The organism is Streptomyces sp. NPDC020731, assembly GCF_044334705.1.
GTDB lineage: Bacteria > Actinomycetota > Actinomycetes > Streptomycetales > Streptomycetaceae > Streptomyces.
The window spans coordinates 110,214-164,694 of the sequence record NZ_JBIRTN010000003.1; the positions used below are offsets into that span (position 1 = coordinate 110,214).

Sequence of the window (54,481 nt, forward strand, 5' to 3'; positions counted from 1 at the left end):
CAGCCGGGCCATCAGCCGGGTGGTGGCGCTCGGATCGAGCAGCGACTGGCCGCGGGCCACCGTGCGTACGGCGGTCACCAGGTCGGAGCCGCGGATCTGCTTCAGTACGTATCCGGACGCGCCGGCCATGATCGAGTCGAGCAGGGCCTCCTCGTCGTCGAACGAGGTCAGCATCAGACAGGCCAGGTCGGGCATGGCCGAGCGCAGCTCGCGGCACACGCTCACCCCGTCCCCGTCCGGCAGCCGTACGTCCAGGACCGCGACCTGGGGGCGCAGGGCGGGAACGCGGACCAGGGCCTGCTCGGCGGTGGCGGCCTCACCGACCACCGTGATGTCCGGTTCGTCGTTCAGCAGGTCGTGCACCCCCCGCCGGACCACCTCGTGGTCGTCCAGCAGGAAGACCCGGATCGGGCTGTCGGGTCCGGGCTGCTCGCCGTCCGCCATCGATTGCTCCTCGTTCCGCGCTGTGTGATCGTCGACGCCGTCTGAAATCCCCGGCCCTCACATCTTGCGCAATCCCGGGCCGAGAGACCAGGGCCGATCGGCCCCCCTGCCCGGCCGGCCCCAGTTACGCGGGCGGGAGCGAGGGGGGTGTCCTCGCGGTGGGCGGGGCATCCGGGTCCCGGTACCGAGGGCCGTCGGGGCAACCAGGGCGCCGGCCGGCGAGGTGCCGCCGTGCCCGGGCCCTGCCCCGTCCCCGGGTGAGGCCGGCGGCCTCGGCGGCGGGGCGAGGAGGACCGCGCCGTGGACCGGATGGTGGCCGGCGCACATGTGCGCGCGGGTGGCGGACGCAGGAGCCGTTCCGGGCCCGGTGCAGGGACGGGGCCGGCCCTGCCCCGCCCCGGGTGACGCCGGCGGCCGTCATCCGTCCGCGGCCGCCAGGCTCACCCCGTACAGGGAGCGTCCGCCGACGAGTTCGCGTCCGGTGACCAGCTCGGCCTCGATGCGGACGAAGACCTCCCGCGCCGAGGGCACCCAGGAGACCGGTCCGGTGCGGGCCAGGCGCCGGTGTTCGGCGCGGTCGGTCACCACCGTGGCCGGGCCCGTGACGACGACGCTCCAGCCGGACTGCCGGACGGCGTCGACGTCGTCGGCCTCGAAGGCGACCACCGCGCCGTCGACCGCGCGGACCAGTTCCGAACCGGCGGCGGTGCGCAGCAGGACCGCGCCGTCGGCGTCCAGGCGGAAGTTGACGGGCAGCACGGCGGGCAGGGCCCGGCGCGTGAAGACGACACGGCCGACGGGCACCCCGGCCATCAGCTGCAGGCACTCCTGCCGCCCGAGTTCACGGAAACCGTCATGGGGGTACATCGCCGGCCCCTCCTTCGCCCTTTGTCCGGTGCAGCGGTCCTGTGTCCTTCCACCCTGAGCCGGGCCCGACCGGAAGATGAGGGCCGACGGTCCCGTTCCCCCCGGAGAACGGCCCGGCCACGACTGCGTCGTACGGCGCCACGCGGCGTCGGTCCCGGGCATGGCCTCACCGGCCGCCGACGCACCGTGGTGGCAGCGTGCGGGAGCGGTCCGTGACGGCTCCGTGGGCGACTGCGTCCCGCTCTTCACGGCCGGGCCGGCCACCCCGGGCCCTGACCGGGCCCTGACGCCGCGGTGACGGCGCGTCTCCGGGGCGCTCCGCCCGTTCAGGTGTTGCTCGCGTCGCCGGCGCCGGGACGGAAGGTGAAGACCTGGTCGAGGCCGACGACCCGCAGAACGCGCATGGTGTTGGCGGGGACGGCGGCCAGAGCCATGTCGACACCTCGGACGCTCGCGTACCGGTGGACGGCGATCAGGGCGGTGATACCGCTGGAATCGCAGAATTCCAGTCCCGCCAGGTCGACGATCAGACACTGTCCCGGCTTCAGCGCCGTGGTCTCCACACACCGGCTCAACGCCGGTGCGTGGATGAAGTCGAGGTCGCCGACCACTTCCACGACAGGGCCTGCGGCGGTGTGCCGGGTGGAAAGACTCAGAGGGTTCATCGTGCCAGTCCGTTGCCGTGGACGGGTGTCGGACGGTCGTCGGGAACGCCCAGGGCGACCAGGGCGGTGTCGTCGTCCAGACCGTCACCGAAGCCCTCCAGCAATCCGTTCAGCGCGTCGACCAGTTTGCGGGCGCCGGTGGGTGCTTGTTCCTCGGCGAAGGCGTGCAGTGCTTCGGCACCGTACAGACTGCCGCGGTCGGCGCCGGTGCGTGCCTCGGTCAGACCGTCGGTGTAGAGCAGCAGGGTGTCACCGGGACCGAGGGTGGTCGTCCGGGTCGCGAAGTGCGCGTCGGTGAGGACGCCGATGAGCATGCCACCGGGTGTGGCGAGGAAGTCGGCCTCCCCTGAGGCCCGCAGGACCAGCGCCGGCGGATGCCCACCCGAGGCGAGACGTACCGCGGTGTGCCCGGTCGTGGCGTCGGGTTCGAGGACGCCGAGGACAGCCGTGCAGTAACGCGGGTCGTCACTGGCGGTATAACGCTCGTGCAGCGCGATGTTCAGCGTCGCCAGAGCGGTGGCGGGTTCGCTGGTGTGCAGGACGGCGGTCCGCAGGGTGTAGCGGATCAGGGAGGTGACGGCCGCCGCTTGGGGGCCCTTGCCGCACACGTCGCCTATGAAGAACGCCCAGCGGCCCTCGCCCACCGGGAACAGGTCGTAGAAGTCGCCGCCGAGCTGCAGGGCGGAGGCGATGTGGTAGGAGAAAGCCGTCTCCACACCGGGCACGTCGGGAAACGTCTCCGGCAGGAGGGTCTGCTGCAGGGCGGCGAGCGCCTCGGCCAGCCGGGCCCGGTCCTCCTCGGCCCGGCGGCGGAGTTCGTCCGCCTCCGCGCGTGTCCGCTCGGCCTCCTTGCGGCGGTGCAGGAGTTCCTCTTCGTAGGCGCGGCGGGCCGAGGCGTCGAAGACGGTGGTACGGATCAGCAGCGGGTCGCCCCGGCTGCCGTGCTTGACCACGGAGGAGACCAGTACGGGCAGGCGGCCGCCGTCGTGGGTCTTTATCTCCAGGGCTATGCCGTTGATCTCGCCCTGCATCCGCAGCAGGGGCGCGAAGTGCGTCTCGTGGTAGAGCTTGCCACCGACGGTGAGCAGGTCGGCGAAGCGCAGGCGCCCCACCACCGCCTCGCGTCGCAGTCCGAGCCAGCCCAGCAGGGTGGCGTTGATCTTGGCGATGGTGCCGTCCATCAGCGTCGACAAGTAGCCGCAGGGCGCCGACTCGTACAGTTCCTCCGCGCTGTCCTCCAGCAGCGCGGTGAACGCGGCATCGGTGGCGCCGCCGTCCCCGGCGCCCGGGGTGGCCGAGCCGTTTCCGGCCCGGTCCATCACGGCAGGTCCTTGAGGAAGTCCAGGATGGCGCCGGCGGTGGCCTCCGGGGCGCTCAGCTGTGGGCAGTGCCCGGTGGCGTCCAGTGTGACGAGGCGCGACGAGGGGATGGCGTCGTGCACGTACGCGCCGACCTCGGGGGGAGCGATGACGTCCTGGGAGCACTCGAGGATCAGTGTCGGTACCGCCACGCTCCTCAGATCCTCCCGGCTGTCGGACAGGAACGTGGTGCGCGCGAAGACGCGAGCCATGTCGGGGTCCGTGGCACAGAAGCTGTCGGTCAGTTCCTGTCCCAGCTCGGGCCGCTCCGGATTGCCCATGATGACCGGTGCCATCACCGAGGACCAGCCCAGGTAGTTCGACTCCAGGGAGTCGAGCAGCTCATCGATGTCCTCGGCGCTGAATCCGCCCCGGTAACCCTCGTCGTCGATGTAGCGGGGAGAGGGCGCCACCATCACCAGCGCGCCGATCCGCTCCGGCGCGGCCCGTGCGGCCAGCACGCCCACCACGGCACTGACCGAATGCCCCACGAACACCGCGTCGCGAAGATCCAGTGCCTGGCAGACCTCCGTCACATCCCGGGCGTAACCGTCCAGAGAGCCGTACCGCTCCGCGCTCCAGGCGGACAGATCCGAGCCGCCGGCACCCACGTAGTCGAAGAGCACCACCCGGTAGTCATCGATCAGGGCCGGTACGACCAGGCGCCACATGTTCTGGTCACAGCCGAACCCGTGCGCCAGCACCACGACCGGGCCGTCCGTCCGGCCGACGACCCGTACATTGTTCCTCTTGACAACATCCATCCCACCAGTATCCCCGGCCGCGCCGGGTACGTGCCCCCCGGCTCCGCGCCGCTCGGCGCGCGCTCCCCGGGCGGCTGCCGGTCAGGGGGCTTTCGAGAGCGGGGGGCCCGTCCCGCGGGACGGCGCCGAGGTCGCGCGGACGGCCGTGGCGAGGGCGTTTCCGACGGCCCTGGCCCCCGAGGCGTTGGGGTGCAGGGGGGCGGCCGGACGGGTGGGGGCCAGGCCCTCGATGTAGCGGTCGGCGGGGGCGGCGCAGATGTCGTGGCCGATCCCCAGGGTGTAGGTGTCGACGAAGGTCGCGCCGTGCTCTTCGGCCGTTCGCTCCAGTACGGCGCCGAGGTGGTCGACCACGCCTTGGATGTAGTTGGCGTCCTGCTTCCAGAAGGGCTGGGCGGGGTGACAGCCGTCGGTGCGGAGGTAGTTGCCGTAACCGACGACGAAGACCTCGGCGTTCGGCGCGCGCCGGGCGATCTCGTCCAGGACGGTGCCGAAGACCGGTGCCCAGGCGTCGATGCGGGCCCTGACCTTGTCGGTACCGCCCGCGGTGTTCTCCTCCGCGCAGCTGGTGCCGTAGGGCTGGGGCAGGATGTTGACGCAGTCCAGCGCTTCGCTGAAGACGTCGGCGTCGTTGCCGCCGATGGTGACGCTGACGATGTCGGCGGCGGGCGTGAGCGCGTCGTACTGGGGGGCGGTGCCCGGGTACTGGGACGTGCTCAGGTGGTCGGTGGTGGCGGCGGAGCAGGTGACGTCGGTGAGCCGCGCGCCGAGGTCCTGGGCCGCGACGCGCGGATAGCCGGCCAGGGAACGCAGGCACATCGGATCGGCCGGATCGGGCGGCGGCACCAGCGGTGCGGCCGCGTAGGAATCGCCGAGCGCGACGTACCGCGGTGGTTCGGCCGCGGTCGGCAGGGCCGTGACCGGTGCCGCGGCCGACAGGGCGCCGGTGGACAGCGCGGTCACCAGGGCCATGTGCAGGGTCGTCTTCAAGGACGCCTCCGTCCGGCGGGTCGGGATGCGCGGTTCCGTCTCGCGACGAGCATGCCCGAACGGGCATGCCGCCGCACGGCGGGCCACGGTTCGGTACTCCTGCCGGATGACGGGTGCGACACGGCTCCCCGGTGCTTGATGCAGCCGGTACGGCCACTGACGCCGTCCGGCGTGGCGGGCCGGGACCTTCCCGCCGGCCGGCACGACGTGCGCGCGGAGCCCGGCTCCGCGCGGGGTGGCGTGCGTGGCCGCGTCGTACGTCGGCCCGGGGCCGCTTCCGCCGCCGGGGAGGATCGGATCTCGCGCTGCGAAGAGACGACCGCAGGGTCGTCACCGCCTCTCGCGACGGGAGAGGCTTCCCGGCCGCCGGCGGACGGTTTCACGCGGGCGGCCGGGCTGCTCGCTGATGACGCACTCCCGGGTGACGGGGCGGCATGCCTTCGGAACGACCTGAACCGAAGAACGTCAGTGCGGGGACAGATGGCGTTCCAGCCAGTCCGCGGCGGTGCGGCGGAACAGCCGCCGGTTGTCCGCGCGAAGGAACTCGTGGCCCTCGTCGCGCAGGGTGAGCAGCGCCGCGGTGTGGCCGCGTTCGCGCGCGGCCCTGACGAACTGCTCCGACTCGCGCGGCGGAACGTTGGTGTCGTGTTCCCCGTGCACGGCGAGCAACGGAACGCGCAGCGCGTCGATCCGGCTCATGGGCGAGAGGGAGCGCAGCAGTTCGCGGTCGTGTTCGGGATGGCCGTACTTGTGCGCCGCGGACTGCGCGATCCAGGGTTCGGTGCCCTCGAAGAACGTCGCGAAGTCGGACATGCCGCACACCGCGACCCCGGTACGGAACAGATCGGGATGCCGGACGAGAGACGCGAAGGTGAGGTAGCCGCCGTACGAGCGGCCCATGACGGCCAGCCGTGAGGGATCGGCCGGACCGGCCACCACCGCGTGGGCGGCGCAGTCCGCGACGTCGTCGAGGGCGGCGAACCGGCCCGTGCCCAGGTCCGCGTCGACGAACGACCGCCCGTGGCCGGACGAACCGCGGACGTCGGGCGCGAAGATGTCGAGCCCTCTCCCCAGGATCTCGTGGTACAGCGGGTTGAAGACGGGGCGTTCCTGCTCCTCCGGGCCACCGTGCAGATGGATCACGCAGGGGGCCGGCTCCGCCGGGCCGCGGCCCGGCGCACGGTAGTACCAGCCGTTCAGCGGCAGTCCGTCCCGCGCGGTCGGGCTCAGGGGAACCGGCCGCACCGGCGGGCGGCCCGGGGGAACGGCGTCCTCGTCCCTCGACGACCACGGGGTACGCAGCAAGGACACGCCCTCGGAGAGCCACCACACTCCGGGGCGGCGCTGTGAACCCGACAGGGCCAGTACCAGTCTCCCCGGTCCTGCCGACACCATCCGGGTGACGACTTCGTGGGGAAGGGGCACGGAACGCGGGGGCCCGGTGAGGGACCTGGCCGTACCGGGCGGGAACGTGTCGACGACCTCCAGCTCGCTCGCCCCGCGGACGTTCCAGGCCAGTACGGCGGCGCGGCCGTCGTGGGCGAACCGCAGCAGTTCGAGATCGCCGCCCTCCCGCTCGGCCGCGGCGGACCACCCCCGCGGCCTCCCTTCACGGTCGAGGCCAACGGCGACCAGGGCCGCGAACTCACGGTGGGCGTCGCTCCGCAGCCAGACGGTGTCCGCCCGGGCCGAGAACCTGCCGATCCACGGATCGCCGTCGGCCACCGGTACGACGTAGGTGGTGGCGAGGTCGGTGGTGCGGACGACCACCGCCTCACGCCGTCCGCGTGGACCGCGGCGCAGCAGCGCGAGCCGGCCGTCGCGACTCAGATCGCACACGCGCAGCGTCGCGGCGTCCGACTCGGTGGCGAGGAGGACCGGCGCGGCCGATCCGTCGGGAGCGATCAGATAGGCGGACAGCCCGTCGCCGAAGCCGGCCCGCGGGGACGTCGGACCGTGCCACGGACCGTCGGACGCCGTGATCCCGGTGGGAGGCGCCGTCCACCGCTTCTCGCCCGTGACCGCTGTCGCGCCGAGGAGAACGGCCGCGCCGTCACGACCGGACCAGCCGGCGGCCGGCAGGCGGCCGACGTACCCGTCGGCTTCGTCCGGGAGGTCGGTGGTGTCCCGGGCCGAGGGAGGGACGGTCGGGACGGCGACCGTGACCGCGACGGCCGAACCGTCGTGCGCCCAGCAGCCCAGGTAGGCCGAGGTGGCGGGCTCGGCACCCGCCAGGATGTGGCGGTCGGTGCCGTCCGGACGTACGCACAGCACCCGCTGGTGCTCGCCGCCGCCAGGCGCCGTGGTGTAGGCGATCCAGCGGCCGTCGGGCGACCACGACACCTCCCGGACGGGATCCGGTGCGGAGTCGAGCAGCCGCACCCCGGCGCCGTCCACGGGCCCGGCCCACAGCTGGGGCACGCCCCCGCGGTCGCAGATGAACGCCACCTCCGCCCCGGCCGGGTCGGCCGAGGGGTACCAGCAGCCGTGGGCGGTGAGCCGCGGCGTGACGTCACGCGGACCCGACGTGTCGGGCAGCGGGACCCGGGCGGGGGCGGCGCGGGGGGAACCGCGGTCGTCCGCGTCCGGGGCGGCCGGGCCGACGCCCCGTACCGGCCGGGGGCCGGCGCCCGGTACCGGCCGGGACGCGGCGGCCCGGCCGGCCGCGACCGTGTCGGTGCCGCCGGCTCGGCGCGGGGCGCGTCCGTCGGTCATATCCCGTGCGTCTGCAGCCATATTTCCAGCAGAGCCACTTGCCACAGGGTGTTCGCCCCACGTTTCGTGCGGTGTACGTCGGGTGCCGCCAGGAGCGCGGCGACGCAGGAGTCCTCGAACAGTCCGCGCCGCCTCGCCTCCGGGGCGCCGAGTGCCTCGCGGACCCGTTCCAGGACGGGCCCCGCCATGTGCGTGATGGCCGGGACCGGGAAGTACCCCTTCGGGCGGTCCACCACGTCCTGGGGCAGCAGTTTGCGGCCCGCCTCCTTGAGCACGCCCTTGCCGCCGTCGGCCAGCTTGAGTTCCGGCGGGCAGGCGGCGGCCAGCTCCACCAGCTCGTGGTCCAGGAAGGGCACCCGGGCCTCCAGGCCCCAGTCCATGGTCATGTTGTCGACCCGTTTCACCGGATCGTCCACGAGCATGACGTGGGTGTCCAGCCGCAGCGCCGCGTCCAGGGCGGTCTCCGCGCCCGGCGCGGCCATGTGCTCCCGGACGAAGCGGCCGGAGACGTCGTCCGGCGCGAGCATGTCCGGTCGCAGCATCCCGGCGAGGTCGGTGTGCGGCCGGTCGAAGTACGTCTCGGCATACCGGTCGGGTTCCTGCTCACGGGCGACGGAGGCCAGCCGCGGGTACCAGTGGTAGCCGGCGAACACCTCGTCGGCCCCCTGCCCGCTCTGGACGACCTTCACCTCCTTCGCCACCTGCTCGGACAGCAGGTGGAACGCGACCGCGTCGTGGCTGGTCATCGGCTCGCTCATCGCCGCGATCGCCCCGTCCAGGGCCGTCGACACCCGCTCGGAGGGAACCGTCAACTGGTGGTGGTCGGTGGCGAACTCCTTGGCGATCAGATCGGAGTACCGGAACTCGTCCCCCGCGTCGCCGCCCTCCGACTCGAAGCCCACGCTGAACGTCGCCAGATCCCGTTGTCCCTCGTCGGCCAGCAGGGCCACGATCAGACTGGAGTCCAGACCGCCCGACAGCAGGACGCCCACGGGCACGTCGGCGACCATCCGTCGGCGTACGGCGGTGCGCAGCGCGTCGAGGACGGCGTCACGCCATTCGCTCGGGCCCATGTCCGCGTACTCGGGGCGCCGGGTGTACGACGGCTGCCAGTAACAGTGGTCCCGGTGACCGCCGTCCGGTTCGACCACGCGCACGGTGGCGGGAGGGAGCTTGCGCACGCCGGCCAGTACGGTGCGGGGTGCCGCCACGGTCGCGTGCCAGCTCAGGTACTGGTGGACGGCCGCCGGATCCAGCGAGGTGTCGACGTCGCCGGCCGCGAGCAGGGCCGGAAGCGACGAGGCGAACCGCAGCCGCCCGGGGGTCCGCGCCAGGTACAGCGGCTTGACACCGAGCCGGTCGCGGCCCAGGATCAGCCGGCCGGTGCGGTGTTCGACGAGCGCAAAGGCGAACATGCCGTGGAAGCGGTCGACGCAGGCGGTGCCCCACTGCCGGTACGCCTTGAGGATGACCTCCGTGTCGGAGGTCGACCTGAAGCGGTGGCCGAGGCGCAGCAGCTCCTCGCGCAGGTCCTGGTAGTTGTAGATGCAGCCGTTGAAGACGCCGGTGACCTCCTGCTCGGCGTCCGTCATCGGCTGCGCCCCCTGGTCGGAGAGGTCGATGATCTTCAGTCGTCGATGGGCCAGCGCCACGGCGCCCCGCGACCAGACCCCGTGACCGTCGGGGCCACGGGCGGCCAGCCGGTCACTCATGCGCCGCACGGCCGCGAGATCGGGCCGCCCGCCGTCGAAACGCATCTCTCCGCTCAGACCGCACATCACGCACCACCTCCCCGGTGCTCGTCGGCGGTCCGCGTCCGTGGCGTCCGCGCGGGCCCGCCGGTCGGAACCTGGGTCAGGCTGGGCGACATGGGTCGGTGACTCCTTCGGAATGGGAACGGCGGCGGGGGTCCGCCTGTGGGATGGATCCGTCTCAACGGCCGGGCGTCCTGGCCGGCCGGGTACGGGAAGCGTCGGCGCCCACATGGCCCGGTGGGGTGCGCCCGGCCGGGCGCCCGGCAGGCCGGCGCCTGCTCAGCCTTCCGCCCCGGGTCTCGGCGATCAGCAGATCCGTGCAGGTCAGAAGGGACTCGCGGTGGGCGGTACGGCGGATGCGGCGAGCCGCGCTGCCGTCCGCCAGCGCCTGCTCCGTGAGCGTCCGAACGGTCTGCCAGTCACCGTTCGCCATGAGCACCGGACGCACCTTCCTCAGCAGAGCGCGGACGACGTGGGCCGCGGACGCCTCGTGACGTGTCTCCGGGTCGACCAGGTTTCCCTCGAGACCGGACCGGGCGGCCCGCCAGGCGGCGGCACGCAGCCACTCGTGCCGGCCCTCGCAGCGGGGATCCGCCGGACTCTCCAGCCGCTGACGTGCTTCGGTCACGAGCGCCCGGAAGAGTCCCGCGACGAGCACGACCGTCTCCGCCCGCGGGCAGGAGTCGCAGATGCGCAGTTCGAGGGTCTGCTGGTGGGCGGAGGGCCGGATGTCGTAGTAGATCATCCCCGGGTCGCTGATGACGCCCGAGCCGACGAGGCTTCGCACGGCCCCGTCGTACTCGCCGGCGTCGGCGAAGCATCCGATCGGTCCCGCGGTGGGCCAGCGCTGCCACAGCATGGTGCGCCAGCTGGCGTAGCCGGTGTCGGCGCCCAGCCAGAACGGAGAGCTCGCCGACAGGGCGAGCAGCACGGGCAGCCACGGTGACACCTTGCACATGATCCGTACCGCGGTGTCGCGGTCGGGGACGTCGACGTGGACGTGGGCTCCACAGATCAGCTGCTCGTCGGCGACCTTCCGGTACTCGTCGAACATGCGGCGGTAGCGGACACCGGCGGTGGGCAGCACGCCGCCCGGGCGTGCCAGCGGGGCCGTGCCCGCGGCCACCACGGCCAGGCCGTGAGCGGAAGCCGTCGCGTCCAGCGTCCGTCTGGCGCCGATCAGATCGCCGTACAGACCGTCCAGGGACGCGTGCACTTCGCTGTTGGTCTCCACGGCCGTCTGCTGCAACTCGGTCGCGAAGGTCCGTCCGGGGAGTCCTCGCAGTACCGCGTCGGCACGTGACGCCGGCAGACCGGTCTCCACCTGCACGAGGTGGAACTCCTCCTCCACGCCGATGCGAACGGTCATGACGACTCCTGGTGATGAGGACGGACACCTGACTGTCCCGGTCCGGGAAGCCGCCCCGCCGGAGACGGCAAGCGGCGAGCTGTTCGACTCCGAGTTCCCACCGGTCTCGCACATAAGCCTCTTGTGCTCATATGTGACATCCATTTCACATATGAGCACCCTCTTCGTGGGTGCTCGATCCCGCCGCGTCGGGGCCGGGTCGGCTCCCGCACCGGCGGGCGGCCGTCCTGATCGCCAGCTCCGCCCTCGCCAGGTCGGCGACCGGGCCCGGGTCGCCGAGCCCCGGTACACACACCGCCTCGCCGGCGTCCAGTGCGGCCAGTGAGGCGTCGACGACCTGCTCCACGGACATGCCGCCGTCCTCGTGCGGGGACTGCTCCCTTCCCGGGACGGGCTCGTCACCACGCGACCGGTGGAACTCGGTGGCGGTCAGCCCGGGGCACAGCACCTGGATCCGCAGCGGTGTGCCTGCCAGTTCGGCGGCGAGGGTGCGGGTGAAGGTGACCACATAGCCCTTGGTGCCCCCGTACACCGCGCGTTCGGGCAGCGGATGCGGCGGCAGCGCACCCGCGAAGGCCAGCTGCGAGGCCACGTTGACCAGGTTGCCCCGCCCGCGTTCCAGCATGGCGGGGACCACCGCCCGCGTGAGTGCGGTGACGGCGCGGACGTTGATGTCGACGACCTTCGTCATCAGCTCCGGTTCGAGGTCGGCGAACGGGCCGTAACCGTTGATCCCCGCGTTGTTGAGAAGGAACTCGATGTCGTCGCCCGCCGCACGCCGCGCCACCCGTGCCAGGTCGTCGGGATCGGACAGGTCGGCCACGAGCGTCTCCACCGTCGTGGCCGTCGCTTCGCGCAGCCGCCGCGCGAGATCGTCGAGCCGTTGCGCCCGCCTGGCCACGAGGACGGTGTCCCGTCCCTGGGCGGCCAGCCGTCCGGCGTAGGCCGCGCCGATGCCGGACGAGGCTCCCGTCACCAGTGCCGTACCACGTCGTGTGTTCACCTGCGTGCCGCCTTCCCGACCGCCGGCCTGCGAATCCGTGACCGGTGACGGGTACCCCGGACGGCCGGGGTCCATCACCGTCCCCTCCGGCCGTACGGCACCGGCGGACCGCGCCGCCAGGGCCGGTGGTACCGGCCCTGGCGGCGCGTCGTCGAGTCCGTCGGCCGTGCCACCACGGCGGGCGCGGACACGCTCTTGCGGCCATGATCGAACGGCAGGACATGAGGGCGTCGGACATCGAGCGCACGGAGGAATTCCCTTGGGCACGGACGGACAGCAGAGCGCAGGGGGGCTGCATTGCCTGGTCACCGGGGCATCCGGCTACATCGGCGGACGTCTGGTGCCCGAGCTGCTGCAGGCCGGTCATCGAGTCCGCTGCCTGGCCCGCTCCCCGGGCAAACTGCGTGACCATCCCTGGGCGCGACACACCGAAACGGTTCGCGGGGACGTGACGGACGCCGATTCGGTGGCCGCGGCCATGCGCGGCATCGATGTCGCGTACTACCTGGTGCACGCTCTCGGGTCCGGCTCCGGCTTCGAGGACACCGACCGCCGCGCGGCCCGGATCTTCGCCGAGCAGGCGCACGCCGCCGGTGTACGGCGCGTCGTCTACCTCGGCGGACTCACGCCGCGAGACGTACCCGAGCGTTCCCTCTCACCGCACCTGCGCTCCCGGGCCGAGGTCGGGCGCATCTTCCTCGACGGCCCGGTGCCCGCCACGGTGCTGCGGGCAGCGGTCGTCATCGGCTCGGGGTCGGCGTCGTTCGAGATGCTGCGCTATCTCACGGAACGCCTGCCCGTCATGGTCACCCCCAGCTGGGTCCACACCCGCACACAGCCCATCGGGGTCCGCGACGTGCTGCGCTACCTCGTCGGCTCGGCGGCCATGCCGGAAGGCGTCGACCGGTCGTTCGACATCGGTGGACCGGATGTCCTCACCTACGCGGAGATGATGCACCGTTACGCCGTTGTCGCCGGGCTGCGCCGCCGGCTCATCGTGTCCGTGCCGGTCCTCACGCCGCGGCTGTCCAGTCACTGGGTCGGCCTCGTCACCCCCGTACCGGCCGCCATCGCACGGCCTCTCACCGAGTCGCTGCGCCACGAGGTCGTCTGCCAGGAACACGACATCGCCGGGTACGTGCCCGACTCTCCGGGCCGGCCCCTGCCGTTCGACGAGGCGCTGTCCCTGGCACTGCGGCGGGTCCGGGAGGCGCAGGTCGCCACCCGGTGGTCGTCCGCCGCCGTACCGGGGGCGCCGAGCGACCCGCTGCCCACGGACCCGGACTGGGCGGGCGGCAGCCTCTACCAGGACGAGCGGCGGCTGCCCGTACGTGCGTCCCGGGAGTCGCTGTGGAAGGTGGTGGAGGGCATCGGCGGTGACAACGGCTGGTACTCCTTCCCCCTGGCCTGGGCGGTCCGGGGCTGGCTGGACCGGTTCGTCGGCGGCGTCGGCCTGCGCCGCGGACGACGGGACGCCGAGCGGTTGCGGGTCGGGGACTCGCTGGACTTCTGGCGGGTCGAGGAGATCGAACCCCTGCACCTCCTGCGGCTGCGGGCGGAGATGCGGCTGCCGGGCCTGGCGTGGCTGGAGATGTACGTCGAGAAGGACGCCGAGGGACGGATCCACTACCGGCAACGCGCCCTGTTCCACCCACGTGGTCTGCTGGGCCATGCCTACTGGTGGGCCGTCTCCCCGTTCCACGCCGTCGTCTTCGGTGGCATGGCCCGCAACATCACGCAGGCCGCGGCCAAGGGCATGAGCGCACGTGAGAGCAGGTCGGACGCCGACCGCGTCCGGCGCCTCCGCGGCCGGCGACGTGTCCGGCGGTGACACACGCAACCCCGCGTCACCGCACCAGGAGGGCGCCGTGACCGCCGCCGCCGTTCTGTTCGCCTCGGATCCGCGTCCGCGCGACCATCCGCCGCTGCGCGCCGAGGGCGGCGGACGAGGTGGTGCCGCTGTTCGTGCGTGACTCCGGGGTCCACACGGCCGGCTTCGGCGCAGCCGACCGGCGGGCCTTCCTCGCCGACTGCCCGAACGGCCTCCCCGCCTCTCCGCGCCGGCGGGGCGGGTGTCCCGTCGTCCGCGCGGGACCGGTCGTCCGGGAGGTCCGCGCGGTCGCCGCCGAGTGCGAAGCCGCGGAGGTGCCCATGGCCGCGGGCGTCACCTCCTGCGCCCGGCGCGTTCCCTCCCCCGGGCGGCGGGACCCGCGCGGGGTGACACCGCCATAAGCCGTACCGGGATGGGCCGGTGGAGTGAACGCTTCCCCGAACCGGCCTCGCGCCGGGCAGGAATCAGCGCATCCGTACCGGGGCACTCGGCGGGAGCACCGGCGTGCGGACGACCGGGAACGAGATGAGGTTGTGGATGCCTGCACTGCCGCCGACGGCGGCCGAACCCGTCGGCGCCCCTCCCACCGCGCCCGGCGCCGTCCTCGAGCACATCCTCGGCGAGCGGCCGCGCCCGGCGTTCGTGTGGCGCGGCCGACGCGCTGCGGGCGGCTCGGGAGACGCCACGCGGGTGCCGCACACCCTCGCCGGCGCGTCACCGGCCGGAGCCCACGAGCACACCACGGACGGGCTGCGGGCCGCCGGCCGGCGCGCCGGGCCCGCCGTGCGGCAGGAGTTCGCCGCACTGGTCGAACGCGCGTCGGGTGTGGCGCCGCGCCGTGCCGAGGAGGCCGTATGAGGACGGTGCCGGGTCCGACGGACCATGTCGTCGTGGTGGGAGCCGGACTGTCCGGACTGGCCTGTGCCCTGCACCTGCTGGGCGCCGGCCGCCGGGTCACGGTCGTCGAACAGGACGCCGGTCCGGGCGGCCGGGCCGGGCGCGTGCGACTCGGCGGGTACCAGGTGGACACCGGCCCCACCGTGCTGACCATGCCGCACCTCGCGGACGAGGCGTTCGCCGCCGTCGGTGACAGCCTGGAGCGTCACGTCGAGCTGACGGCTCTGCATCCGGCCTACCGGGCGTGCTTCGCGGACGGGACCTCGCTCGACGTGCACACCGACGGCGAGGCGATGGAGGCGGAGGTACGACGCTTCGCCGGACCGGCACAGGCGGCCGGCTACCGCGACCTGCGGCAATGGCTGGAGCGTCTGTACCGGGCCCAGATGCGCCGGTTCATCGACACCAACTTCGACTCGCCCTTCCAGCTGCTGCACCCGGATCTGGCGCGGCTGGCGGTGCTGGGCGGATTCGGGCGGCTGGACGGCCGGATCGGCCGCTTCCTCTCCGACGACCGCCTGCGCCGTGTCTTCTCCTTCCAGGCCCTGTACGCCGGTGTGGCGCCGGCCAGGGCCCTCGCGGCCTACGCGGTGATCGCGTACATGGACACCGTGGCCGGCGTCTGGTTTCCCAAGGGAGGCATGCACGCACTCCCCCGCGCCATGGCCGACGTGGCGGCGGCGGCCGGTGCCGACCTGCGCTGGACGGCCGAAGTGAGCGCTCTGGAACGTCCTGCGGGCCGGGTACGTGCCGTGCGTCTCGCCTCGGGTGAGCGGATCCCGTGCGACGCGGTGGTACTGACGGGTGAGCTGCCCGCCGCGTACCGGCTGCTGGGACGCGCGCCCCGCCGCCCGGTGCGGCTCCGTCACTCGCCGTCCGCCGTGATCCTGCACGCGGGAACCGACCGCACCTGGCCCCACCTCGCCCACCACACGCTCTCCTTCGGCACCGCGTGGGAGCGCACGTTCGACGAACTGACCCGCTCGGGCGACCTGATGAGCGACCCCTCACTGCTGATCACCCGCCCGACCGCGCACGATCCCGCCCTGGCACCGCCGGGCGGCCACCTTCACTACGTCCTCGCCCCCTGCCCGAACACGGCGGTCGGCCCCGATGCCGCCGCATGGCGGGATCTCGGCCCGCGCTACCGCGACCGCCTGGTCGGCGAGCTGGAGCGGCGGGGCATGGACGGGTTCGCGGACAGCGTCCAGGAGGAACTCCTGGTGACTCCCCTGGACTGGACGGCACGAGGTCACGCGGCGGGCAGCCCCTTCTCGGTCTCCCACACGTTCGCCCAGACCGGACCGTTCCGGCCGCGCAACCTCGTGCGCGGGGTGGAGAACGTGGTACTGGCAGGGTGCGGGACCACTCCGGGCGTCGGCGTACCGACGGTGCTCCTCAGCGGCAAACTCGCCGCCGCGCGCGTCACCGGCGGCGTCGGTCGTCGCGTCTCGAGCGGGCGTCCGACGCCGGCCGTTCCCGCCCCGGGGCGCACCGGTCGCACCTGGTGATCGAACAGGGTCGTGTCCACGGCACGGGCCCGTGAACGCGTCGAGGAGGTGGTGCCCGACGCGCATCCCCGGCGGCACTCACCCGCGGAACAGGACCGGGCCTCCGCGGCCTGCACGGCCTCCGCCGGTGCCCGCCGTCCCCGGCGTGAGTCGTGCCGTCGCGTCGGACCGCCTTCCGGGCGTGCGGCCCCTGACCCCGGTGTACGCGACTTGCGTGTCATGCCAACGGGTCGTGACCCCAGTTCATGAGCGAATGTCGCCACCGGGTATCCCGAACGTCGCCCGAGGGCCGCTGGGCAAGGTGCCGCCGGACGTAGCCGACCACCTTGCGCATGTGCCGGTAATCGTCGTCCGAGAGATCATCTTTCCCGGCGCGCAGGATCTCCACGATCCGGCGGCCGGAAGCGTGCCCGGTGGACTCGCCGGCGTCCTCGTGCTGCCCGGCACTCCGCGACTGTTCCGAGGCCAGCCACTTCTCCAGTTCGGCCGGCTTCATGTTCACCAGTTCACGGAACTCGTCCCAGGTTTCTTTCCGCTCGTCGCCTTCCACGCCGTTCACTTCTTCTTCTTCAGCGCGGACGACTTGTGCACCGCGGACCCACCGGACTTCTCGCTGCGGACCTGGTACTGCGGATCCTCCTGTGAGGCGTCCACCGTTCGTCCCGCCGCTTCCGTGCGCTCAGTGATCTTTTCCTCCACCGTGCCCTCGGTCTCACTGCCGTGACTCTTCCAGGAGACCCTGTCGCCTTTCCTCGGCTTCTCGCCTCCGCTACCGCTCTTCGCCATGGTGTTCTCCTCGCCGTCCGCCGGGAACAACCCGATGTTCCCTCTTCAGGGTGCGGGCATCTCGGCCGCGCCGCAGCTCACGGCCGTAGGACGCAGGGGATCGAGCCGGGGCCGGGTCGCGGGCACCGGGGATCGGGCAGTCCTCCGGGTCGCGGCCGGACCCGGCCCTCGGGGCGGCCTTGACGCCGGTCATCGCACCATGTTCCCGCTTCTGCGCCGCGGCCCCGGCCGCCTCACCGCCCAGCAGGCCCACCAGCACGTCGGCGACGGCCGGACCGTGCTGCTGGACGTGCGTGAGACACCGGAGCGGGAGGCCGGGCACGCGCCCGGCGCGCCGCACCTGCCGCTCGGCCGCCCGATCACCGGCAGCGGCGGTGCCACAGCGTGAGTGCCCTGATCCTCGCCCTCACCTGCGGCATGGCCAGGATCCTCGCCGAGCTCCCCCACGACCAGCCCAGGACCGCCGACCTCGACACCACCCTCGCCGCCCTGACCGACCGGCCGACCGGCCGACCGGCCGACCGCACCAGCCGCGCACACGGCCGTCCACGGGGCGCCATCCGCGCGCTCACCGGTGCCGGCGCCCCGGTCGATCGGCGGCAGCATGCCGTCCGGATCCCGAAGTACGGGAAGCGCCGCGCGTGTCCCGGCCTCACCGTCGCCCGCCGCGTGGAACGGGCGGCAGACTGCCCCGCCCTCAGGCACGCCTGGGCACCCGAGCACGTGACCTTCGCTCCCGCAAGGTCGATACTTCCGGCAGGAGGACTTCGACCGGCCCGCTTCCGGCCGCTACGAACCGCCAGGACCGAGAACCATGCACACCTGCTCCGACCAGCAAGAAATCGGGTCGAGGACCCACACCCGCCAAGCTCCCCCAGGAGGTACCCATGAAGATGCTCATCAACGTCCCGGAGACCGTGGTCGCGGACGCGTTGCGGGGGATGGCGGCGGCCCATCCCGAGCTGGCGGTGGACGTGGAGAACCGGGTGATCGTACGCAAGGACGCGCCCGTGGCCGGGAAGGTGGGCCTGGTGTCCGGCGGGGGGTCGGGGCACGAGCCGCTGCACGGCGGTTTCGTGGGGCCGGGGATGCTGTCGGCGGCCTGTCCCGGCGAGGTGTTCACCTCCCCGGTGCCCGACCAGATGGTGCGGGCCGCGGCGGCCGTCGACAGCGGGGCCGGGGTGCTGTTCATCGTGAAGAACTACACCGGTGACGTGCTCAACTTCGACATGGCCGCCGAGCTGGCCGAGGACGAGGGCCTCCAGGTCGCGAGGGTGCTGGTCAACGATGATGTGGCGGTGACCGACAGCCTGTACACGGCCGGCCGGCGGGGTACGGGGGCGACCCTGTTCGTGGAGAAGATCGCGGGCGCGGCGGCGGACGAGGGCCAACCGCTGGAGCAGGTGGAGGCCGTCGCCCGGCAGGTGAACGAGAACTCCCGCAGCTTCGGTGTGGCGCTGAGCGCCTGCACCACGCCGGCCAAGGGCAGCCCCACCTTCGATCTGCCGTCCGGCGAGCTGGAGTTGGGCATCGGCATCCACGGCGAGCCGGGCCGGGAGCGGCGGCCGATGATGACGTCCGGTGAGATCGCCGAGGTCGCCCTCGACGCGATCCTGGAGGACCTCACGCCGCGCAACCCCGTCCTGGTCCTCGTCAACGGCATGGGCGCCACCCCGCTGCTGGAGCTGTACGGATTCAACGCCGAGGTGCAGCGGGTGCTCGGCGAACGCGGGGTCCCCGTGGCCCGTGTCCTGGTCGGCAACTACGTCACCTCCCTCGACATGGCGGGCGTCTCGGTCACCCTGTGCCAGATCGACGAGGAACTGCTGCGGCTGTGGGACGCGCCGGTGCGGACTCCGGGGTTGCGCTGGGGCATGTGAGGAACGCGGTGCCATGGTTCAGGAGTACCTACCACGTGAGGAGTTCCCGTGCTCGACGCCGACTTCTTCCGCCGTTGGATGACGGCCACCGCCGCGTCCGTGGACCGCGAGGCGGCGCGGCTCACCGCGCTCGACTCGCCGATCGGGGACGCCGACCACGGCAGCAATCTCCAGCGCGGGTTCCGGGCGGTGAAGGACGCGCTGGACAAGGAGCCGCCCGCCACTCCCGGAGCGGTGCTGATCCAGGCCGGGCGGCTGCTCATCTCGACGGTGGGCGGTGCGTCCGGTCCGCTGTACGGGACGCTGCTGCGCCGCACCGGCAAGGCGCTCGGGGACGCCGCCGAGGTGGATGAGCGGCAACTGGCCGAGGCGCTGCGCGCCGGGGTGGACGCGGTGCGGCAGCTCGGTGGTGCCGCACCGGGCGACAAGACGATGATCGACGCGCTGGTGCCCGCGGTGAACGCCCTCGGTGACTCCTTCGCCGCCGCGCGCGACGCCGCCGAGGCGGGTGCCGTGGCGACGACGCCGTTGCGGGCGCGCAAGGGCAGGGCCAGTTATCTGGGTGAACGCAGTATCGGGCACCAGGATCCGGGGGCCACGTCGGCGGCGCTGCTGATCGCCGGGCTCGCGACGGCCACGGCGGACGCGGAGGCCGACGGTGAGTGACGAGAAGCCGGTGGGGATCGTGCTGGTGTCGCACAGCGCGGCGGTGGCCGCGTCGGTGGCGGAGCTGGCGAAGAATCTGGCGGGTGCCGGCGGGGCGGTTCCCGTGGCGCCGGCGGGCGGCACCGAGGGCGGTGGGCTCGGCACGAGCGCCGAATTGATCGCCGCGGCGGCCGCGTCCGTCGACCGCGGGGCGGGGGTGGCCGTGCTGACCGACCTGGGCAGCGCGGTGCTCACCGTGAAGGCGCTGCTCGCCGAGGGCGACGAACTCCCCGAGCACACCAGGCTGGTGGACGCGCCGTTCGTGGAGGGTGCGGTGGCCGCGGTGGTCACGGCCTCCACGGGGGCGGACCTGGCGGCGGTGGAGGCGGCGGCCGTGGAGGCGTACACGTACCGGAAGGTGTGAGGAGGACGGCGGCACCCGGCCGGTTCAGCCGTCGGCGTCCACGAACCGCCGGGCCAGCCGCTCCCCTGCCGTCACCGCGGCCCGGTGGTCCTCGATGGGGGTCACCCGGCTGTCCTTGAACACGATGTAGGTGACGCCGGAGGGTGTGCCGCCACCGTGCGGGTCGGGGTCGATGCCGAGCGACTCGGCCGCGGCGTAGGACGCCTCGCCGATGATGTCGGCGGGGCCGGTGTCGCCGACGACCGCGTACCGCACCCGGTCGCGGTACACCACCGCCACGACCGATCCGCCGCGCACGCCGTGGGACCGGTGGTTCCACACGGCGCTGGGCGCGGGCACCACCACGTAGGGGGTCTCCTCGGCGCTCAGCGGACGGCCGTCGGACTGGGCGAAGGCCGTGGAGGCGGAGAAGTACGGGTCGGTGCGGGCGTTGCAGCGGCGACCGGGGCGGCCGTCGCAGTCGATGTCCATGTCGGCTTTCCAGAACACGGCGTCGCGGGTGCCGCACACCGGGACGGTGGCCTTGGCGTCGTGGTCCTCACGGTAGCGGCCGTGGGAGACGGGGGCGCAGGCGCGTACCTTGGCCAGCAGGTCGGCGGCGGAGACCGGGGCCGTGCGCCGTACGGCCGGTTCGGTACGCGCCTTCGCCGGCAGGTCGGCGGCGGGGACCGGGGCCGTGCGCCGTACGGCCGGTTCGGTACGGGGCTGGGGTGCGGTGGTGGGGGGCGTCGAGGGGGTCAGCAGGGCGACACCGGCCATGGCCAGGGTGAGCGACTGGACACGGGACACGATCAAGGGAGGCCTCTCGTCGGGGACACGGCGCACACTCACGGGCACTTTGCACCATTTCGTCCCGATGTCGCGGAGTGGCGGTCCCGACAGGCCGGGCGGCGCACGATCGCACCAGCGATCGTGGCAGGGGCCGGGGCCCGGGTCCGTACCGGCCCGGGTCGCCCGGCCGCCCGCGCCGATGCGGGGCCCGTGACGACAGCGGTCCGCGCCACGGGCCCGAACCCCCCCTGCCGCGAGAGGCGGTTCGGCCCGTTCGGAGTTCGGCACACGTAACGCGCGCGAACACTCTCCCGCCTCCGCCCTCTTGATGTGATCGCGTCAGCTCGGCCATATTGGTACGGACCATTGTTCGGGCGTTCCCGTGTGCCGCCCCGGGAGGCAGAGTCGTGCGTGGCGTTCCCCCAGCCGTGTCCCCGCGTCGCCTTCTCGCGCTCGGCGGGATCCTCCTGCTGCTCGCCTCCTGCCGATGGGGAGGATCGGACGACGGCGGTGGTGGTGAACGGCCGCCCGGAGCGCCGACCGGTGTCACCGCCGAGGCGGGCAGCGCCACCAGCGTGCACGTCATGTGGAACGCGGTCGCCGCCGACGCCGAGGTGAGTCACTACGAGGTGTACCGGGGCACCACAAAGGTGAAAGAAGTGCCTGGTGCCGAGCACATGGTGGACGTCACCAGGCTCCGGCCCGCGACCACATATGTGTTCACGGTGCGGGCCCGGGACGCGGACGGGCGGCTCGGGCAGCGCAGCCGGGAGGTCCGGGCGACGACGCCCGGGGCGGTCACGGCCGACGACACCGCTCCCACCCGTCCGGCGGAGCTTCGCGGCCGGGCCGCCGGGAGCAGGGCGGCCCAGTTGTCGTGGTCCGCCGCGAAGGACGACCGGGGTGTGGTCTCGTACAACATCTACCAGGGCGGAACGAAGATCCACAGTGTGGGCGGGAACCAAACGGCCGCCGTGGTGACGGGGCTGCGGCCGGGCACCCGCTACTCCTTCACGGTCCGGGCCCGGGACGCGGCCGACAACCTCTCCCCGGCCGGCGCCACCGTCCGCCTCACCACCGCGGGCGGCGCGGAGGACCGGGCCGGCGCTCCCACCGGTTTCCGGGCCACGAGCGAGCGGTCCGACGGCGCGTACCACATCGTCCTCCACTGGGTGCCGCCGCGCGTCGACGGGGTGGTCACCGAGTACGAGGTGCACCTGGACGGCCGGGTCGCCACCTCACTCGTCTACGGTGGTGACGCCCCGCGCGACCGGGCGACGTACCGCTTCTACGCCGGTCAGGAGGCCGGGGTCGCCCACCGGGTGCGGATCCGGGCGATGCTGCCGGACGGGACCTGGGGCGGCTTCTCGGCGGAGCGCGCGGTGACGACGGGCGCCGGTCGCTGACCCGGTCCCATGGCGTCGGCCACCAGGAGGAACGCGTCACCTGCCCGGCGGCGACCGGAGTGCGCGCCGGTCCGGCTGCCCGTTGGCTTGCCTCGTGGCAGCACGGGTGCTCCCCGACCTCGGCGGCGCAAGGGATGTACCGCCGGCCGTGCCGCCGGAAGGCAGTCGACATGCGCAACTCGAAGCCACTGCTCCGCTCCGGTCCGACCGCGGCTGCCGCCGCCGCGCTCGCGCTGACCCTGGCCGGACCGGCCGCCGCCGCCGGGATCTCCGTCAGCACCACCGGGTCGACGGTCTCGGTCAGCACCAGTGCGTGCACCCAGGTCAACGGCCACTGGGGCACCGCCTCGCTGCTCACCAGCAGCCAGACGAGCTTCTCGCAGGGCCGCCAGGTGGCGCTGTCGGGAAGCGGTTCGGGACAGTCCGCCGCCTGGTCGAACGTCGGTCCGGGTACGTACACGGTGATCGTGATGTGCTCGAACGGCAACACCGCGGGCACGCAGTCCGTCGTCGTCTCCACGGCTCCCAGCCCGTCGGTCTCACCCACGGCCTCGCCGTCCCGCGGGGTGATGGGCGGCATCGGCGGCGGCTCGACGGACTACGGCACGGTCACGCTGGTGGCGGGCGGCGCACTGGTCGGCACCGGGATCGTCGCCACGGCCTGGTACCTGCGCCGCCGCAGCGCCCCGCGCCACTTCTAGGGGGTGTCGTTCGGACCGGGCCGGCTCCGAGGAACGACGCCGTGCAGCCGAGTCGAGCGGGATCCGGTCGTGGGGGTGCGGTGCCGGACCCTGCGGCCCCGCGGCCCCGCGGCCCCGGCAAGATCCGAACGACACCCCCCTTGGACCCGGCGCCGGCCGCCGTCACGTCCGACGCGCTCCGGGCGGGCGGCCGGCGCCGACCCGTCGCGGTGTCACGCCTCCCGCGCGCCCGGACGATCCGGCTCCCCGGCGTCCGGCAGCCGGGCGAACTCCGCCAGCGCGTGGTCGAGCCACTGGGTCCAGAAGGTCTCCAGGTCGATACCGGCACGCAGCACCAGATGCCGCAGCCGGTCCTCCGGTCCGTCCTTGCCGGGCGGGAAGTCGCGCTGCTCGATCTCCCGGTACTCCGCCAACTGGTGCTCGTGCAGCTCCCGGTGGCGCCGCAGGTCGGCCGCCAGGCCCGCGGTGCCGACCACGGCCGCCGCCCGCAGCCGCAGCAGCATCGCGTCGCGGTGCGGCTTGGGGTCCTGGGACGCGGAGGTCCAGCGGGCCAGTTCCGCGCGCCCCGCCGGCAGGACCTCGTACGCCTTCTTCTGCCCCCGGGCCGGCTGCTCGGCGGGAAGGGCCCGGATCAGGCCCTCGGCCTCCAGTTTTCCCAGCTCGCGATAGATCTGCTGGTGCGTCGCGGACCAGAAGTAGCCGATCGACCGGTCGAACCGGCGGGTCAGCTCCAGCCCCGACGACGGCCTTTCGAGCAGGGCGGTGAGGATCGCGTGCGGGAGTGACATGGGCTCATCCTAGGGACGGGCCGTGCCCGGCCTACAGCGCCGCCGCCAGCTCCGTGCCCTGCTTGATGGCGCGCTTGGCGTCCAGCTCGGCGGCCACGTCGGCGCCGCCGATCAGGTGGACGGCCCGTCCGGCGGCGACCAGCTCCTCGTACAGGTCGCGGCGCGGATCCTGCCCGGTGCACAGGACGACCGTGTCGACCTCCAGGACGGTGCTCTCGCCGTCGACGGTGACGTGCAGTCCGGCGTCGTCGATCCGGTCGTAGCGCACGCCCGGGACCATGGTGACGCCGCGGTGCTTGAGTTCGGTGCGGTGGATCCAGCCGGTGGTCTTGCCCAGACCGGCGCCGACCTTGGACGTCTTGCGCTGCAGCAGGTGGACGGTGCGCGGCGGGGCGGGGCGCTCGGGTGCGGCGAGGCCGCCGGGGGCGCGGTAGTCGAGGTCGACGCCCCACCGGCGGAAGTACGTCTCGGGGTTCTCGTGCGCCTTGTCGCCGCCGTCGGTGAGGAACTCGGCGACGTCGAAGCCGATGCCGCCCGCGCCGAGGATCGCGACCCGGTCGCCGACGGGGGCGCCGTCGCGGAGGACGTCGAGGTAGCCGAGGACGCTCGGGTGGTCGGCGCCGGGGATGTCGGGGACGCGCGGGGTGACACCGGTGGCGACGACGACCTCGTCGTGGCCGGCCACGTCCTCGGCGGTGACGCGCGTGTCGAGGCGCACGTCGACGGCCAGTTCGGCGAGGCGGGTGCGGAAGTAGCGCAGGGTCTCGTCGAACTCCTGCTTGCCGGGGACCCTGCGGGCCACGTTGAGCTGGCCGCCGACCTCGCTCGCGGCGTCGAACAGGGTGACGTCGTGGCCGCGTTCGGCGGCGCTCACCGCGCAGGCGAGGCCGGCCGGGCCGGCGCCGACCACCGCGACGCGCTTGCTGCGGCGGGTCGGGGACAGCACCAGCTCGGTCTCGTGGCAGGCGCGCGGGTTGACCAGGCAGGAGGTGATCTGCCCGCTGAAGGTGTGGTCGAGGCAGGCCTGGTTGCAGCCGATGCAGGTGTTGATCGCCTCGGGCCGGCCGTCGGCCGCCTTGGCGACGAAGTCGGGGTCGGCGAGCATCGGGCGGGCCATCGACACCATGTCCGCGCAGCCCTCGGCGAGCAACTGCTCGGCGAGTTCGGGGGTGTTGATGCGGTTGGTGGTGACCAGCGGGACCGTCACCTCGCCCATGAGGCGCTTGGTCACCCAGGTGTACGCGCCGCGCGGAACCGAGGTGGCGATGGTGGGGATGCGGGCCTCGTGCCAGCCGATGCCGGTGTTGATGATCGTGGCGCCGGCCGCCTCGACGGCCTTGGCCAGCGTGATCACCTCGTCCAGGGTGGAGCCGCCGGGCACGAGGTCGAGCATGGAGAGCCGGTAGACGACGATGAAGTCCTCGCCGACCGCCTCGCGCACCCGGCGGACGATCTCGACGGGGAAGCGCATGCGGTTCTCGTAGGAGCCGCCCCAGCGGTCGGTGCGGTGGTTGGTCTGCGCGGCGATGAACTCGTTGATCAGGTAGCCCTCGGAGCCCATGATCTCGACGCCGTCGTAGCCTGCCCGCCGGGCGAGGCGGGCGGCGCGGGCGTAGTCGTCGACGGTGCGCTCGACCTCGGCGTCGGTCAGCTCGCGGGGCGGGAAGGGGCTGATCGGCGCCTGCACGGGGCTGGGGGCGACCAGGTCCCGGTGGTAGGCGTACCGGCCGAAGTGCAGGATCTGCATCGCGATGCGCCCGCCCTCGCGGTGCACCGCGTCGGTGACGGTCCGGTGCTGCTGCGCCTCGGCCTCGGTGGTGAGCTTCGCGCCGCCCTCGTAGGGCCGCCCCTCGTCGTTGGGGGCGATGCCGCCGGTGACGATGAGACCGACCCCGCCGCGGGCGCGGGCGGCATAGAACTCGGCCATGCGGGAGAAGCCGCCCTCGGCCTCCTCCAGGCCCACGTGCATGGAGCCCATGAGGACCCGGTTGGGCAGGGTGGTGAAGCCCAGGTCGAGGGGGGTCAGCAGGTGGGGGTAACGGCTCATCGGGCCCTCCGTGCGCGGTGTCGTGCCTGTAGTTGTAAGGCACGCGCACCCTCTTATGCAACTAGTTGCATAAGAGACGGAGGGCACACGGAGCCGGGAGCGTCACCGGCTCTCGAGACGTACGTGCAGCTCCTTCTCCTGGTCGCCGGGGACCGTGCTCAGGTCGTGCACCGTGAACAGGGAGCCCAGGGTCGTACGGAACCGGTCGACCGCCCAGTAGCCGCCGTGCGCGTCGGCGTCGACCGAAGAGGCCAGCCGGGCCTTTGGCGGGGCGCCCTCCTGCGCGTCGGCGACGTCGAAGGTGCCGAGCCAGACCGTCGGGCGGGTCTCGGAGAACTCCTCCGGTACGTCGTCGGAGCACCGGTCGGACGTGAAGCACGCGCACAGCGTGTCGAACACGATCCGGGCGTCGTCCTTGCTGCATCCGCTGATCTCGACCGAGACGGATTCCGGGTGCGGTCGCTCGCTGCCCATCGTGATCGCTCCTCTCGTGGCCCACGCCGTCCCCGCCCCCACTCAGCAAAGCACCACCCGCCGAAGAGCACTACCCGCGCGCCGCTGCCGCGGTGACGGCTTCGCGGGGCGCCCGCCCCGATGGTGGGAGAAGCTGGAACCGGACGGCAGGAGCGGCGGAAAATCGGCCCCGCGCGCGGTAGAACAAGGGGTGTCGGCACGGTGACGACGTGCCGTGGGAATCGGTGACGACGTGCCGTGGGAATCGGTGAAGGCGGGGCGTGCGATGAGTGCAGCGGGGTCACCCCCGGCCGACGGCGACGGGCCGGTGCATGGACCGGTACGTCCCAGCGGGCTGCTCGATGTGCTGCGGGTGGCCTCGGTGGTCCTGGACACCGAGGGGCGGATCGTGCTGTGGAGCCCCCAGGCCGAGGAGCTGTTCGGGTACGGCGCGCGGGAGGCGCTGGGCCAGTACGCCGCCCGGATCATGGTGCACGAGCAGCATCTGGACCTCGTGGTGAAACTCTTCGCCGACGTCATGCGCACCGGGCAGAGCTGGGCCGGAGCCTTCCCGATCCGGCGCAAGGACGGCGGCACCCGGTTGGTGGAGTTCCGCAACATGCGGCTGCTGGACGCCCGGGGCAACGTGTACGCCCTCGGTCTGGCGGTGGACCAGTCGACCGCACGCCGGCTGGAACAGGACGTGGCCCTGTCGACCCGGATCGTCGCCCAGTCCCCCATCGGGCTGGCCGTGCTGGACACCGGTCTGCGTTACGCCTCGGTGAATCCGGCGCTGGAGCAGATCAACGGCATTCCGGCCGAGGAGCATCTGGGCCGCAGGTTCAGGGATGTGCTGCCGCTGATGGACGCCGAGGCGCTCGAGGCCGCCGCGCGCGGGGTCCTCGACACCGGCCGGCCCGTCGTCGACCGGCCCACGACCGGCCGTACCCCGGCCGATCCGGACGAGGACCACACCTGGACGGTCTCGCTGTACCGCCTGGAGAACGCGCTCGGCACGGTGCTGGGCGTGGCCGTGTCGGTGGTGGACGTCACCGAGCGGTACCGGGCGAACGCCGAGGCCGAGACCGCGCGGCGGCGGCTCGCCGTGATCGCCGACGCCACCGCCCGGATCGGCACCACCCTGGACCTGGAACGCACGGCCGGCGAGCTCGCCGACGTGGCCGTGCCGGAGCTGGCCGACGCGGCGGCGGTGGATCTGCTGGACGCGGTGGTGCGGGGCCGTCGCAGTACCCTCGGCCCCGCCGAGCCGGCGGTGATCCGGGCGCTGGCGGTGCGCGGGGTGGACGCGGCCGAGGTACTGGCGGCGGCCGACCCGCCGGGGCGGGTGACCCGGTACGCGCCGGACCGGCTGGTCACCGAGTGCGTGCGCACCGGGCTGCCGGTGATGGTGCCGCAGGTGAAGGACGAGGACCTGGCGCGGATCGCCCGTTCCCCGGAGGCGGTCGCACTGCTGGCGCGGGCGGGCGTCCACTCGTACCTGGCCGTGCCGCTGATCGCGCGCGGGGAGGTGCTGGGCGCCCTCGACCTCACCCGCACGCGCAACCCCCGTCCGTTCGACGAGGACGATCTGCTGCTCGCGCGGGAGCTGGCCTCCCGGGCGGCCGTGCAGATCGACAACGCCCGCTGGTACCAGAACGCCCGCGACACCGCCCTCACCCTGCAGCGCAGCCTGCTGCCGAGCCATCCGCCCGTGACGGGCGGCCTCGAGGTCGCCTCCCGCTACCAGCCGGCGGGCGCCACCAGCGAGGTCGGCGGCGACTGGTTCGACGTGATCCCGCTGGAGGACGGCAAGACGGCCCTCGTCGTGGGGGACGTGATGGGCAGCGGCATCCCGGCGGCGGCCACCATGGGCCGGCTGCGCACGGCGACCCACACCCTCGCCTCCCTCGACCTCGATCCGGCCGTCCTCCTGGAGCACCTGGACCGGATCACCGACGGCCTGGACCAGGCGATCGCCACCTGTGTCTACGTCGTCCACGATCCCCGCGAGCGGCAGTGCACGATCGCCAACGCCGGGCATCTGCCGCCGGTCCGGGTACGGGCGGGACACGCGCCCGAACTGCTCGATCTGCCCACCGGCGTGCCGCTGGGGGTGGGCGGGGTCGCCTTCTCCACGACCACCGTCGAGCTGGCACCGGGCGACCGGCTGGTGCTCTACACCGACGGTCTCGTCGAGACGCGCCGGGATCCGCTGGACGAACGCCTGGACCGGCTGCTGGCCCTGCTGGACCGCCCCGGCGACTCCCTGGAGGAGGTCTGCGACCTCCTCCTGCGCACGCTGCACGAACCCGACAACTCCGACGACGTGGCCCTGCTCATCGCCCACGCGACGGCACCGCCCCCCTGAACGGTCCTACGGCCTCACCCCGATCACGACATGGGCGTACCACTCGTCGGAGGCGGCCAGGCGGGTCCGCAGGCCGGCGGCGGTGAAGGCGCCGACGGCGGCGGGGGCCTGCCGGCTGCTGGTCTCCACCAGGAGGCAGCCGCCCGGCGCGAGCCACTCGGGCGCCCCGGCGGCGACCCTGCGCAGCACGTCGAGGCCGTCCGCGCCGCCGTCGAGCGCGACCAGCGGCTCGTGGTCGCGGGCCTCCGGGGGCAGCAGGCCGATCTCGTCACTGGGCACGTACGGCACGTTGGCCGCGAGGATGCCGACGCGTCCCCGCAGCTCGCCGGGGAGCGCCGCGAACAGGTCGCCGGTGTGGACCTGTCCGCCGAGTCCGGTGACGTTGCGGCGGGCGCAGCGCACGGCGGCCGGGTCGATGTCGGCGGCGTGCAGTTCGACCGCGCCGAGTCCGGCGGCCAGGGCCGCGCCGACGGCGCCGGAGCCGCAGCACAGGTCCACGACGACGGAGGCGTCCGGCGCCTGGGCGAGGGCCTGTTCGACGAGGAACTCGGTACGGCGGCGGGGCACGAAGACACCGGGTTCCACGGTGATGCGCCGGCCGTGGAACTCGGCCCAGCCGACGACGAGTTCGAGGGGCAGTCCGGCCGCCCGGCGCTCGACCATCGGGGCGATGTCCTGGGGGGTGGGCGCGGCGGCGAGGATCAACTCGGCCTCGTCCTCGGCGAAGACGCAGCCGGCGGCGCGGAGCGCGGCCACGACGGCGTCCCGGGAGGAGGACGGCGGGACGGTGGAGGGAGAGGGAGACGGCATGTGCGGCAAGAGCCTGAGCCTTTCGGGAGCCGAAGGGCGCTCTCGCGGTCACCTACTGCCGGTGGTCCGCGTCGCTTCGAGGTGAGAGCACCCGACCTGACACAGCGGTAATGGGTCTCACCTCCTCGGCATCCCCCGGCTGGGGCGGTCCTCAGCCGGACGGCCACACTACCCGACGATCACCGCCGCTGTACGGTGCATTCGGAACCCGAAACCGCGGAGGGAGGTGTGCACGGGTGGACGCAGCCGAGGCCGTGGAGACCATCCAGCGCGAGATGACGGTCTTCGCCCGCCGTGCCCGCGCGTCGGCCGGGCGGATGCACCCCGAGCTGTCGCTGGTGTCGTACACGCTGCTCGGGCATCTGGAGACGAGCGGCGGCTGCCGGGCCACCGACCTGGCCGCCCACTACGCGCTGGACAAGTCGACGGTGAGCCGCCAGGTGACCGCCCTGGAGCGGTCCGGCCTGGTCGAGCGGCGCCCGGACCCGGAGGACCACCGGGTGCAGGTGGTGCGGCTGACGGCGGCCGGGCGGCGCGTCCTGGCCCGGGTGACCGAGAGCCGCCGCGCGGCCTTCGGGGAGCGCCTCGCGGACTGGCCGGAGGAGGACCTGCGCCGGTTCGCCGGGTACCTGGAGCGCTACAACGCGTGGTCCGGTTCCCCGGCGGAGCCGCCCGCAGCACCGTGACCGGCCTGGCACCGCGCCGGCCGCGGACACCACGTACGGTTGAACACGGAAACACTTGAACACCAGTCGCAACGGAATCGCCGATCACGTGAACATCACCCGAGGCTTCACCGGCCGACCTCGCGCGCACGACCCCGGACTGCCGCCGGGTCAGTACGACGCGGGCGACGAATGGCCCGTCCTGTCCGCCGAGGTCACGCCCGACCTCGCGCCCGCCGACTGGACCTTCCGGATCGACGGGCTGGTGGCGGAGCCCCGCACCTGGGACTGGGAGCAGGCGCACGCGCTGCCGGCCTCGGCGTACGAGGGCGCCATCCACTGCGTGACGAGCTGGTCGAAGTTCGGGGTGCGGTTCGGCGGCGTCTCACTGGACGCGTTTCTCAATGTTGTCCGGCCCCATGGGTCGGCCACACATGTGGTCGCGTACGCACACACCGGCTACACCACCAGCCTGCCGCTCGCGGATGTGACCGGCGGCCGGGCCTGGATCGCCTGGGAGTACGACGGCCGGCCGCTGCCTTCGGAGCACGGCGGCCCGGCCCGGCTGGTCGTGCCGCATCTGTACTTCTGGAAGAGCGCCAAGTGGATCGCGGGACTGCGGCTCCTCGACCACGACGAGCCGGGCTTCTGGGAGGGCAACGGCTACCACGCGCGCGGCAATCCCTGGGAGGAGCAGCGGTACTCCGGTGACTGAGCAGATGACACCGATGACCCGGACGTCACCGGCCGCGCCGGAGCGCTTCGCTCCGCCGACGCGGTTCGCGGTGCCCGGACGGATCGGCGTGAGCGAGCAGACCGCGTCCGTGTGGCGGACCGCGACACTGACCGGGATCCGCCCCGAGACCCCGCGGGCGACGACCTTCCGGTTCGCCGTGCCCGGCTGGCCGGGGCATGTGCCCGGTCAGCACCTGCTGCTGCGGCTGACCGCCGAGGACGGCTATGTGGCCCAGCGCCACTACTCGATCGCGTCGGCGCCGGACGACTCCGGGCACATCGAGCTGACCCTGGACCGGGTCGAGGGCGGCGAGGTCTCGGGCTGGTTCCACACGGTGGCCCGCCCCGGTGACCGGATCGAGGTGCGCGGCCCGCTCAGCGGTTTCTTCGCGTGGCCGGGCGACCGGCCCGCGCTGCTGGTGGGCGCCGGCTCCGGAGTGGTCCCGCTGATGTCGATGGTGCGGCACCACCGGGCCCGGGACATGAGACTGCCGCTGCGCCTGCTGGTGTCGGCCCGCAGCCCCGAGGAACTGATCTACGCGCGGGAGTTCGGCGCGGAGACCACTCCGGTGTTCACGCGCAGCGCCCCGGAGGGTGTGCCTGTGGGACGTATGGCCGCCGCACATGTGGCGCCGTTCCTGGCCAAGCAGCCTCCCAGTGGGTGGGAAGCCTATGTGTGCGGATCAAACTCCTTTGCCGAGCACGCCTCCAGGCTGCTCGTGACGGCCGGTCAGCCCGTGGAACGCATCCGTATCGAGCGCTTCGGCTGACCGGGACGCCCCCGCCGGGGCACCCGCCGCCTCGCACAGCCCCGGCCGGATGTCCGGCCGGGGCTGCTCCGTGCGCACCGCGCGCCGCGCAGGGGCGCCGAGGGCCACCTGTCGCGTACAGCCCGTTCGTGTCCCCGGTCGCGGTGACGGCAGGGAGGTCCGAGACGCGAACACGGGTGCCGTGCCGGCGCCGGCGCAGTCCGCTGTGCCGGCACTCGGACGTCGTCGAGGAGCGGACGGTGCCGACCGTCGCCGTGCTGCTGTGTGGAGCGGCACCACTGGTGGGGGTGGTCACCGCCCGGTGGGCGCACGGTGAGACGCGGGCGACCGCCCTGGAGCAGCGCGCCGACCGCCACCGCGTGCGTGCCGAAGTCGTGGAACGGTCCACCCGGGCGTTGACCCGTACCGGACCGGAGTGGACGCATCGCGGCGTCCGAGCGGGGGCCACCCTCCACCCAAGCCTCCTGACAGCAATCGCTTTCCATGCCCGCCACCTGGGACTTTTCCCGAAGCCTCTGGCAATGGCGCCGGTGATCCACGTACGGTGTCATCGCTTCGCACTGTCTCTTCACGAAGGCGGTCCCTGATGGCCCTGTTCGACCTCCCCCTCGACGAACTGCGCGAGTACCGCAGCGCGTCCACCGCGCCCGAGGATTTCGACGTGTTCTGGTCCAAGACGCTCGAGGAGGCACGCGCGTACGATCTGGACGCCCGTTTCGAGCCGGTCGACACGGGACTGTCCACGGTACGGGTCTTCGACGTGACGTTCGCCGGGTTCGGCGGCCACCCCGTCAAGGGCTGGCTGACGCTGCCCGCCGACGCCGACGCCCCGCTGCCGCTGGTGGTGGAGTTCATCGGCTACGGCGGTGGCCGCGGGCTGCCGCACGAGCACCTGCTGTGGGCGTCCACGGGCCGGGCCCACTTCGTGATGGACACCCGGGGCCAGGGCAGCGCCTGGGGCGCCGGCGGCGGTACGGCGGACCCGGTGGGCGGCGCTCCCGCCTACCCCGGCTTCATGACGCGCGGCATCGACGCGCCCGAGAACTACTACTACCGCCGGGTGTTCACGGACGCCGTACGCGCGGTGGAGGCGGCGCGGTCGCACCCGCTGACCGACGCGAGCCGCACGGTCGCCGTGGGCGCCAGCCAGGGCGGGGGCATCACCATCGCGGTCGGCGGTCTGGTCCCGGACCTGGCCGGCATCGCGCCGGACGTGCCGTTCCTCTGCGACTTCCCGCGCGCGACCACGCTCACCGACCGGCAGCCGTACCGGGAGATCGGCTCCTACCTCAAGACGCACCGCGGCCGCTTCGAGGACGCCCTGCGCACGCTGTCCTACTTCGACGGCGTGCACTTCGCCTCCCGTGGCAGCGCGCCCGCCCTGTTCTCGGCGGCCCTGGAGGACCAGACCTGCCCGCCCTCGACGGTGTTCGGGGCCTTCAACGCGTGGGCGCACGACGACAAGACGATCGAGGTGTACGACTTCAACGACCATGAGGGCGGCGGTGCGTTCCAGGAGGCGGCCAAGCTGCGCTGGGCACGCTCGTACATCTGACTCGTACGCCTGAGGGGACCGTACGGTTCCGGCCGAACTGCCTGACCACCCTTCCCTGGTGGTGTAGACCAATGCTAGATGTGGTGGCTCAACGAGCCCGCACGGCTACGGACCGTCATCAACAGGAGGCGCGGCATGGCCCGCACCACCCCGCACGACCACTCACCCGCCGAAGAGGAGCCCCTCTACCGGAGGATCGCGACGGAGTTGCTCGGCGAACTGCGCGAGGGGACCATCCCGCCCGGCGAACGCCTGCCCGGCGAGCGGCGGTTGGCCGAGCACTTCGAGGTCAGCAGGGAGACCGTACGGCAGGCGCTGCAGGTGCTGCGCCGTGACGGACTGGTCGCCACCGACCGGCGGGGCAGCCACGTCACGCTGCCCGGCCTGCCGGTGGAGACGCCGGCGTCGTCCGGCTTCCCGCTCGGCGCGCGGCGCGTCGGCCGGGGCGCGGTGGCCAGGGCCACCGTCACCTGGGAGGCTCCGCCGCCCGGCCACGCCGAGGTCCTGGGAGTGGCCCCGGCCCGGCCGACACTGGTGCACCGCTACTGGTCCGCGTCGGCCGACGGGCGGGAACTGCGGACGGCGGTGACATCGTTTTCCGCCGTGGCGCTCGCGGAGGTCGAGGAACTGGGCCGCTACCGCGACCGGGCCCACGGCACCGGCACGGCGGAACTGCGGCGGGCCTACGACTGGATGCGCCGGGCGGGTCTGACCCTGCATCACCGCGACACCATCACGCCGGTCGCGGGAACGCCGTCGGTCCGGGTCACCCGGCGGGTGCACGACCAGTACGCCCGTCCGCTGGAGATCACCGAACTCGTCATGGACGCGCAGGAGGACGTACTGGTCTACGAGTTCACGGTGCCGGCCGCCCTCTGACCGGCACCCGCGTCGGCGCCCCGGGCGCGCTTCCGCCGGCCGGCCGGGGCGCCGGGGTCCGTACCGCCGCGGCCTGCACACCGAACAGGCCGCGGGCCAACGGGCGGCCACCGGCCGTCCTTCGGCCCGCTACGCCTCCGCCCGTGCGGCGACGACCAGGCGGACCTTCGGGCTGCCGTCCCGGCGCCGTCCGAACTCGGGCAGGGCCTGGAACTCCACCCGGAACCCCGCCCGGGTCAGTTCGCGCCCCACGTCCCCGAAGCGGAAGGTGCGGTAGTACATGACGAACGGCGGGCGCCACACGGCGTTGCGCACCCGCATCACGGCGTCGAATCCCAGCAGCATCCCGTATGTGGGGGAGCCGGGCCGGGGCGGCGCGACCACGGGGAAGACGAGGCGTCCGCCCGGCCGCAGCACCGAGTGGACCCGCGCGAACAGCCCCGGCAGTTCACGGGGCAGGAAGTGCCCGAACGCGCCGAAGCTGACCACGAGGTCGAACACCGGCCCGAACGGCAGCGCCCGCGCGTCCGCCCGCACCCAGCCGACCGGCGGCCCCGGCGGCCGGACGCGCTCCCGCGCGACGGACAGCATGCCGGCGCTGAAGTCCACGCCGGTGACGCCCTCCCGGCACACCTGCCGCAGTACGTCGATGCCCGCGCCGGTGCCGCAGCACAGGTCGAGCCCGGCGTCGAAGGGCCCCGTCCGCCGCAGTGCCGCGGTGGTGGCGTCGAGCACCGAGTCGGGCGTACGGAAGGGGGTGTGGTCGAACTTCGGCGCAAGGAGGTCGTAGCCGCGTTCCACGGACGACAGCGCCTGGACGGCGAGTTCGCGCAGCCGGGGGCCTTCGGGGCTGAACATCCGGTCAGCGTAGTCGAGCGCGGTGGCGCACCACCGTCAACGCCCGCTCGCACCAGCGCAGGTTCTCCTCCTCGAAGGCGATTCCACCCAGGAGGGTGAGGTACGGCCCGACCCGGTCGGCCCCGCTCAGGTACTCCTCCTCGGAGCGGCCGTCCAGCAGGCGTTCGCGCACGCGGGCGTAGCGGGCGAGTTTGCCGCGCGCCCACGCCATCCGTTCCTCGAGCAGCGCGGCCGTCGCCCCGGGGTCCGTGCCGTCCATGGCCTGGACCTTGATCAGGAGTTCGTCGCGGATGGCGGTGGGCCGTCGGGGCGGCTCGGCGGCGAAGGCCCGCAGGTCGCCGCGGCCGGCTTCGGTGAGGGTGAACATCCGCTTGTCCGGGCGCCGTTCCTGCCGTACCACCCGGGCCTCGATGAGCCCGTCCCCCGCCAGCCGCTCGAGCTCCCGGTAGAGCTGCTGGGGGGTGCAGGCCCAGAAGTTGGCGAACGAGACGTCGAAGATCTTGGACAGCTCGTAACCCGAGGCCTCGCCCTCCAGGAGGGCGGCCAGGACGGCGTACTTCAGGGACATGTGGACACGTTAGCAGCGAGTGATTATTCTCATCCACACCTATTCAACGAGTTGACTAAAGGAGTCGTGATGCGAGCATTCCGGGAGGCACTGGAGGCCCACGACCTCGACGCCGCCGTGGCACTGCTGGCCGAGGACGTCGTCTTCACCAGCCCGGTCGTGTTCAAGCCGTACACCGGCAAGGCGATCACCGGGGCGATCCTGCGCGCGGTCGCAGAGGTCTTCGAGGATTTCCGGTACGTGCGCGAGATCAACGACGCGGGCGGCCGTGACCACGCGCTCCTGTTCACCGCACGGGTGGGCGACCGCCGGATCGAGGGCTGCGACTTCATCCACGTCGACGACGACGGACGCATCGGCGAACTGACCGTGATGGTGCGCCCGTTGTCGGGTGCGCAGGCGCTCGCCGCGGCGATGGGGGCACGGTTCGAGCGGATCGCGAGCGAGGCGCAGGCCCAGGGGAACCGCGCCTGAACCCGCGCGGGGCAGGACTGCGGTCATGCGGGTCCGTCGGTCGTCACCGACGGGCCCTTCGTCCGTACGGGACCGCACTCCCGTAGCCACCACCGCACCGGGTGGTACAGTGCGAGCAGCACCCATGGCACGCCCTTCTTCGGCGTCGGTGCCGTCTCCTCCAGGAATTCTCTTCGGTTCGCCGCATCCGCCCGTCGTTTCCGACCGGCGCACGGCTTTCCCGCACCACCTCGTCGGCAGGTCTCCTCCGCCCTGACCGGGGTGCTGTTCCCGCCGCCCGGAGGCGCGCTCGCGCCCTCCCCTCGCGGTCTCCCTCCTTCCCACCGCACGTGCCCGCCCGTCGTCCGCGAAAGGACCGGCCCCCATGACCACCACCACACTCGACCACCCTCCCGTACGCCGGCAGCCCCAGCTCGTCACCGGTGTCCTCGACATCGACGCGGCCGGGAAGGGGCATCTGCGCGCCGAGAACTGCCTGCCCTCCCCCTCCGACCCAGCCGTCTCCCCCGCGCTGCTGCGCCGCCACGGCCTGCGCAAGGGCGACCTCGTGGAGGGCGTGCGCGGCGACCGGCGCGCCCTGACCGAGGTCACCCGCGTCGACGGCCGTACACCCGGCGCGCCGCACGCCCGGCGGCACTTCCACGACCTGACGCCGCTTCACCCGCATCAGCGGCTGCGCCTGGAGCACCCGGCGTCCGGTCCGGCCGGACGGGTCGTCGACCTGCTCGCGCCGGTCGGCAAGGGGCAGCGCGGGCTGCTCGTGGCACCGCCCAGGACCGGCAAGACCGTCCTCCTCCAGCAGCTCGCGGCGGCCGTCGCCGGCAACCACCCCGAGTGCCGGCTGATGGTGGTGCTGCTCGACGAACGCCCCGAGGAGGTCACCGACATGCGGCGCTCGGTGCGCGGCGAGGTGTACGCCTCGACCTTCGACCGGCCCGCCAAGGAGCACATCGCGCTCGCCGAGCTGGTGACCGAGCGGGCCAAGCGGCTCGTCGAGGCGGGCGAGGACGTCGTCGTGCTCCTTGACTCGCTGACCCGGCTGTGCCGGGCGTACAACAACGCGGCCGCGTCCGGTGGCCGCACCCTCAGCGGCGGCGTCGACGCCTCCGCGCTGCTCGGGCCCAAGCGGTTCTTCGGCGCCGCCCGTCAGGCCGAGGAGGGTGGCTCGCTCACGATTCTCGCCTCGGCCCTGGTGGAGACCGGCTCCCGGGCCGACGAGTTCTGTTTCGAGGAGCTCAAGGGCACCGGCAACATGGAGTTCCGGCTGAGCCGCGAGGCCGCCGCGCGCCGGCTGTTCCCCGCCGTCGACATCGCAGGAACGGGCACCCGCCGCGAGGAACTGCTGCTCACCCCGGCCGAGTTGGCCACCGTACGGGGACTGCGGCGCGTGCTGCGGTCGCGGGACGGGCTGGCCGATCTGGAGACACTGCTGGGCCGGATGCGTGAGACCCCTGACAACGCGACGTTCCTGCGGCGCGTCCGGCCGACCCTGCCGGGCGGCTGACACGGCGTCGGCGTGTGGCATCCGGGTGCTCGCGGACGGTCCCCGGCCGGGGCAGCGCGGTGTTCCGGGGGTCCATTCCTACGTTTGCGATATGACTATCGGATTTACTTCGCGGGCTACCGTGTCGACCTGCGTGCTCTGCGCGGCGAGCCTGCTGGCGCCGGCACCCGCCGCGGCGATCGCCGGCGTCGATCCCGGGCCGCGGGCGACGGCCGCGGCCACGTCGCTGCTGTACCGGCCCGGCACGCACGTCCGTCCGCGCCCGGGGGCACCCGAGGTCCCGGATCCGTCGGCGCTTTCGTGGCTGGTCGCCGACGCCCGCACCGGCGACGTACTGGCGGCGCGCGACGCGCACCGCCGGCTGCCGCCGGCCAGCACGCTCAAGACACTGTTCGCGCTCACCGTGCTGCCGGCCCTGCCGGCCGGCATCCGGCACCGGGTCAGCGAGAGGGAACTGGCGGGCATCGGTCCCGGCAGCAGCCTCGTCGGGGTCGTCGAGGACCGTACGTACCGGGTGTCCGATCTGTGGAACGGGGTCTTCCTCAGCTCCGGCAACGACGCCGTGCACGTGCTGGCCGCGCTCAGCGGGGGCTGGCGGGCCACGGCCGAGCGGATGCAGGCCAAGGCCCGCGCCCTGGGCGCCCGCGACACCCGGGTGAAGTCACCCGACGGCTACGACGCGCCCGGCCAGGTGTCGTCGGCGTACGACCTGGCGGTGTTCGGGCGTGCCGGGCTGCGCAACCACGAGTTCGCGCGGTACTGCGCCAGACACGAGGCACGCTTCCCGGCCCGCGACGGCGGCTCCTACGGGATCGTGAACACCAACCGGCTGCTCACCGGCGCGGACGGCGTCGAACCCTACGAAGGTCTGATCGGGATCAAGAACGGCTACACCGGCAACGCCGGCAACACGCTCGTGGCGGCCGCACGCCGGGACGGTCACACCCTCGTGGTGACGGTCATGAACCCCCGGTCGGGCGACGGCCACGCGGTGTACGAGGAGGCCCGCGCGCTGCTGGACTGGGGCTTCGAGGCGGCCGGGCGCGTGACTCCGGTGGGGTCCCTGGACGCCCTGCGGGCCGACTCGCTGCGTGGCCCGCAGGCACGGTCCGCCACGATCCCGGCGGCCCGGAGGGACGGCGCCCCGGCCCCCCCGCCGACCTGGCCCATCGCCGTGGCCGCGCTCCTGGGCGCCGCGGGTGTGTCCCTGTACCTACGCCTCAGATGGGGGCCGGTACCGACGGGCTGACGGCAAGGACAGCGCCCGAGAGGGGCGCGGGGCCGTGCTCGACACGCGGCTCCGCCGCGCGGGCGCGACACCCCTGACGGCCCGCGGCGCATCCCGAAGGGGCACGGGGCACCGCGCGCATCACGCCCAGGCCGGCGCACCCACCACATCCAACGCCCGCACCGGCCGCACCGCACCGACCGGCCGCCCGCCCCCGAGCAACGTCTCGCCCCCGAACTCCGTGAGCAACGCCGGATCCACTCCCGCCCGCGCGAGCGCCCCCGCGGCCACGGGAACCCGCGCCCGCCCCGCACCGTCGGCGATCTTCACGGCAACCGCAGACCCATCCGGCAGCGCGGCGACCTGCACGCCCTCGAACCCGTCCTTGGCGAGCAGCCCGGGAACCGCCCTCATCAGCGCGGCCACGTCCCGGCCGGACCCGGAGGCCATCTCCGCGTGCTCCCGCATCGCGTCGGCGACGCGCGCCTCCGGGGTGCCGGCCGCGGCGGTGGTGATCCGCGCGGCGGCGCGGGCGAGACCGTGCAGGGAGACCGCGAACAACGGCGCGCCGCAGCCGTCGACGGTGACCGTGGCGACGCGCTGCCCGGTGAGGTCCTCGACGATCTCGGCGATCGCCTGCTGGAGGGGGTGGGCGGGGTCGAGGTAGTCGTCGAGGGACCAGCCGTTCAGCCTGGCCGTGTACAGCATGGCGGCGTGCTTGCCGGAGCAGTTCTGGGCGAGCCTGGAGGGCGGGCGGCCCTCGCGCACCCAGGTGTCCCGGACCACCGGGTCGAACGGCAGGTCCGGGACGTTGCGGAGGTCGTCCTCCGTCAGCCCGGCGAGTTCGAGGACGCGCCGGGCGCCGGCGAGGTGGCGTTCCTCACCGGAGTGGCTGGCCGCGGCGAGCGACAGCAGTGCGCCGTCGAGCGGGAGCCCCGCGCGGACCATCGCCACCGCCTGGACGGGCTTGAGCGCGGAGCGCGGATAGCAGGCGGCCTCGATGTCGCCGAGCCGGAGCCGGACCTCGCCGTCGGGGCCGAGGACGACGACGGAGCCGTAGTGGACGCCTTCGACGATCCCGCCGCGTATCAGGTGGGCGACGGGGGCGTGGAGGGGCTCGCGGATCAGGGGTGCGTCCGCGGGGAGACTGCTGTACATCACACTGTCCGGGGGGAATCGTGGGCCGGCGTGCGCGCGGAGCGCACGATGTCGGTGAGGGTCGTCTCGACGCGGTCGAGGTGGTGGGTCATGGCCTCGACCGCGTCGTGCCCGGAGCCGTCGGTCAGCGCCTCGACGATCGCCCGGTGCTCGCGGTCGGACTGCTCGCGGCGCCCGCCGAGTTCGTTGAGGAAGGCGGACTGGCGGGCCAGCGCGTCCCGGATCTCCTCGATGACCCGGCGGAACACCGGGTTCTGGGCGGCCTCGGCCACGGCGAGGTGGAAGAGGGTGTCCATCGCGACCCACGCCGTGGTGTCGGTCTCGCGCTCCATCCGGTCCAGCAGACGGGTCAGACGGTCCAGGTTCTCCGGGGTGCGGCGCTCGGCGGCGTACCCGGCGACCGGGATCTCGATGTGCCGGCGCACCTCGAGCAGGTCGCTGGCCGCGTAGTCGCCGAAGGTGGGGTCCTCGACGGCGTCGGCGACGACGAAGGTGCCCTTGCCGGTCCTGGACACGGTCAGGCCCATGGTCTGCAGGGCCCGCAGCGCCTCGCGCAGCACGGGCCGGGAGACCTCGAGGGCGCGGCACAGCTCCGCCTCGGAGGGCAGCTTGTCGCCGATCGCGTACTCGCCGCGCTCGATGGCGCCGCGAAGGTGGGAGAGCACCGCTTCCATCGCGCTGACGCGCCGCGGACCCGTACCACCTGTCTGGCTGTCTGACAGGTTCACGGGGCCGATGGTGCGGGGGCGGCACGGGTGCTGTCAAGCGGAGGGCCGGTGCGAGGGGGTGGGGCCGGCCGCACCCCTGTCGGAGGGTCCCCGGCCTCCCCCCTGCGCCGAGCCGGGCATCCCGTACTGCCGGACGGGGCTGCTCGCCTCGTACCGTGAGGCCCTGCGCCATCTCAGGCAGGTCGGGGAGCCGCTGCGCGAGAAGCGCTAACCCCACACGGCGTGGGCGAGGGCCGCGCCGGTGAAGGCCGCACCCAGGCCGGCGGCCACACTCGCCGCCACGTTCACGGCGGCGTAGCCGCGGGCGCCGGTCCCGGCCAGGCGGAGGGTCTCGTAGGAGAAGGTGGAGTAGGTGGTCAGGGCGCCGCACAGGCCCGTTCCGAGGAGGAGCTGGAGGCGGGAACCCGCCGCGCCCGCGGCCGCCGCGCCGGTGAGCAGGCCGAGGACCAGACTGCCGGTGACGTTGACCGTGAAGGTTCCCCAGGGGAACACCGAGTCGTGCCGGGACTGCACCGCGCGGTCGGTGAGGTAGCGCAGCGGGGCGCCGACCATGGCGCCCAGCACCACATACAGCCAGTTCACCGCGGCGCCTCGCCCGTCCGGTCCGTGGCACCGGTGCTTTCGTCGCGGCGCACGTGCCGGACGGCCTCGCAGCGGTCGAGGAGGACGAGCCCCTCGGTGACGAGCGTGTCGAGTTCCGGCAGGAAGGCCCGTACGCGCTCCTCGGTGTCGACCACGACGACCGCCACCGGGAGGTCCTCGCTCAGGGACAGCAGCCGGGAGGTGTGCACGACGGAGGAGCCGCCGAAGCCCTCGACGCCGCGGAACACACTCGCTCCCGCGAGCCCGGCCGCACGGGCCCGGTGGACGATCTCCGAGTAGAGGGGCCGGTGGTGCCACGTGTCGTTCTCGCCGACGTACACGGTCAGGCGGAGGACGGTGCCGGTCAGCCGTGTCATGGCTGCCTCCTGATCAGAACGCGGCGGGTCGCCGAGGCGGCCGTCCACACGGCGGCGAGCGCCGCGAGCGGGGTCACCGCGAGGTATACGAGACCGGCACCCGCCTTGCCGCCGTCGAACAGGTCGCGGGCGTCGACGGCGTACGTCGAGAAGGTGGTGAAACCGCCGAGGACACCGGTGCCGAAGAACGGGCGCAGAAGCGGGTGGGCGGCGCGGACCTCGGTGATGATCACCATGAACACGCCGATGACGGCGCAGCCTGCGACATTGACCCAGAGGATCGTCCAGGGGAACCCGTGCGCCGGGGTCGGCCACCACAGGGACGCCGCGTACCGGGCCGTCGCTCCCGCGCCCCCGCCCAGTGCGACCGCGGCGACGACGGGGGCCTGGGCGCGGAAGGCGGGGCGGACCCGAAGGCCCTCGGTTTCCGGGGCTGTCACCGTCGTACGTCTCCCACTCGCTCGCGATCAGCGTAACGTCCCGGAACGCGGCGGGTCGCGTCGCGGCCGTGGGCGCTGCCATCCCTTCTCGAACAGCTGCGCCACCTCGGCGATCCGTATCTCGTCGCGCCGGTAGCGCACACGGCCGCCGGAGCGGCCGGTGCGCAGCAGGCCGAGGGCCGTGAGCAACCGCAGGTGGGTGAGGGCGACCGGGCGGGGCAGGGCGAGCCGTGCGGCGACGGCCTCCGCGGTCAGACCGTCGGCCGACGTGTCCTGTTCCCTCAGCAGCGTCAGGATGCGCAGTCGTGTCCCGTCGACGGGGGTCCTCGGCATCTCGTACACCTCCGCGCCGGGCCTCGCGCTCCGGAGCCCTTCCACTCTGCCGCTTGCGAGAGCCCCGTGTCCCGTACTGGAGGCACCTTGTCCGGGACTCAACGGGCCTGCGCGAAAGGGCCGTTCGGCCCCGCCGCCGGTCGGCGGGGCCGGGTCGGCGGGCTCAGCGGTGGCGGAACCACGCCGTCGCGGGCAGCGCGCGGTCGTCGTAGCCGAACAGCGCCTGGTTCTCCCAGCCGTTGCCGGAGGACGGGTCGGCCGGGTCCCAGCCATTGCCGCCGCGGGCGGTCCAGGTGGCCTCCCAGTAGAAGACGCCGAGGCCGCGGCCGTTCGGGACGGCCTCCACGATGCTCGCCACGTCGTTCATCCAGCGGGTCTGCCCGGTGGTGGACGCCGGGTAGCCGGGGACGAGTTCACCACCGAGGTCGATGATGTTCTCGAGGCCGTCCTCACTGTCCAGACGGAACGGGTAGGCCGTCTCGGCGACGAAGACGGGCTTGCCGTAGCGGGCGGCCGCGTCGTCCAGGGTCGTCTGGAAGTCGTGCAGCGTGCCGTGCCAGTAGCCGTAGTACGACAGGCCGACGGCGTCGAACTTCACGCCGTGGGAGACCGCGTTGTCGAACCACCAGCGGGTGCCGTCGAGGTCACCGCCCTCGGCGAGGTGCAGCGCGGCGACCGTGGACGGGCTGACCGCCTTGACCGCGTCGTAGCCGGAGTTGAGCAGTCCGGCGAGCTGGGTCCAGTTGTCGGTGGAGCCCTCGTTCCACAGCATGCCGCCGTTGATCTCGTTGCCCACCTGCACCATGTCGGCGGTGGTGCCCTGCGCCTTGAGGGCGTTCAGCACGTCGTACGTGTGGTCGTAGACGTCCTTCTTCAGCTGCCCGTAGCCGTGTCCGGCCCAGGCGGCGGGCTTGTTCTGCTTGCCCGGGTCGGCCCAGGCGTCCGAGTAGTGGAAGTCGACCAGCAGCTTCACGCCCTGTGCCTTGATCCGCTTGGCCAGGGCCAGGACGTGCGCCTTGTCGTTGTAGCCGTCGGCCGGGTCGACCCAGACCTTCAGGCGGGCGTAGTTCATTCCGGCGGACTTCAGGATCGCGACCGGGTCGCCTGCGGTGCCGGACGCGGTCCGGTAGACCCCGCCCCTGGCCTCGCTCTTGGGCAGGGAGGAGATGTCGGCGCCCTTGACCGACAGGCCCGAGGTGCCCCGGGTGAGGGTCAGGTCGTCGACGTTGATCCAGTTGCCGGCGTTCGCGTCGCTGTTGACGCTGACCGTGCACTGGTTGCCGGTCACCCGGACCGGCACGACGATCCGTATCCATCCGGAGTCGGACACCGGCAGGTCGGTGCGCTGCTCGGCGCCGCCGCAGTTCTTCAGGGCGAGGTACGCGGCGTTCTGGCCGCCGCCCGAGCGGACCCAGGCGGTGAGCCGGTAGTCGCCGGCGGCCAGGCCCGACAGGTACTGGTACGTCTCCACCGTGTAGGCCGAGGACGACCAGTGGGACAGCCGGTGACCGCCGCTGCGGCCACCGGACTCCGTGTACGAGGCGGCCGTGTCGCCGTACTCGGACCAGCCGGCCGGGGTGGCGGTGCCCGAACCGTCGGTCTCGAAGCCGCCGTTGGTGAGCGTGCTCGCGGCCGTGGCGGTCTGGGCGGGCAGGGCGGTGAGGGCGAGCCCGGCCACGAGCGGCGGCAACAGGGCGCGGAGTGTGCGTCTGGGATGGAACATGGGCGTTCGTCGTCCCTTCGACGTGGGGAGAGGGGTGCCCCGCACCCCCGGAGAGAGGTGAGGGCCCCCTCCGCCCGCGGCCGGTGTGCTCACGCGGGCGGAGGGGAGTCGCGGCTCAGCCGTCGAGTCGTACGACCCGGACGGCCCCGGCCGGGACCGCGAGGCGGCCCGCGGCCCGTTCACCGGTCAGCAGCTCGGTGCCGGGGGCGTCCAGCGGCACCTTGGCGTCGGTGGCGGTGTGGTTGATCGCGAACAGGAAGGTGCCCGACTCGCCCGCGCGGCGCACCACTTCGACGTCGCGGGGCAGGTCGGTGCGCGGGGCGATCCGGGTGTCCTCGACGACCCGGCCGAGCAGGGTGGCGAGGTCCTCGGCGCCGAGCCGGGTGGAGACGTACCAGGCGGTGCCCTCGCCGAGGCGGTGCCGGGTGACGGCCGGGCGGCCCGCGGTCAGGCCGTCGGCGTACGTCCACACCGGCTCGGCACCCTGCGGCACCACGAACTCCGTCCACACGTCGGCGCCGAACTCGCGGCCGTCGGGGCCGGTCAGGCGTACCCGCTCGCCCTGGAGCAGGGGTGAGAACTCCTCGACGGTCAGGCCGAGGACGTCGCGCAGGGCGCCGGGGTAGGGGCCGTCGTGCACGGCGTCGTGCTCGTCGACGATGCCGGAGAAGTACGACACCACGAGGGTGCCGCCGTTCTCGACGTACTCCCTGAGGTTGTTCCCCGCCGCCTCCGTCATCAGGTACAGGGCCGGTACGACGACAAGGGGATACCTCGACAAGTCGGCTTCGGGGTGGGCGAAGTCGACGGTGAGGTGGTGGTCGTAGAGGGCCTCGTAGTAGGCGTCGGCGCGTTCGCGGGCGTCGTGGTCCTCGCTGGGGTGCCAGTCGAGGTTCTGCGCCCACCAGGACTGCCAGTCCCACAGCACGGCGACGTCGGCCTCGGTGCGGGTGCCCCGGATCGGCGCCAACGACTGGACGGACGCGCCGAGTTCGGTCACCTCGCGGAAGACACGGGTCTCGGTGCCGCCGTGCGGCAGCATCGCGGAGTGGAACTTCTCGGCGCCGCGCCGGGACTGGCGCCACTGGAAGAACATCGCGCCCTCGGAGCCGCGGGCCACGTGCGCGAGGGAGTTGCGTGCCATCTGGCCGGGAGCCTTGGCGGGGTTGCGGGGCTGCCAGTTGACGCCCGAGGTGGAGTGTTCGAGCAGCAGCCAGGGGGCGCCGCCGGCGACGGAGCGGGTGAGGTCGGCGGCCATGGCGAGGTTGACGTGGGTGCGGCGGCCGTCGGTGATCAGGTAGTGGTCGTTGGTGACGAGATCGGCCTCGCGGCCCCAGGCCCAGTAGTCGACGGAGTCGCACTGGCTGAGGGCGGTCATGAAGTTGGTGGTGACCGGGACACCGGGCGAGAGGCGGTGCAGGATGTCCCGCTCGGCGACGAAGTTCTCGCGCATCGTGGCGTCGGCGAACCGCCGGTAGTCCAGCGCCTGGGCCGGATTGCCGACCGTCGCGGTCCGGCGCGGCGGGTTGATCTGGTCGAGGCCGGCGTAGTGCTGGCCCCAGAACGCGGTCCCCCAGGCTTCGTTGACGGCGTCGACCGTGCCGTACTCCCGCTCCAGCCAGCGGCGGAAGTGGGCGGCGCAGGAGTCGCAGTAGCAGGCGGAGACGGGGACGCCGTACTCGTTGTGGACGTGCCACAGGGCGAGCGCGGGGTGGTCGCCGTAGCGCTCGGCGAGCTTCGTGGTGATGTTCGCGGCGGCGGCCCGGTAGTCGGCGTTGCTGTGGCAGATGGCGCCGCGGGAGCCGAACTCCAGACGCACGCCGTCCTCGGTGACGGGCAGCGCGTCGGGGTGGGCGCGGTAGAACCACGCGGGCGGCACCACGGTGGGTGTGCCGAGGTCGACACGGATGCCGCCTCCGTGCAGCAGGTCCAGGTTGCGGTCGAGCCAGCCGAAGTCGTACACGCCGGGCGAGGGTTCCAGCAGGGCCCAGGAGAAGATCCCGGCGCTCACCATGGTGACGCCGGCCTCCCGCATCAGCCGGACGTCCTCGTCCCAGACGCTTTCCGGCCACTGCTCGGGGTTGTAGTCCCCACCGAAGGCAAGCCCGGTGAGGCCCCTGGGGGTGGTCTCCGGCATGGATTCTCTCCCGATGTGTCGATCTTTTGGGAACGTGCACACACATTTTTGGCGGTGCGAGGCCAACATAACCGCACAGCAACAACCATTGACAAGTGTCCGGGATGTTTCTCTACTGTGAACGCTCACAGAAGCATGGCAGGTTCTCGCAGCAGGCGAGGACCCCAGGTCAGGGGAGAGTTCCATGCCGTACACGAAGCGCCGTCGCCTCGTGAGTTCCGCCGTCGCCGTCGCGCTCGGCGCCACCGCACTCGCCGCCTGCGGCTCGTCGTCCGACGACGGCGAGGCACAGTCGGGCCCGGTCTCACTGACGTACTGGACCTGGACCCCCGGCATGGACAAGGTCGTCGACCTGTGGAACAAGGGGCCGGGCAAGAAGGAGCAGATCACCGTCACGGTGAAGAAGCAGGCCTCCGGCGACACGCTGGTCACCAAGATCCTCACCGCGCACAAGGCCGGCAAGGCGCCCGATCTGGTGCAGGCGGAGTACCAGGCGCTGCCCACGCTGGTCAGCAATGACGCGCTCGCCGACGTGGCGGACACCGTGGGCGACGTGAAGAGCAAGTTCGCCGAGGGCGTCTGGCAGCAGACCACGCTCGGCACGGACGCCGTCTACGCGGTCCCGCAGGACATCGGGCCGATGATGTTCTACTACCGCGAGGACCTGTTCAAGGAGTACGGGCTCTCCGTCCCGGCCACCTGGGAGGAGTTCGCCGAGACCGCCCGCAAGCTGAAGAAGGCGGCTCCCGACAAGGACCTGACCACCTTCTCCGCCAACGACTCCGGCCTGTTCGCGGGCCTCGCCCAGCAGGCCGGCGCCCAGTGGTGGACCACCTCCGGCGACAAGTGGAAGGTCGGCATCAACGACGACGCGACCAAGAAGGTCGCCGAGTTCTGGGGCGGCCTGGTCGAGGAGGGCGCCATTGACAACCAGCCGATGTACACCCCGGCCTGGAACAAGGCGCTCAACACCGGCAAGCAGATCGCGTGGGTGAGCGCCGTGTGGGCGCCGGGCACGCTGACCACGGCCGCGCCCGACACCAAGGGCAAGTGGGCCATGGCCCCGCTCCCCCAGTGGAACGAGGGCGAGGGCCGCACCGGCAGCTGGGGCGGTTCCTCCACCGGCGTGACCACGGACTCCAAGAACAAGGAGGCCGCCGCGAAGTTCGCCGCCTGGCTGAACACCGACGGCGACGCGCTGAACGCGCTGGCGAAGGAGGGCGGCATCTACCCGGCCTCCACCTCGGCCCAGCTCAGCGGCGCCTTCATGAGCCCGCCCGGGTACTTCGCCAACCAGCCCGACTTCTACAAGAAGGCCGCCGCGATCGCGGAGACCACCGCGCCGTCCGCCTGGGGACCGAACGTCAACGTCGCCTACACGACGTTCAAGGACGCCTTCGGCGCCGCCGCGAAGAACAAGTCGGACTTCACCGCCGCCCTGGACACCATGCAGCAGGACACGGTCGCCGACCTGCAGAAGCAGGGCTTCGGAGTCGCGGAGTGAAGTCCCCGGCCCGCCGGAGGTCGTACGGGGTCGAGGGGGCCCCGTACGGCTTCCTCGTACCCGCGATCCTCCTGTTCGCCCTCTTCTTCGCGCTGCCCATCGGGTACGCCGTCTGGCTCAGCTTCCGCAAGGTGCAGGTGTCCGGCCTCGGGCTGGGCGCCGGCGCCCGCAAGGAGGTCTGGGCCGGTCTGGAGAACTACACCGGCGCCCTCTCCGACAGCGAACTGCTGAACGGCGCGCTGCGCGTGCTCGGTTACGGCTGCATCGTGGTGCCGGTCATGCTGGGCCTGGCGCTGCTGTTCGCGCTGATGCTCGACTCCGAGAAGGTGCGGCTCGCCCCCTTCACCCGGCTCGCGATCTTCCTGCCGTACGCCGTCCCCGGAGTGGTGGCGGCCCTGCTGTGGGGCTTCCTCTACCTGCCGGACGTGAGCCCGTTCTACTTCGTGCTCGGGAAACTCGGTCTGCCGCAGCCGGATCTGCTGGACGGCGGTCCGCTGTACCTGGCGCTGTCGAACATCGCGGTCTGGGGCGGTACCGGCTTCAACATGATCGTCATCTACACCGCGCTGCGGGCCATCCCCGCCGAGGTGTACGAGGCAGCCAAGCTGGACGGTGCCACGCCGCTGCAGATCGCGCTGCGGATCAAGATCCCGATGGTGGCGCCCTCCCTGGTGCTGACCTTCTTCTTCTCGATCATCGCGACGCTCCAGGTGTTCAACGAACCGACCACCCTCAAACCGCTCACCAACTCCGTGTCCACCACCTGGAGTCCACTGATGAAGGTGTACCAGGACGCCTTCGGCAAGGGCGACATCCACGCGGCCGCCGCACAGGCCACCCTCATCGCGCTCGCCACCCTGGTGCTGTCCTTCGGGTTCCTGCGGGCCGCGAACCGGCGCAACAAGCAGGAGGCCGCCCGATGAGCTCCCTTGCCCTGCACAAGGCCGAACCCGCGGCCGGCACCGCCCGGAGGCCGGCGCGCCCCCGCCGGACCGCGCTGATCCCGACCGTCACGCTGCTGCTCGGCGCGCTCTACTGTCTGCTGCCGGTGGCCTGGGTGGTCATCGCGTCCACCAAGTCCGGCTCGGAGCTGTTCTCCACCTTCACGTTCTGGCCGGGCACCGGCCTCGCCGACAACCTCTCCGACCTCAGCGCCTACCGCGACGGCGTCTACTGGCAGTGGATGGGCAACTCCGCCCTGTACGCCGGTCTGGGCGCGCTGCTGTCGACGTGCGTGTCGGCGTTCAGCGGCTACGCGCTGGCGATCTACCGCTTCCGGGGCCGCGAGACGCTGTTCAACGTGCTGCTCGCCGGCGTGCTGATGCCGCCGGTGATCCTCGCCGTCCCGCAGTACCTGCTGCTGGCGCAGGCGGACCTCACGGACTCCTACCTGTCGGTGCTGCTGCCGCAGATCCTCTCCCCGTACGGCGTCTACCTCGCGCGGATCTACGCCGCGGCCGCGGTGCCGGCGGACGTGGTGGAGGCCGGGCGGATGGACGGCGCGGGCGAGTGGCGGATCTTCTCCCGGGTCGCGCTGCCGATGATGGTGCCCGGCCTGGTGACGGTCTTCCTGTTCCAGTTCGTGGCGATCTGGAACAACTTCCTGCTGCCGTACATCATGCTCAGCGACGACGAGAAGTTCCCGATCACCCTCGGTCTGTACACGCTCCTCGAACAGGGCGCCAACACCCCGGCGTTGTACACCCTGGTGATCACGGGCGCGTTCCTCGCCGTGTTCCCGCTGGTCGCGCTGTTCCTGGTCATCCAGCGGTTCTGGAGTCTGGATCTGCTCTCCGGGGCCGTAAAGTCATGACCATGGGCAACACGGGGGGCAGGCGCAGGCCGCCGACGATCCACGACGTGGCGCGTGAGGCCGGTGTCTCGCGCGGCACGGTCTCGCGGGTGCTCAACGGCGGTCACTACGTCAGCCCCGCCGCGGCGGACGCGGTCGACGCCGCGATCCGCAAGACGGGTTACGTCGTCAACCGGCATGCCCGCTCACTGATCACCGGACGGTCGGACTCGGTGGGTTTCCTGCTCACGGAGCCCCAGGAGCGGTTCTTCGAGGACCCCAACTTCAATGTCCTGCTGCGGGGTTGCACGCAGGCGCTGGCCGCGCACGACGTGCCGTTGCTGCTGATGCTGGCCGGTACGGACGACGAACGGCGGCGCATCACCCGGTACATCACCGCCGGGCACGTCGACGGGGTGCTGCTGGTGTCCAGCCACTCCGGTGACCCGGTGGCGGAGGAACTGCGGGCGGCGGGTGTGCCACTGGTCGCGTGCGGAAAACCGATCGGGCTGGGCTCGAAGGTGAGTTACGTGGCCGCCGACGACCGGGACGGCGCGCGTGACATGGTGCGGCACCTGCTGGCGCTGGGCCGGCGCCGGATCGGCGTGGTGACCGGTCCGCTCGACACCCCGGGCGGTGTGGAGCGCCTGGCCGGTTACCGGGAGGTGCTCGCCGAGGCGGGCGTCGAGGCCGACGAGCGGCTGGTCGTCTCCGGGGACTACAGCCGGGCCAGCGGCGAGGCCGGCGCCGAGCTGCTGCTGGCGCAGGCCCCGGACCTGGACGCGGTGTTCGTCGCGTCCGACCTGATGGCCCAGGGTGTGCTGACGGCGCTGCACCGGGCGGGGCGCCGGGTGCCTCAGGACGTCGCGGTCGGTGGTTTCGACGACTCCCCCGCGGCCGTCGCCGCGAGTCCGGAGCTCACCACCATCCGCCAGCCGTGGGACCGCATCAGCACGGAGATGGTGCGGGTGCTGCTGGCCCAGATCGGCGGCGAGGACCCGGCGGCGGTGATCCTGCCGACGGAGCTGGTGAGGCGGGACTCGACGTAGGGAGCCCCCGGACGGTCAGGCGGTCAGGATCGGAGAAGCCGGGCGCCCCTCCCGCGGCCTAGCGTGGAGGAACCGGCGCGTTCGGGCGCCGGGCCCGCTTCGATGAGGAGTACGTCATGATCGACGGCCTGAAGACGATCGTCTACCCCGTCAACGACCTCGGCCGGGCGAAAGCACTGTTCCACGCCCTGCTCGGGGTGGAGCCGTACACGGACGAGCCGTACTACGTCGGTTTCCGGACCGAGGCGCACGAGATCGGCCTGGACCCCAAGGGGCACGCCAAGGGCATGACCGGGCCGGTTCCCTACTGGCGGGTGGCCGACATCCAGGAGACCCTCGCCGCTCTGCTGGAGACGGGGGCGAAGCCCGTGCAGGACGTGCGGGACGTCGGCGGCGGCGCACTGACCGCCTCCGTGCAGGACCAGGACGGCAACCTCCTCGGCCTGTTCCAGAATGCGCCCGCCTGACCCTCCTGACCTGCCGGAAGGGACGTCATTGCACGCTCATTGAATATCGAACAAGTGTTACCGTTCGGGTATGGCAGCGAAGACGGCCGGTACGCGGCTCGAGGAACGGTGGCGTGACATCCTCGCGGTGCACGCGCGCACCCTGGGCGAGATCGACCGCGCGCTGCATCCGTACGGTCTGGGGGCCTCCGACTTCGAGGTGCTCGATCTGCTCGCGGCCACGACGCCCCCGGGCGGCGAGCAGTGCCGGGTGCAGAACCTGGTGGGCCGGGTCCACCTCAGCCAGAGCGCGCTGTCCCGCCTCATCGCCCGCCTGGAGAAGGACGGCCTGGTGGAGCGCAGCATGTGCCTGGAGGACCGGCGCGGCGTGTATGTGCAGCTCACACCGAAGGGACGCGAGCTGCACGCCGAGGCGCTGCCGGTGCAGCGCGCCGCCCTGGCCCGCACGCTGAGCGAATAGCGCGCGGGCCCGGCCGGCTCACGGGCGGGCCAGCAGCGTACGCACTCCCTCCGAGGTGAGCGTCAGACGGTGCTCGGAGCTGCCGTCGATGGTGAGCGACAGCTCCTCGGCCGGCCACTGGGCGGCGAGCGCGCCGAGCGGGACGAGCCGGTAACGGGAGACGAACGGCAGCAGCCCGGCCATCTCCAGTTCGGACGTGAACACGGGCACCACCTGGGTGCCGCCCGGCTGCTCCAGCACCGGAAGGGCGACCGCGCCGGGGTCGGCGGCCTCCTCGTCGCCCGCGTCGTCCGGTACCGGGATCAGTACGTCGCTGTTCGCGAGGGCGTCCAGCGCCATCGTGTCCTGGGTGTTCTCCGACAGGGTGTCCAGGGCCCGCTGCGCGGGCGTGGGGGCGTTGTTCTCGTGCGCGGGTGTTTCCATGGCAGATTCCCTGGTAGCGGCGGTCCTACGGCCCGCCCGGGACAAGATCCGGCCCGGGCACAGTGCTGCACGCGTACCCGTTCGCATGTCGCGCAACCCTGCAGGTTCCGGGGTGATCACCAGCCTTCCGGCACCCCCTCCGGACCCGAGGACCCACGTGGCTATCATATGAGCACCCTCTAGCTCGAAAGATGATCCTGTGACTGTCAACGAAGACTCGTTCACCAACTGGAAGCACCGCGAGGAGATCGCGGAGTCGATGATCCCGATCATCGGGAAGCTGCACCGGGAGCGGGACGTGACCGTCCTGCTGCACAGCCGCTCCTTGGTGAACAAGTCGGTGGTCAGCATTCTCAAGACCCACCGCTTCGCCCGGCAGATCGCCGGCGAGGAGCTCTCGGTCACCGAGACGCTGCCCTTCCTGCAGGCGCTCACCACGCTCGACCTCGGCCCGTCCCAGATCGACATCGGCCTGCTCGCCGAGGCCCACCGCGCCGACGACCGGGGCCGGTCGGTGGCCGAGTTCACCGCCGAGGCCGTCGCCGGCGCGACCGGCGCCGGCAGGATCGACCGCCGTGAGCCGCGCGACGTCGTCCTCTACGGCTTCGGCCGCATCGGCCGCCTCCTGGCCCGGCTGCTCATCGAGAAGTCGGGGTCCGGCAACGGGCTGCGGCTGCGCGCGATCGTGGTCCGCCAGGGCGGTGAGCAGGACCTCGTCAAGCGGGCCTCGCTGCTGCGCCGCGACTCCGTGCACGGTCAGTTCCAGGGCACGATCACCGTCGACGAGGCGAACAACACGATCGTCGCCAACGGCAACACCATCAAGGTGATCTACGCGGGCGACCCGACGGAGATCGACTACACGGCGTACGGCATCAAGAGCGCCATCCTCATCGACAACACAGGCAAGTGGCGCGACCGCGAAGGGCTTTCGCAGCACCTGCGTCCCGGTATCGACAAGGTGGTGCTGACCGCGCCCGGCAAGGGCGACGTGCCCAACATCGTGCACGGCGTCAACCACGACACCCTCAAGCCGGACGAGCGGATCCTGTCCTGCGCGTCCTGCACCACCAACGCGATCGTGCCGCCGCTGAAGGCGATGGCGGACGAGTACGGTGTGCTGCGCGGGCACGTGGAGACGGTGCACTCGTTCACCAACGACCAGAACCTGTTGGACAATTACCACAAGTCGGAGCGCCGCGGCCGTTCGGCGCCGATGAACATGGTGATCACCGAGACGGGTGCCGCCTCGGCCGTCGCCAAGGCGCTGCCCGACCTCGACGCGACCATCACCGGCAGCTCGATCCGGGTCCCCGTGCCGGACGTCTCGATCGCGATCCTCAACCTCCAGCTGGGCCGCGCGACCGACCGTCAGGAGGTCCTGGACCACCTGCGCAACGTGTCGCTGACCTCGCCGCTCAAGCGCCAGATCGACTTCATCAGCGCACCCGACGCGGTCTCCAGCGACTTCATCGGCTCGCGCCACGCCTCGATCGTCGACGCCGGCGCACTGAAGGTCGAGGGCGACAACGCGATCCTCTACCTCTGGTACGACAACGAGTTCGGCTACTCCTGCCAGGTCGTCCGGGTCGTCCAGTACGTTTCCGGGGTGGAGTACCCGACCTACCCGGCCCCGGCGGTCTGACCCGGGCAGCCGGCAAGCGGAACGACGGGGCGGGGCCGGTGAGGTGCCCCGCCCCGCCCCGGCCTGCCCGGCGTACCGGCGGTAAGGGGCAGATCGGTAACGATCACCCCGTCCTGGTTGCCGGGGCACGTGGAGTTCCTAGTCTTCCGGCATGGCCCTCTTCAGCAGTCGCACCAGCAGACCTCGGACAGTGCCCGCCCTCGACGACGCCGACCTGGCGCGCGTGCTCGGGCGGTTGAGCAAGCGGAACGGGGGCGGCAAGGCCGCGGACGTGACGCTCGTGGCCTCCTTGCTGGAGGAGTCCGGGGACGACTGGGACCGGCGCGGCCACCGGCTGTCCGTACTGGCCGAGGCGACGGCCGACGCGGGGCTCGCGGCGGCGTGGCTGGACAGGGAGCCGGGGAGCGCGGACGCCCTGCTGCTCCACTCCTGGGCCGGACTGACACGCGGTCTGCGGGACGGGCACCTGGAGGACGCCGGACAGCTGGTCTCCCAGTGCCACCAGGCCGCCGAACGAAGACCGGAGGATCCGCTGCCGTGGGTGGTCCTGCTCGGTGTGTCCCGGATCGAGCGCTACGGCCAGAACGACGTCAACGCCGTCTGGCGGGAGGCCACCGGGCGCGACCGCTGGCACCGTGAGGCGTATCTGCAGATGCTCGCGTACCTGTCGCCGGAGGAAGGGGGTTCCAGCGCGGCCGTCCTCGACTTCGTCGACGTGGTGCGCACCCGTATCCCGGCCAACGCGCCATGTGCGGCGGTCGAGTTGACCGCCGCCGTACGGCAGTACCAGGGGCTGCTGGCGCAGGGCGGGGTGCGGGCCATGACGGCCGGTCAGCTGTGGGAGGGCGGGCAGATCGCGGCCGCGCTGGAGCAGGCGGCCGCGCTGTGGGCGAAGCCGGGTTTCTTCCAGCACGCGGCGGCGCTGGCCGATCTGAACGTCTTGGCGTACGCGCTGTGCGCGGCCGGCCGGGCCGCCGACGCGCACCCTGTCTTCCAGGCCCTCCAGGGCATGGTCACCCCTTGGCCCTGGGACGTCGACGGCCCCGCCCTCCAGCGCTTCGAGCAGCACATGTCCAAGTCGGAACGGGGACGGCAGGGCGGCATCGGCCGAGCGTGACGCCCGCCGGCCGCCGCTCTCCCGTCAGTTCCGCGCCAGGACGGTGGTGACGACCTCCCGCAGCAC

55 protein-coding genes and 3 pseudogenes (2 of these 58 only partly in view) are annotated in these 54,481 nt (G+C 72.6%); 29 read left to right on the top strand and 29 right to left on the bottom strand.

What is annotated here, in order from left to right; genetic code table 11:
- From ACH4VX_RS05565 to ACH4VX_RS05610, 10 genes are all read right to left on the bottom strand, one after another.
- Positions 1-444: the 5' portion of a response regulator gene (locus ACH4VX_RS05565; RefSeq protein WP_383617484.1), read on the bottom strand. The gene continues 252 nt to the left of window position 1, outside the view; only the first 444 of its 696 coding nucleotides appear in the window; it begins with the start codon at positions 442-444; its stop codon lies off the left edge, out of view.
- A 417-nt stretch (positions 445-861) separates the two neighbouring features.
- Complete coding sequence (locus ACH4VX_RS05570) at positions 862-1,311, bottom strand: pyridoxamine 5'-phosphate oxidase family protein (protein WP_398366037.1); 450 nt, start codon at positions 1,309-1,311, stop codon at positions 862-864.
- A 326-nt stretch (positions 1,312-1,637) separates the two neighbouring features.
- Positions 1,638-1,976: an STAS domain-containing protein gene (locus tag ACH4VX_RS05575; RefSeq protein ID WP_398366038.1), complete on the bottom strand. Its 339-nt coding sequence runs from the start codon at positions 1,974-1,976 to the stop codon at positions 1,638-1,640.
- Positions 1,973-3,295, bottom strand: coding sequence for a PP2C family protein-serine/threonine phosphatase (locus ACH4VX_RS05580; RefSeq protein WP_398366039.1), 1,323 nt, complete (start codon positions 3,293-3,295; stop codon positions 1,973-1,975). The genes ACH4VX_RS05575 and ACH4VX_RS05580 overlap by 4 nt, the downstream gene beginning before the upstream one ends.
- Positions 3,295-4,098, bottom strand: coding sequence for an alpha/beta fold hydrolase (locus tag ACH4VX_RS05585; RefSeq protein WP_398366040.1), 804 nt, complete (start codon positions 4,096-4,098; stop codon positions 3,295-3,297). The genes ACH4VX_RS05580 and ACH4VX_RS05585 overlap by 1 nt, the downstream gene beginning before the upstream one ends.
- Positions 4,099-4,179: 81 nt before the next feature.
- Entirely contained in the window at positions 4,180-5,085 is a 906-nt protein-coding gene (locus ACH4VX_RS05590; RefSeq protein WP_398366041.1) for an SGNH/GDSL hydrolase family protein, read from the bottom strand.
- Between the two features lie 465 nt (positions 5,086-5,550).
- On the bottom strand, positions 5,551-7,800 hold the full coding sequence (locus ACH4VX_RS05595; protein ID WP_398366042.1) for a S9 family peptidase: 2,250 nt from the start codon (positions 7,798-7,800) through the stop codon (positions 5,551-5,553).
- Positions 7,797-9,578 (bottom strand): N-acetylglutaminylglutamine amidotransferase, encoded by a 1,782-nt coding sequence (locus ACH4VX_RS05600; protein ID WP_398366043.1) that lies wholly within the window; start codon positions 9,576-9,578, stop codon positions 7,797-7,799. Before ACH4VX_RS05600 ends, ACH4VX_RS05595 begins: the two co-directional genes overlap by 4 nt.
- Before the next feature lie 154 nt (positions 9,579-9,732).
- Complete coding sequence (locus ACH4VX_RS05605; protein ID WP_398366044.1) at positions 9,733-10,923, bottom strand: glutamate--cysteine ligase; 1,191 nt, start codon at positions 10,921-10,923, stop codon at positions 9,733-9,735.
- Positions 10,924-11,068: 145 nt separating this feature from the next.
- Positions 11,069-11,926, bottom strand: a complete 858-nt coding sequence (locus ACH4VX_RS05610) for an SDR family NAD(P)-dependent oxidoreductase (RefSeq protein WP_398366045.1) — start codon at positions 11,924-11,926, stop codon at positions 11,069-11,071.
- Between the two features lie 259 nt (positions 11,927-12,185).
- Here ACH4VX_RS05610 and ACH4VX_RS05615 point away from each other — a divergent pair, with 259 nt between their 5' ends.
- The 4 genes and pseudogenes from ACH4VX_RS05615 to crtI all read left to right on the top strand — a co-directional run bounded on the left by ACH4VX_RS05615 (position 12,186) and on the right by crtI (position 16,165).
- Positions 12,186-13,757 carry an SDR family oxidoreductase gene (locus ACH4VX_RS05615; RefSeq protein ID WP_398366046.1) on the top strand — a complete coding sequence of 524 codons (1,572 nt, stop codon included), beginning with the start codon at positions 12,186-12,188 and terminating at the stop codon, positions 13,755-13,757.
- 37 nt (positions 13,758-13,794) lie between these two features.
- Positions 13,795-14,110 (top strand): annotated as a pseudogene (locus ACH4VX_RS05620) (deoxyribodipyrimidine photo-lyase); the annotation flags it as partial.
- A 184-nt stretch (positions 14,111-14,294) separates the two neighbouring features.
- Positions 14,295-14,615, top strand: coding sequence for a hypothetical protein (locus ACH4VX_RS05625; protein ID WP_398366047.1), 321 nt, complete (start codon positions 14,295-14,297; stop codon positions 14,613-14,615).
- Positions 14,612-16,165 carry a phytoene desaturase family protein gene (gene crtI / locus ACH4VX_RS05630; RefSeq protein ID WP_398366048.1) on the top strand — a complete coding sequence of 518 codons (1,554 nt, stop codon included), beginning with the start codon at positions 14,612-14,614 and terminating at the stop codon, positions 16,163-16,165. The genes ACH4VX_RS05625 and crtI overlap by 4 nt, the downstream gene beginning before the upstream one ends.
- A 217-nt stretch (positions 16,166-16,382) precedes the next feature.
- Here the strand turns inward: crtI and ACH4VX_RS05635 are convergent, their stop codons facing one another.
- Positions 16,383-16,715: a DUF3140 domain-containing protein gene (locus ACH4VX_RS05635; RefSeq protein WP_398366302.1), complete on the bottom strand. Its 333-nt coding sequence runs from the start codon at positions 16,713-16,715 to the stop codon at positions 16,383-16,385.
- A gap of 5 nt (positions 16,716-16,720) precedes the next feature.
- On the bottom strand, positions 16,721-16,951 hold the full coding sequence (locus ACH4VX_RS05640; protein ID WP_398366049.1) for a DUF2945 domain-containing protein: 231 nt from the start codon (positions 16,949-16,951) through the stop codon (positions 16,721-16,723).
- A 199-nt stretch (positions 16,952-17,150) separates the two neighbouring features.
- On the opposite strand from ACH4VX_RS05640, the gene ACH4VX_RS05645 reads away from it, so the two are divergent.
- The 5 genes and pseudogenes from ACH4VX_RS05645 (at position 17,151) to ACH4VX_RS05665 (ending at position 19,900) form a co-directional block, all read left to right on the top strand.
- Positions 17,151-17,339: a rhodanese-like domain-containing protein gene (locus ACH4VX_RS05645; RefSeq protein WP_398366050.1), complete on the top strand. Its 189-nt coding sequence runs from the start codon at positions 17,151-17,153 to the stop codon at positions 17,337-17,339.
- Between the two features lie 11 nt (positions 17,340-17,350).
- A pseudogene (locus ACH4VX_RS05650) lies at positions 17,351-17,452 on the top strand (transporter); the annotation flags it as partial.
- Positions 17,453-17,838: 386 nt separating this feature from the next.
- On the top strand, positions 17,839-18,831 hold the full coding sequence (gene dhaK / locus ACH4VX_RS05655) for a dihydroxyacetone kinase subunit DhaK (protein WP_398366051.1): 993 nt from the start codon (positions 17,839-17,841) through the stop codon (positions 18,829-18,831).
- Between the two features lie 48 nt (positions 18,832-18,879).
- On the top strand, positions 18,880-19,497 hold the full coding sequence (gene dhaL, locus ACH4VX_RS05660; protein WP_398366052.1) for a dihydroxyacetone kinase subunit DhaL: 618 nt from the start codon (positions 18,880-18,882) through the stop codon (positions 19,495-19,497).
- Entirely contained in the window at positions 19,490-19,900 is a 411-nt protein-coding gene (locus tag ACH4VX_RS05665) for a PTS-dependent dihydroxyacetone kinase phosphotransferase subunit DhaM (RefSeq protein WP_398366053.1), read from the top strand. The genes dhaL and ACH4VX_RS05665 overlap by 8 nt, the downstream gene beginning before the upstream one ends.
- A gap of 24 nt (positions 19,901-19,924) precedes the next feature.
- Here the strand turns inward: ACH4VX_RS05665 and ACH4VX_RS05670 are convergent, their stop codons facing one another.
- Positions 19,925-20,659 carry a glycoside hydrolase family 75 protein gene (locus ACH4VX_RS05670; RefSeq protein ID WP_398366303.1) on the bottom strand — a complete coding sequence of 245 codons (735 nt, stop codon included), beginning with the start codon at positions 20,657-20,659 and terminating at the stop codon, positions 19,925-19,927.
- Between the two features lie 419 nt (positions 20,660-21,078).
- Here ACH4VX_RS05670 and ACH4VX_RS05675 point away from each other — a divergent pair, with 419 nt between their 5' ends.
- On the top strand, positions 21,079-22,077 hold the full coding sequence (locus ACH4VX_RS05675) for a fibronectin type III domain-containing protein (protein WP_398366054.1): 999 nt from the start codon (positions 21,079-21,081) through the stop codon (positions 22,075-22,077).
- A 170-nt stretch (positions 22,078-22,247) separates the two neighbouring features.
- On the top strand, positions 22,248-22,778 hold the full coding sequence (locus ACH4VX_RS05680) for a hypothetical protein (protein ID WP_398366055.1): 531 nt from the start codon (positions 22,248-22,250) through the stop codon (positions 22,776-22,778).
- 212 nt (positions 22,779-22,990) lie between these two features.
- Here the strand turns inward: ACH4VX_RS05680 and ACH4VX_RS05685 are convergent, their stop codons facing one another.
- The 3 genes from ACH4VX_RS05685 to ACH4VX_RS05695 all read right to left on the bottom strand — a co-directional run bounded on the left by ACH4VX_RS05685 (position 22,991) and on the right by ACH4VX_RS05695 (position 26,087).
- On the bottom strand, positions 22,991-23,566 hold the full coding sequence (locus ACH4VX_RS05685) for a PadR family transcriptional regulator (protein ID WP_398366056.1): 576 nt from the start codon (positions 23,564-23,566) through the stop codon (positions 22,991-22,993).
- A 31-nt stretch (positions 23,567-23,597) separates the two neighbouring features.
- The gene (locus ACH4VX_RS05690; protein WP_398366057.1) at positions 23,598-25,613 is read right to left on the bottom strand and encodes an FAD-dependent oxidoreductase; all 2,016 of its coding nucleotides are present in this window, start codon (positions 25,611-25,613) and stop codon (positions 23,598-23,600) included.
- Between the two features lie 102 nt (positions 25,614-25,715).
- On the bottom strand, positions 25,716-26,087 hold the full coding sequence (locus ACH4VX_RS05695) for a hypothetical protein (protein ID WP_398366058.1): 372 nt from the start codon (positions 26,085-26,087) through the stop codon (positions 25,716-25,718).
- A gap of 265 nt (positions 26,088-26,352) precedes the next feature.
- Here ACH4VX_RS05695 and ACH4VX_RS05700 point away from each other — a divergent pair, with 265 nt between their 5' ends.
- A complete protein-coding gene (locus ACH4VX_RS05700; protein WP_398366059.1) occupies positions 26,353-28,434 on the top strand; it encodes a SpoIIE family protein phosphatase in 2,082 nt (693 codons plus the stop codon).
- Between the two features lie 6 nt (positions 28,435-28,440).
- Here the strand turns inward: ACH4VX_RS05700 and ACH4VX_RS05705 are convergent, their stop codons facing one another.
- Positions 28,441-29,244, bottom strand: a complete 804-nt coding sequence (locus ACH4VX_RS05705; RefSeq protein WP_398366060.1) for a putative protein N(5)-glutamine methyltransferase — start codon at positions 29,242-29,244, stop codon at positions 28,441-28,443.
- A 236-nt stretch (positions 29,245-29,480) separates the two neighbouring features.
- On the opposite strand from ACH4VX_RS05705, the gene ACH4VX_RS05710 reads away from it, so the two are divergent.
- From ACH4VX_RS05710 to ACH4VX_RS05730, 5 genes are all read left to right on the top strand, one after another.
- Positions 29,481-29,930 carry a MarR family winged helix-turn-helix transcriptional regulator gene (locus ACH4VX_RS05710; RefSeq protein WP_398366061.1) on the top strand — a complete coding sequence of 150 codons (450 nt, stop codon included), beginning with the start codon at positions 29,481-29,483 and terminating at the stop codon, positions 29,928-29,930.
- Positions 29,931-30,018: 88 nt separating this feature from the next.
- Positions 30,019-30,624: a sulfite oxidase-like oxidoreductase gene (locus ACH4VX_RS05715; RefSeq protein ID WP_398366062.1), complete on the top strand. Its 606-nt coding sequence runs from the start codon at positions 30,019-30,021 to the stop codon at positions 30,622-30,624.
- Positions 30,625-30,637: 13 nt separating this feature from the next.
- Positions 30,638-31,414, top strand: coding sequence for a ferredoxin reductase (locus ACH4VX_RS05720; RefSeq protein ID WP_398366304.1), 777 nt, complete (start codon positions 30,638-30,640; stop codon positions 31,412-31,414).
- A 586-nt stretch (positions 31,415-32,000) separates the two neighbouring features.
- Complete coding sequence (locus tag ACH4VX_RS05725) at positions 32,001-32,969, top strand: acetylxylan esterase (protein WP_398366063.1); 969 nt, start codon at positions 32,001-32,003, stop codon at positions 32,967-32,969.
- A 135-nt stretch (positions 32,970-33,104) separates the two neighbouring features.
- Positions 33,105-33,848, top strand: a complete 744-nt coding sequence (locus ACH4VX_RS05730; protein WP_398366064.1) for a GntR family transcriptional regulator — start codon at positions 33,105-33,107, stop codon at positions 33,846-33,848.
- Between the two features lie 129 nt (positions 33,849-33,977).
- On the opposite strand, the gene ACH4VX_RS05735 is transcribed toward ACH4VX_RS05730, so the two are convergent.
- On the bottom strand, positions 33,978-34,706 hold the full coding sequence (locus tag ACH4VX_RS05735; RefSeq protein WP_398366065.1) for a class I SAM-dependent methyltransferase: 729 nt from the start codon (positions 34,704-34,706) through the stop codon (positions 33,978-33,980).
- 4 nt (positions 34,707-34,710) lie between these two features.
- Complete coding sequence (locus ACH4VX_RS05740; protein ID WP_398366066.1) at positions 34,711-35,274, bottom strand: PadR family transcriptional regulator; 564 nt, start codon at positions 35,272-35,274, stop codon at positions 34,711-34,713.
- 69 nt (positions 35,275-35,343) lie between these two features.
- On the opposite strand from ACH4VX_RS05740, the gene ACH4VX_RS05745 reads away from it, so the two are divergent.
- The 3 genes from ACH4VX_RS05745 to ACH4VX_RS05755 all read left to right on the top strand — a co-directional run bounded on the left by ACH4VX_RS05745 (position 35,344) and on the right by ACH4VX_RS05755 (position 38,501).
- Positions 35,344-35,748: a nuclear transport factor 2 family protein gene (locus tag ACH4VX_RS05745; RefSeq protein WP_398366067.1), complete on the top strand. Its 405-nt coding sequence runs from the start codon at positions 35,344-35,346 to the stop codon at positions 35,746-35,748.
- Positions 35,749-36,112: 364 nt separating this feature from the next.
- Positions 36,113-37,252, top strand: a complete 1,140-nt coding sequence (rho, locus tag ACH4VX_RS05750; RefSeq protein WP_398366068.1) for a transcription termination factor Rho — start codon at positions 36,113-36,115, stop codon at positions 37,250-37,252.
- 91 nt (positions 37,253-37,343) lie between these two features.
- Positions 37,344-38,501, top strand: coding sequence for a D-alanyl-D-alanine carboxypeptidase family protein (locus ACH4VX_RS05755; RefSeq protein ID WP_398366069.1), 1,158 nt, complete (start codon positions 37,344-37,346; stop codon positions 38,499-38,501).
- Positions 38,502-38,621: 120 nt separating this feature from the next.
- On the opposite strand, the gene ACH4VX_RS05760 is transcribed toward ACH4VX_RS05755, so the two are convergent.
- Together ACH4VX_RS05760 and ACH4VX_RS05765 are read right to left on the bottom strand one after the other, a co-directional pair.
- Positions 38,622-39,638, bottom strand: a complete 1,017-nt coding sequence (locus tag ACH4VX_RS05760; protein WP_398366070.1) for an asparaginase — start codon at positions 39,636-39,638, stop codon at positions 38,622-38,624.
- Positions 39,638-40,366: a FadR/GntR family transcriptional regulator gene (locus tag ACH4VX_RS05765; protein WP_398366071.1), complete on the bottom strand. Its 729-nt coding sequence runs from the start codon at positions 40,364-40,366 to the stop codon at positions 39,638-39,640. The genes ACH4VX_RS05760 and ACH4VX_RS05765 overlap by 1 nt, the downstream gene beginning before the upstream one ends.
- Positions 40,367-40,469: 103 nt before the next feature.
- Between ACH4VX_RS05765 and ACH4VX_RS05770 the strand changes: the two are divergent.
- Positions 40,470-40,577, top strand: a pseudogene (locus tag ACH4VX_RS05770) (acyl-CoA desaturase); the annotation flags it as partial.
- Here ACH4VX_RS05770 and crcB (ACH4VX_RS05775) read toward each other — a convergent pair.
- From crcB (ACH4VX_RS05775) to ACH4VX_RS05800, 6 genes are all read right to left on the bottom strand, one after another.
- Entirely contained in the window at positions 40,574-40,948 is a 375-nt protein-coding gene (gene crcB / locus ACH4VX_RS05775; RefSeq protein ID WP_398366072.1) for a fluoride efflux transporter CrcB, read from the bottom strand. The pseudogene ACH4VX_RS05770 and the gene crcB (ACH4VX_RS05775) sit on opposite strands and share 4 nt — an antisense overlap.
- Positions 40,945-41,325 (bottom strand): DUF190 domain-containing protein, encoded by a 381-nt coding sequence (locus ACH4VX_RS05780; RefSeq protein WP_398366073.1) that lies wholly within the window; start codon positions 41,323-41,325, stop codon positions 40,945-40,947. Before ACH4VX_RS05780 ends, crcB (ACH4VX_RS05775) begins: the two co-directional genes overlap by 4 nt.
- On the bottom strand, positions 41,322-41,765 hold the full coding sequence (gene crcB / locus ACH4VX_RS05785; protein WP_398366074.1) for a fluoride efflux transporter CrcB: 444 nt from the start codon (positions 41,763-41,765) through the stop codon (positions 41,322-41,324). The genes ACH4VX_RS05780 and crcB (ACH4VX_RS05785) overlap by 4 nt, the downstream gene beginning before the upstream one ends.
- A gap of 27 nt (positions 41,766-41,792) precedes the next feature.
- Positions 41,793-42,098: a helix-turn-helix domain-containing protein gene (locus tag ACH4VX_RS05790; RefSeq protein WP_398366075.1), complete on the bottom strand. Its 306-nt coding sequence runs from the start codon at positions 42,096-42,098 to the stop codon at positions 41,793-41,795.
- A gap of 163 nt (positions 42,099-42,261) precedes the next feature.
- Positions 42,262-43,821: an arabinogalactan endo-beta-1,4-galactanase gene (locus tag ACH4VX_RS05795; RefSeq protein WP_398366076.1), complete on the bottom strand. Its 1,560-nt coding sequence runs from the start codon at positions 43,819-43,821 to the stop codon at positions 42,262-42,264.
- A 115-nt stretch (positions 43,822-43,936) separates the two neighbouring features.
- The gene (locus ACH4VX_RS05800) at positions 43,937-45,958 is read right to left on the bottom strand and encodes a beta-galactosidase (protein WP_398366077.1); all 2,022 of its coding nucleotides are present in this window, start codon (positions 45,956-45,958) and stop codon (positions 43,937-43,939) included.
- A gap of 184 nt (positions 45,959-46,142) precedes the next feature.
- Between ACH4VX_RS05800 and ACH4VX_RS05805 the strand changes: the two genes are divergently transcribed.
- The 6 genes from ACH4VX_RS05805 (at position 46,143) to ACH4VX_RS05830 (ending at position 51,230) form a co-directional block, all read left to right on the top strand.
- A complete protein-coding gene (locus ACH4VX_RS05805; protein WP_398366078.1) occupies positions 46,143-47,462 on the top strand; it encodes an ABC transporter substrate-binding protein in 1,320 nt (439 codons plus the stop codon).
- The gene (locus ACH4VX_RS05810; RefSeq protein ID WP_398366079.1) at positions 47,459-48,385 is read left to right on the top strand and encodes a carbohydrate ABC transporter permease; all 927 of its coding nucleotides are present in this window, start codon (positions 47,459-47,461) and stop codon (positions 48,383-48,385) included. The genes ACH4VX_RS05805 and ACH4VX_RS05810 overlap by 4 nt, the downstream gene beginning before the upstream one ends.
- On the top strand, positions 48,382-49,275 hold the full coding sequence (locus ACH4VX_RS05815; RefSeq protein ID WP_398366080.1) for a carbohydrate ABC transporter permease: 894 nt from the start codon (positions 48,382-48,384) through the stop codon (positions 49,273-49,275). The genes ACH4VX_RS05810 and ACH4VX_RS05815 overlap by 4 nt, the downstream gene beginning before the upstream one ends.
- Positions 49,272-50,303 (top strand): LacI family DNA-binding transcriptional regulator, encoded by a 1,032-nt coding sequence (locus tag ACH4VX_RS05820; RefSeq protein WP_398366081.1) that lies wholly within the window; start codon positions 49,272-49,274, stop codon positions 50,301-50,303. Before ACH4VX_RS05815 ends, ACH4VX_RS05820 begins: the two co-directional genes overlap by 4 nt.
- A gap of 116 nt (positions 50,304-50,419) precedes the next feature.
- Positions 50,420-50,770 (top strand): VOC family protein, encoded by a 351-nt coding sequence (locus ACH4VX_RS05825; RefSeq protein ID WP_398366082.1) that lies wholly within the window; start codon positions 50,420-50,422, stop codon positions 50,768-50,770.
- Positions 50,771-50,840: 70 nt separating this feature from the next.
- Entirely contained in the window at positions 50,841-51,230 is a 390-nt protein-coding gene (locus ACH4VX_RS05830; protein WP_398366083.1) for a MarR family winged helix-turn-helix transcriptional regulator, read from the top strand.
- A gap of 18 nt (positions 51,231-51,248) precedes the next feature.
- Here the strand turns inward: ACH4VX_RS05830 and ACH4VX_RS05835 are convergent, their stop codons facing one another.
- Complete coding sequence (locus ACH4VX_RS05835; protein WP_398366084.1) at positions 51,249-51,653, bottom strand: SseB family protein; 405 nt, start codon at positions 51,651-51,653, stop codon at positions 51,249-51,251.
- 199 nt (positions 51,654-51,852) lie between these two features.
- Between ACH4VX_RS05835 and ACH4VX_RS05840 the strand changes: the two genes are divergently transcribed.
- Both ACH4VX_RS05840 and ACH4VX_RS05845 read left to right on the top strand, forming a co-directional pair.
- A complete protein-coding gene (locus ACH4VX_RS05840; protein ID WP_398366085.1) occupies positions 51,853-53,298 on the top strand; it encodes a glyceraldehyde-3-phosphate dehydrogenase in 1,446 nt (481 codons plus the stop codon).
- A gap of 151 nt (positions 53,299-53,449) precedes the next feature.
- Positions 53,450-54,415 (top strand): hypothetical protein, encoded by a 966-nt coding sequence (locus ACH4VX_RS05845; RefSeq protein WP_398366086.1) that lies wholly within the window; start codon positions 53,450-53,452, stop codon positions 54,413-54,415.
- A gap of 24 nt (positions 54,416-54,439) precedes the next feature.
- Here ACH4VX_RS05845 and ACH4VX_RS05850 read toward each other — a convergent pair whose 3' ends face one another.
- Positions 54,440-54,481, bottom strand: partial view of an FAD-dependent oxidoreductase gene (locus ACH4VX_RS05850; RefSeq protein WP_398366087.1) — the end only. 1,779 nt of this gene lie beyond the right edge of the window; only the last 42 of its 1,821 coding nucleotides appear in the window; its start codon lies beyond the right edge, outside the window; its stop codon occupies positions 54,440-54,442.

Coding starts and splice junctions, on each gene's coding strand:
- ACH4VX_RS05570 (WP_398366037.1), bottom strand. CDS start 1,311: ATGTACCCCCATGACGGTTTCCGTGAACTCGGGCGGCAGGAGTGCCTG.
- ACH4VX_RS05735 (WP_398366065.1), bottom strand. CDS start 34,706: ATGTTCAGCCCCGAAGGCCCCCGGCTGCGCGAACTCGCCGTCCAGGCG.
- dhaK (WP_398366051.1), top strand. CDS start 17,839: ATGAAGATGCTCATCAACGTCCCGGAGACCGTGGTCGCGGACGCGTTG.
- ACH4VX_RS05680 (WP_398366055.1), top strand. CDS start 22,248: ATGCGCAACTCGAAGCCACTGCTCCGCTCCGGTCCGACCGCGGCTGCC.
- ACH4VX_RS05695 (WP_398366058.1), bottom strand. CDS start 26,087: ATGGGCAGCGAGCGACCGCACCCGGAATCCGTCTCGGTCGAGATCAGC.
- ACH4VX_RS05670 (WP_398366303.1), bottom strand. CDS start 20,659: ATGGCCGGTGTCGCCCTGCTGACCCCCTCGACGCCCCCCACCACCGCA.
- ACH4VX_RS05625 (WP_398366047.1), top strand. CDS start 14,295: ATGCCTGCACTGCCGCCGACGGCGGCCGAACCCGTCGGCGCCCCTCCC.
- ACH4VX_RS05595 (WP_398366042.1), bottom strand. CDS start 7,800: ATGACCGACGGACGCGCCCCGCGCCGAGCCGGCGGCACCGACACGGTC.
- ACH4VX_RS05815 (WP_398366080.1), top strand. CDS start 48,382: ATGAGCTCCCTTGCCCTGCACAAGGCCGAACCCGCGGCCGGCACCGCC.
- ACH4VX_RS05755 (WP_398366069.1), top strand. CDS start 37,344: ATGACTATCGGATTTACTTCGCGGGCTACCGTGTCGACCTGCGTGCTC.
- crtI (WP_398366048.1), top strand. CDS start 14,612: ATGAGGACGGTGCCGGGTCCGACGGACCATGTCGTCGTGGTGGGAGCC.
- ACH4VX_RS05720 (WP_398366304.1), top strand. CDS start 30,638: ATGACCCGGACGTCACCGGCCGCGCCGGAGCGCTTCGCTCCGCCGACG.
- ACH4VX_RS05730 (WP_398366064.1), top strand. CDS start 33,105: ATGGCCCGCACCACCCCGCACGACCACTCACCCGCCGAAGAGGAGCCC.
- ACH4VX_RS05780 (WP_398366073.1), bottom strand. CDS start 41,325: ATGACACGGCTGACCGGCACCGTCCTCCGCCTGACCGTGTACGTCGGC.
- ACH4VX_RS05605 (WP_398366044.1), bottom strand. CDS start 10,923: ATGACCGTTCGCATCGGCGTGGAGGAGGAGTTCCACCTCGTGCAGGTG.
- ACH4VX_RS05725 (WP_398366063.1), top strand. CDS start 32,001: ATGGCCCTGTTCGACCTCCCCCTCGACGAACTGCGCGAGTACCGCAGC.
- ACH4VX_RS05645 (WP_398366050.1), top strand. CDS start 17,151: ATGTTCCCGCTTCTGCGCCGCGGCCCCGGCCGCCTCACCGCCCAGCAG.
- ACH4VX_RS05845 (WP_398366086.1), top strand. CDS start 53,450: ATGGCCCTCTTCAGCAGTCGCACCAGCAGACCTCGGACAGTGCCCGCC.
- ACH4VX_RS05580 (WP_398366039.1), bottom strand. CDS start 3,295: ATGGACCGGGCCGGAAACGGCTCGGCCACCCCGGGCGCCGGGGACGGC.
- ACH4VX_RS05795 (WP_398366076.1), bottom strand. CDS start 43,821: ATGTTCCATCCCAGACGCACACTCCGCGCCCTGTTGCCGCCGCTCGTG.
- ACH4VX_RS05690 (WP_398366057.1), bottom strand. CDS start 25,613: ATGAGCCGTTACCCCCACCTGCTGACCCCCCTCGACCTGGGCTTCACC.
- ACH4VX_RS05800 (WP_398366077.1), bottom strand. CDS start 45,958: ATGCCGGAGACCACCCCCAGGGGCCTCACCGGGCTTGCCTTCGGTGGG.
- ACH4VX_RS05760 (WP_398366070.1), bottom strand. CDS start 39,638: ATGTACAGCAGTCTCCCCGCGGACGCACCCCTGATCCGCGAGCCCCTC.
- ACH4VX_RS05805 (WP_398366078.1), top strand. CDS start 46,143: ATGCCGTACACGAAGCGCCGTCGCCTCGTGAGTTCCGCCGTCGCCGTC.
- ACH4VX_RS05820 (WP_398366081.1), top strand. CDS start 49,272: ATGACCATGGGCAACACGGGGGGCAGGCGCAGGCCGCCGACGATCCAC.
- ACH4VX_RS05640 (WP_398366049.1), bottom strand. CDS start 16,951: ATGGCGAAGAGCGGTAGCGGAGGCGAGAAGCCGAGGAAAGGCGACAGG.
- ACH4VX_RS05705 (WP_398366060.1), bottom strand. CDS start 29,244: ATGCCGTCTCCCTCTCCCTCCACCGTCCCGCCGTCCTCCTCCCGGGAC.
- ACH4VX_RS05790 (WP_398366075.1), bottom strand. CDS start 42,098: ATGCCGAGGACCCCCGTCGACGGGACACGACTGCGCATCCTGACGCTG.
- ACH4VX_RS05600 (WP_398366043.1), bottom strand. CDS start 9,578: ATGTGCGGTCTGAGCGGAGAGATGCGTTTCGACGGCGGGCGGCCCGAT.
- ACH4VX_RS05825 (WP_398366082.1), top strand. CDS start 50,420: ATGATCGACGGCCTGAAGACGATCGTCTACCCCGTCAACGACCTCGGC.
- ACH4VX_RS05575 (WP_398366038.1), bottom strand. CDS start 1,976: ATGAACCCTCTGAGTCTTTCCACCCGGCACACCGCCGCAGGCCCTGTC.
- ACH4VX_RS05700 (WP_398366059.1), top strand. CDS start 26,353: ATGAGTGCAGCGGGGTCACCCCCGGCCGACGGCGACGGGCCGGTGCAT.
- ACH4VX_RS05745 (WP_398366067.1), top strand. CDS start 35,344: ATGCGAGCATTCCGGGAGGCACTGGAGGCCCACGACCTCGACGCCGCC.
- ACH4VX_RS05685 (WP_398366056.1), bottom strand. CDS start 23,566: ATGTCACTCCCGCACGCGATCCTCACCGCCCTGCTCGAAAGGCCGTCG.
- ACH4VX_RS05585 (WP_398366040.1), bottom strand. CDS start 4,098: ATGGATGTTGTCAAGAGGAACAATGTACGGGTCGTCGGCCGGACGGAC.
- rho (WP_398366068.1), top strand. CDS start 36,113: ATGACCACCACCACACTCGACCACCCTCCCGTACGCCGGCAGCCCCAG.
- ACH4VX_RS05835 (WP_398366084.1), bottom strand. CDS start 51,653: ATGGAAACACCCGCGCACGAGAACAACGCCCCCACGCCCGCGCAGCGG.
- ACH4VX_RS05830 (WP_398366083.1), top strand. CDS start 50,841: ATGGCAGCGAAGACGGCCGGTACGCGGCTCGAGGAACGGTGGCGTGAC.
- ACH4VX_RS05740 (WP_398366066.1), bottom strand. CDS start 35,274: ATGTCCCTGAAGTACGCCGTCCTGGCCGCCCTCCTGGAGGGCGAGGCC.